General features: G+C 75.2%; 49 protein-coding genes and 1 riboswitch (2 of these 50 only partly in view). Of the genes, 22 read left to right on the top strand and 27 right to left on the bottom strand.

Annotation, left to right across the window (positions count from 1 at the left end; translation table 11 throughout):
* Positions 1-227, top strand: the end of a protein-coding gene (aspS, locus tag ACIP5K_RS12395; RefSeq protein ID WP_401408275.1) for an aspartate--tRNA ligase. 1,540 nt of this gene lie to the left of the window's left edge; the window shows 227 of its 1,767 coding nt (coding positions 1,541-1,767); the start codon falls outside the window, past its left edge; the stop codon is at positions 225-227.
* A 118-nt stretch (positions 228-345) separates the two neighbouring features.
* Here the strand turns inward: aspS and ACIP5K_RS12400 are convergent, their stop codons facing one another.
* Positions 346-1,017, bottom strand: a complete 672-nt coding sequence (locus ACIP5K_RS12400) for a response regulator (protein WP_401408277.1) — start codon at positions 1,015-1,017, stop codon at positions 346-348.
* Positions 1,014-2,156: a sensor histidine kinase gene (locus ACIP5K_RS12405; RefSeq protein ID WP_401408279.1), complete on the bottom strand. Its 1,143-nt coding sequence runs from the start codon at positions 2,154-2,156 to the stop codon at positions 1,014-1,016. The genes ACIP5K_RS12400 and ACIP5K_RS12405 overlap by 4 nt, the downstream gene beginning before the upstream one ends.
* 119 nt (positions 2,157-2,275) lie before the next feature.
* Here ACIP5K_RS12405 and ACIP5K_RS12410 point away from each other — a divergent pair, with 119 nt between their 5' ends.
* The 3 genes from ACIP5K_RS12410 to ACIP5K_RS12420 are packed head-to-tail and all read left to right on the top strand — an operon-like array spanning position 2,276 to position 5,396.
* Positions 2,276-3,211 carry an ABC transporter ATP-binding protein gene (locus ACIP5K_RS12410; RefSeq protein ID WP_401408281.1) on the top strand — a complete coding sequence of 312 codons (936 nt, stop codon included), beginning with the start codon at positions 2,276-2,278 and terminating at the stop codon, positions 3,209-3,211.
* Positions 3,208-4,638, top strand: coding sequence for an ABC transporter permease subunit (locus ACIP5K_RS12415; protein ID WP_401408283.1), 1,431 nt, complete (start codon positions 3,208-3,210; stop codon positions 4,636-4,638). The genes ACIP5K_RS12410 and ACIP5K_RS12415 overlap by 4 nt, the downstream gene beginning before the upstream one ends.
* An 8-nt stretch (positions 4,639-4,646) precedes the next feature.
* Positions 4,647-5,396 (top strand): hypothetical protein, encoded by a 750-nt coding sequence (locus ACIP5K_RS12420; RefSeq protein ID WP_401408285.1) that lies wholly within the window; start codon positions 4,647-4,649, stop codon positions 5,394-5,396.
* A gap of 140 nt (positions 5,397-5,536) precedes the next feature.
* Here the strand turns inward: ACIP5K_RS12420 and metG are convergent, their stop codons facing one another.
* The 5 genes from metG to ACIP5K_RS12445 form a co-directional block, all read right to left on the bottom strand.
* The gene (gene metG / locus ACIP5K_RS12425; RefSeq protein ID WP_401408287.1) at positions 5,537-7,144 is read right to left on the bottom strand and encodes a methionine--tRNA ligase; all 1,608 of its coding nucleotides are present in this window, start codon (positions 7,142-7,144) and stop codon (positions 5,537-5,539) included.
* Positions 7,145-7,226: 82 nt separating this feature from the next.
* Positions 7,227-9,272 (bottom strand): VWA domain-containing protein, encoded by a 2,046-nt coding sequence (locus ACIP5K_RS12430; RefSeq protein WP_401408289.1) that lies wholly within the window; start codon positions 9,270-9,272, stop codon positions 7,227-7,229.
* Between the two features lie 334 nt (positions 9,273-9,606).
* Positions 9,607-11,616 carry an FUSC family protein gene (locus tag ACIP5K_RS12435; protein WP_401408291.1) on the bottom strand — a complete coding sequence of 670 codons (2,010 nt, stop codon included), beginning with the start codon at positions 11,614-11,616 and terminating at the stop codon, positions 9,607-9,609.
* A gap of 38 nt (positions 11,617-11,654) precedes the next feature.
* Positions 11,655-12,167, bottom strand: a complete 513-nt coding sequence (locus tag ACIP5K_RS12440) for a hypothetical protein (RefSeq protein WP_401408293.1) — start codon at positions 12,165-12,167, stop codon at positions 11,655-11,657.
* Positions 12,164-13,087: a hypothetical protein gene (locus tag ACIP5K_RS12445; RefSeq protein WP_401408295.1), complete on the bottom strand. Its 924-nt coding sequence runs from the start codon at positions 13,085-13,087 to the stop codon at positions 12,164-12,166. Before ACIP5K_RS12445 ends, ACIP5K_RS12440 begins: the two co-directional genes overlap by 4 nt.
* 146 nt (positions 13,088-13,233) lie before the next feature.
* Here ACIP5K_RS12445 and ACIP5K_RS12450 point away from each other — a divergent pair, with 146 nt between their 5' ends.
* Positions 13,234-13,674, top strand: coding sequence for an SH3 domain-containing protein (locus tag ACIP5K_RS12450; RefSeq protein ID WP_401408297.1), 441 nt, complete (start codon positions 13,234-13,236; stop codon positions 13,672-13,674).
* Positions 13,675-13,777: 103 nt separating this feature from the next.
* On the opposite strand, the gene ACIP5K_RS12455 is transcribed toward ACIP5K_RS12450, so the two are convergent.
* Positions 13,778-14,188 (bottom strand): hypothetical protein, encoded by a 411-nt coding sequence (locus tag ACIP5K_RS12455; protein WP_401408299.1) that lies wholly within the window; start codon positions 14,186-14,188, stop codon positions 13,778-13,780.
* Between the two features lie 139 nt (positions 14,189-14,327).
* On the opposite strand from ACIP5K_RS12455, the gene ACIP5K_RS12460 reads away from it, so the two are divergent.
* The gene (locus ACIP5K_RS12460) at positions 14,328-14,969 is read left to right on the top strand and encodes an NAD(P)-dependent oxidoreductase (protein WP_401408301.1); all 642 of its coding nucleotides are present in this window, start codon (positions 14,328-14,330) and stop codon (positions 14,967-14,969) included.
* Here the strand turns inward: ACIP5K_RS12460 and ACIP5K_RS12465 are convergent.
* The 5 genes from ACIP5K_RS12465 to ACIP5K_RS12485 form a co-directional block, all read right to left on the bottom strand.
* Positions 14,897-16,192 (bottom strand): PP2C family protein-serine/threonine phosphatase, encoded by a 1,296-nt coding sequence (locus ACIP5K_RS12465; RefSeq protein WP_401408303.1) that lies wholly within the window; start codon positions 16,190-16,192, stop codon positions 14,897-14,899. The genes ACIP5K_RS12460 and ACIP5K_RS12465 overlap by 73 nt on opposite strands.
* Before the next feature lie 102 nt (positions 16,193-16,294).
* Complete coding sequence (locus ACIP5K_RS12470) at positions 16,295-17,749, bottom strand: helix-turn-helix domain-containing protein (RefSeq protein WP_401408305.1); 1,455 nt, start codon at positions 17,747-17,749, stop codon at positions 16,295-16,297.
* Positions 17,750-17,793: 44 nt separating this feature from the next.
* Positions 17,794-18,618: a ParB/RepB/Spo0J family partition protein gene (locus ACIP5K_RS12475; RefSeq protein WP_401408307.1), complete on the bottom strand. Its 825-nt coding sequence runs from the start codon at positions 18,616-18,618 to the stop codon at positions 17,794-17,796.
* The gene (locus tag ACIP5K_RS12480; protein WP_401408309.1) at positions 18,618-19,391 is read right to left on the bottom strand and encodes a ParA family protein; all 774 of its coding nucleotides are present in this window, start codon (positions 19,389-19,391) and stop codon (positions 18,618-18,620) included. The genes ACIP5K_RS12475 and ACIP5K_RS12480 overlap by 1 nt, the downstream gene beginning before the upstream one ends.
* Positions 19,392-19,525: 134 nt before the next feature.
* A complete protein-coding gene (locus ACIP5K_RS12485) occupies positions 19,526-19,918 on the bottom strand; it encodes an ATP-binding protein (RefSeq protein ID WP_401408311.1) in 393 nt (130 codons plus the stop codon).
* A gap of 223 nt (positions 19,919-20,141) precedes the next feature.
* Between ACIP5K_RS12485 and ACIP5K_RS12490 the strand changes: the two genes are divergently transcribed.
* Both ACIP5K_RS12490 and ACIP5K_RS12495 read left to right on the top strand, forming a co-directional pair.
* Positions 20,142-20,990 carry a Scr1 family TA system antitoxin-like transcriptional regulator gene (locus ACIP5K_RS12490; protein ID WP_401408313.1) on the top strand — a complete coding sequence of 283 codons (849 nt, stop codon included), beginning with the start codon at positions 20,142-20,144 and terminating at the stop codon, positions 20,988-20,990.
* The gene (locus ACIP5K_RS12495) at positions 20,977-21,225 is read left to right on the top strand and encodes a DUF397 domain-containing protein (RefSeq protein WP_401408315.1); all 249 of its coding nucleotides are present in this window, start codon (positions 20,977-20,979) and stop codon (positions 21,223-21,225) included. The genes ACIP5K_RS12490 and ACIP5K_RS12495 overlap by 14 nt, the downstream gene beginning before the upstream one ends.
* Positions 21,226-21,232: 7 nt before the next feature.
* Here the strand turns inward: ACIP5K_RS12495 and ACIP5K_RS12500 are convergent, their stop codons facing one another.
* Positions 21,233-22,165: a LysR family transcriptional regulator gene (locus ACIP5K_RS12500; RefSeq protein WP_401408317.1), complete on the bottom strand. Its 933-nt coding sequence runs from the start codon at positions 22,163-22,165 to the stop codon at positions 21,233-21,235.
* Between the two features lie 139 nt (positions 22,166-22,304).
* Between ACIP5K_RS12500 and ACIP5K_RS12505 the strand changes: the two genes are divergently transcribed.
* Both ACIP5K_RS12505 and ACIP5K_RS12510 read left to right on the top strand, forming a co-directional pair.
* Positions 22,305-23,543 (top strand): MFS transporter, encoded by a 1,239-nt coding sequence (locus ACIP5K_RS12505; protein WP_401408319.1) that lies wholly within the window; start codon positions 22,305-22,307, stop codon positions 23,541-23,543.
* Positions 23,544-23,652: 109 nt separating this feature from the next.
* Positions 23,653-24,147 carry a hypothetical protein gene (locus tag ACIP5K_RS12510; protein ID WP_401408321.1) on the top strand — a complete coding sequence of 165 codons (495 nt, stop codon included), beginning with the start codon at positions 23,653-23,655 and terminating at the stop codon, positions 24,145-24,147.
* On the opposite strand, the gene ACIP5K_RS12515 is transcribed toward ACIP5K_RS12510, so the two are convergent.
* A complete protein-coding gene (locus ACIP5K_RS12515) occupies positions 24,138-26,063 on the bottom strand; it encodes a DUF6049 family protein (protein WP_401408323.1) in 1,926 nt (641 codons plus the stop codon). The two genes, ACIP5K_RS12510 and ACIP5K_RS12515, sit on opposite strands and share 10 nt — an antisense overlap.
* 119 nt (positions 26,064-26,182) lie before the next feature.
* Positions 26,183-26,602: a bleomycin resistance protein gene (locus ACIP5K_RS12520; protein ID WP_401408325.1), complete on the bottom strand. Its 420-nt coding sequence runs from the start codon at positions 26,600-26,602 to the stop codon at positions 26,183-26,185.
* A gap of 135 nt (positions 26,603-26,737) precedes the next feature.
* Between ACIP5K_RS12520 and cbiE the strand changes: the two genes are divergently transcribed.
* From cbiE to ACIP5K_RS12535, 3 genes are read left to right on the top strand one after another with little or no spacing between them, the layout of a single operon-like run.
* Complete coding sequence (gene cbiE / locus ACIP5K_RS12525; protein ID WP_401408327.1) at positions 26,738-27,979, top strand: precorrin-6y C5,15-methyltransferase (decarboxylating) subunit CbiE; 1,242 nt, start codon at positions 26,738-26,740, stop codon at positions 27,977-27,979.
* Positions 27,976-28,725: a precorrin-4 C(11)-methyltransferase gene (gene cobM, locus ACIP5K_RS12530; RefSeq protein WP_401408329.1), complete on the top strand. Its 750-nt coding sequence runs from the start codon at positions 27,976-27,978 to the stop codon at positions 28,723-28,725. Before cbiE ends, cobM begins: the two co-directional genes overlap by 4 nt.
* Before the next feature lie 49 nt (positions 28,726-28,774).
* Positions 28,775-28,999 carry a hypothetical protein gene (locus tag ACIP5K_RS12535; RefSeq protein WP_401408331.1) on the top strand — a complete coding sequence of 75 codons (225 nt, stop codon included), beginning with the start codon at positions 28,775-28,777 and terminating at the stop codon, positions 28,997-28,999.
* Between the two features lie 57 nt (positions 29,000-29,056).
* Here ACIP5K_RS12535 and ACIP5K_RS12540 read toward each other — a convergent pair whose 3' ends face one another.
* Positions 29,057-29,827, bottom strand: coding sequence for a calcium-binding protein (locus ACIP5K_RS12540; RefSeq protein ID WP_401408333.1), 771 nt, complete (start codon positions 29,825-29,827; stop codon positions 29,057-29,059).
* A gap of 151 nt (positions 29,828-29,978) precedes the next feature.
* Between ACIP5K_RS12540 and ACIP5K_RS12545 the strand changes: the two genes are divergently transcribed.
* Positions 29,979-30,734 carry a cobalt-precorrin-6A reductase gene (locus tag ACIP5K_RS12545; RefSeq protein ID WP_401408335.1) on the top strand — a complete coding sequence of 252 codons (756 nt, stop codon included), beginning with the start codon at positions 29,979-29,981 and terminating at the stop codon, positions 30,732-30,734.
* Here ACIP5K_RS12545 and ACIP5K_RS12550 read toward each other — a convergent pair.
* Genes ACIP5K_RS12550 through ACIP5K_RS12560 form a run of 3 tightly spaced genes read right to left on the bottom strand, consistent with a single transcriptional unit; the run spans position 30,707 to position 34,076 of the window.
* Complete coding sequence (locus ACIP5K_RS12550) at positions 30,707-32,236, bottom strand: precorrin-2 C(20)-methyltransferase (protein WP_401408337.1); 1,530 nt, start codon at positions 32,234-32,236, stop codon at positions 30,707-30,709. The two genes, ACIP5K_RS12545 and ACIP5K_RS12550, sit on opposite strands and share 28 nt — an antisense overlap.
* Positions 32,233-32,889 carry a precorrin-8X methylmutase gene (locus tag ACIP5K_RS12555; RefSeq protein ID WP_401408339.1) on the bottom strand — a complete coding sequence of 219 codons (657 nt, stop codon included), beginning with the start codon at positions 32,887-32,889 and terminating at the stop codon, positions 32,233-32,235. Before ACIP5K_RS12555 ends, ACIP5K_RS12550 begins: the two co-directional genes overlap by 4 nt.
* 14 nt (positions 32,890-32,903) lie before the next feature.
* Positions 32,904-34,076, bottom strand: coding sequence for a cobalamin biosynthesis protein CobG (locus ACIP5K_RS12560; protein ID WP_401408341.1), 1,173 nt, complete (start codon positions 34,074-34,076; stop codon positions 32,904-32,906).
* A gap of 105 nt (positions 34,077-34,181) precedes the next feature.
* Positions 34,182-34,257, top strand: a riboswitch (cobalamin riboswitch).
* A gap of 55 nt (positions 34,258-34,312) precedes the next feature.
* On the opposite strand from ACIP5K_RS12560, the gene cobN reads away from it, so the two are divergent.
* Positions 34,313-38,023: a cobaltochelatase subunit CobN gene (gene cobN / locus ACIP5K_RS12565; protein WP_401408343.1), complete on the top strand. Its 3,711-nt coding sequence runs from the start codon at positions 34,313-34,315 to the stop codon at positions 38,021-38,023.
* 229 nt (positions 38,024-38,252) lie between these two features.
* A complete protein-coding gene (locus tag ACIP5K_RS12570; RefSeq protein ID WP_401408345.1) occupies positions 38,253-40,247 on the top strand; it encodes a YncE family protein in 1,995 nt (664 codons plus the stop codon).
* An 8-nt stretch (positions 40,248-40,255) separates the two neighbouring features.
* Here ACIP5K_RS12570 and ACIP5K_RS12575 read toward each other — a convergent pair whose 3' ends face one another.
* Positions 40,256-42,742: a polysaccharide lyase family 8 super-sandwich domain-containing protein gene (locus ACIP5K_RS12575; RefSeq protein ID WP_401408347.1), complete on the bottom strand. Its 2,487-nt coding sequence runs from the start codon at positions 42,740-42,742 to the stop codon at positions 40,256-40,258.
* 181 nt (positions 42,743-42,923) lie between these two features.
* Here ACIP5K_RS12575 and ACIP5K_RS12580 point away from each other — a divergent pair, with 181 nt between their 5' ends.
* The 3 genes from ACIP5K_RS12580 to ACIP5K_RS12590 all read left to right on the top strand — a co-directional run bounded on the left by ACIP5K_RS12580 (position 42,924) and on the right by ACIP5K_RS12590 (position 45,814).
* Positions 42,924-43,556 (top strand): Crp/Fnr family transcriptional regulator, encoded by a 633-nt coding sequence (locus ACIP5K_RS12580; RefSeq protein WP_401408349.1) that lies wholly within the window; start codon positions 42,924-42,926, stop codon positions 43,554-43,556.
* An 11-nt stretch (positions 43,557-43,567) separates the two neighbouring features.
* Complete coding sequence (sigJ, locus tag ACIP5K_RS12585; protein ID WP_401408351.1) at positions 43,568-44,515, top strand: RNA polymerase sigma factor SigJ; 948 nt, start codon at positions 43,568-43,570, stop codon at positions 44,513-44,515.
* 117 nt (positions 44,516-44,632) lie between these two features.
* Positions 44,633-45,814: an NAD(P)/FAD-dependent oxidoreductase gene (locus ACIP5K_RS12590; RefSeq protein ID WP_401408353.1), complete on the top strand. Its 1,182-nt coding sequence runs from the start codon at positions 44,633-44,635 to the stop codon at positions 45,812-45,814.
* 48 nt (positions 45,815-45,862) lie between these two features.
* Here the strand turns inward: ACIP5K_RS12590 and ACIP5K_RS12595 are convergent, their stop codons facing one another.
* From ACIP5K_RS12595 to ACIP5K_RS12605, 3 genes are all read right to left on the bottom strand, one after another.
* Positions 45,863-47,509 (bottom strand): acyl-CoA dehydrogenase family protein, encoded by a 1,647-nt coding sequence (locus ACIP5K_RS12595; RefSeq protein WP_401408355.1) that lies wholly within the window; start codon positions 47,507-47,509, stop codon positions 45,863-45,865.
* Entirely contained in the window at positions 47,506-48,207 is a 702-nt protein-coding gene (locus tag ACIP5K_RS12600) for a TetR/AcrR family transcriptional regulator (protein WP_401408357.1), read from the bottom strand. The genes ACIP5K_RS12595 and ACIP5K_RS12600 overlap by 4 nt, the downstream gene beginning before the upstream one ends.
* Before the next feature lie 78 nt (positions 48,208-48,285).
* Entirely contained in the window at positions 48,286-49,311 is a 1,026-nt protein-coding gene (locus tag ACIP5K_RS12605; RefSeq protein ID WP_401408359.1) for a sporulation protein, read from the bottom strand.
* Between the two features lie 158 nt (positions 49,312-49,469).
* Here ACIP5K_RS12605 and ACIP5K_RS12610 point away from each other — a divergent pair, with 158 nt between their 5' ends.
* Entirely contained in the window at positions 49,470-49,925 is a 456-nt protein-coding gene (locus ACIP5K_RS12610) for a tellurite resistance TerB family protein (RefSeq protein ID WP_401408361.1), read from the top strand.
* A gap of 54 nt (positions 49,926-49,979) precedes the next feature.
* Here ACIP5K_RS12610 and ACIP5K_RS12615 read toward each other — a convergent pair whose 3' ends face one another.
* Together ACIP5K_RS12615 and ACIP5K_RS12620 are read right to left on the bottom strand one after the other, a co-directional pair.
* Positions 49,980-50,918 (bottom strand): M56 family metallopeptidase, encoded by a 939-nt coding sequence (locus tag ACIP5K_RS12615; protein ID WP_401408363.1) that lies wholly within the window; start codon positions 50,916-50,918, stop codon positions 49,980-49,982.
* A gap of 4 nt (positions 50,919-50,922) precedes the next feature.
* Positions 50,923-51,312 (bottom strand): BlaI/MecI/CopY family transcriptional regulator, encoded by a 390-nt coding sequence (locus ACIP5K_RS12620; RefSeq protein WP_401408365.1) that lies wholly within the window; start codon positions 51,310-51,312, stop codon positions 50,923-50,925.
* A 196-nt stretch (positions 51,313-51,508) separates the two neighbouring features.
* On the opposite strand from ACIP5K_RS12620, the gene ACIP5K_RS12625 reads away from it, so the two are divergent.
* A complete protein-coding gene (locus ACIP5K_RS12625) occupies positions 51,509-51,880 on the top strand; it encodes an ArsR/SmtB family transcription factor (protein ID WP_401408367.1) in 372 nt (123 codons plus the stop codon).
* Complete coding sequence (gene mgtA, locus ACIP5K_RS12630; RefSeq protein ID WP_401408369.1) at positions 51,864-54,506, top strand: magnesium-translocating P-type ATPase; 2,643 nt, start codon at positions 51,864-51,866, stop codon at positions 54,504-54,506. Before ACIP5K_RS12625 ends, mgtA begins: the two co-directional genes overlap by 17 nt.
* Positions 54,507-54,578: 72 nt before the next feature.
* Here mgtA and ACIP5K_RS12635 read toward each other — a convergent pair whose 3' ends face one another.
* Positions 54,579-55,866: the 3' portion of an LCP family protein gene (locus tag ACIP5K_RS12635; protein ID WP_401408371.1), read on the bottom strand. It continues 221 nt past the right edge of the window; only the last 1,288 of its 1,509 coding nucleotides appear in the window; the start codon falls outside the window, past its right edge — the gene reads right to left on this strand; the stop codon is at positions 54,579-54,581.

The following is a 55,866-nucleotide window of genomic DNA, read 5'->3' on the forward strand; positions in this document are numbered from 1 at the left end:
GCATGCTCCGCGCGTTCCGCTTCGGCGCCCCGCCGCACGGCGGGATCGCCCCGGGCGTCGACCGCATCGTCATGCTCCTCGCCGACGAGCCGAACATCCGGGAGACGATCTCCTTCCCGCTGAACGGCAACGCGCAGGACCTGATGATGGGCGCCCCGACCGAGCTGGACGAGTCGCGTCTGCGCGAGCTCAACATCCAGCTGCGCAAGCCGGTCGAGAAGAAGTAGCACCCGCTCCACCCGCAGGGGCCCGGAACCGTCCGCCGGTTCCGGGCCCCTGGCGTGTACCGGGGGCGGCGGCCGTGTACCGGGGGGTGGCGGCCGTGTACCGGGGGCGGTGGCCGCGTCACCCCGAGCGCGGCACCACCAGCCCCGACTCGTACGCCGCCACCACCGCCTGCGCCCGGTCGCGCACCCCCAGCTTGGCCAGCACCCGGCTGACATGGGTCTTCACCGTCTCCCCGCCGACCACGAGCCGCGCCGCGATCTCCTGGTTCGACAGCCCCTCCGCGATCAGCCGCAGCACCTCGCGCTCGCGCGGGGTCAGCGCGTCGACGGCGCGGGCCCGCTCGGGGACCGCGCGCGGGCGCAGCCGGGTGAACTCGGAGATCAGCCGCCGGGTGACGGTCGGCGCGAGCAGCGCCTCGCCCGCCGCGACCACCCGCACCGCCTCGAACAGCCGCTCGGCCTGCATGTCCTTGAGGAGGAAGCCGCTGGCACCGGCCGCGAGCGCGTCGTACACGTACTCGTCGAGGTCGAAGGTCGTCAGCATCACGACGCGGATGCCGGGCTGTTCCCGGATGATGCGGCGGGTGGCCTCGATGCCGTCCATGCCCGGCATCCGGACGTCCATGAGGACGAGATCGGGGTGCGTCTCCCGGCAGACCCGGACCGCCTGCGCGCCGCCGCTCGCGCTGCCGACGACCGTGAAGTCCGGCCGGCTGTCGAGGAGGGCGCCGAACCCGGCGCGCACGACGTCCTGGTCGTCGGCGACGACGAGGCGGATGGGGGTGCTCACGGGGTCTCCGGGCGGCGGACCGGCAGCGCCGCCTCCACCAGGAAGCCGCCGGCCGGGGCCGGACCCGTGTGCAGGGTGCCGCCCGCCACCGCGGTGCGCTCGCGCATGCCGAGCAGGCCGTGGCCGCCGTCCCGGAGCGGGCCGCCGCCGGGTCCGCAGTCGCGTATCCGGAGTCTCAACTCATCCTCCCCGTAGTGCAGTTCCACATCGGTCGCGGCGCCGGGGGCGTGCCGGCGCGCGTTGGTCAGGGCTTCCTGGACGATGCGGTACGCGGTCAGTTCCAGCCCGGGTCCGAGGGGGCGGACCGGGCCGCGCACGATGAGCCGGACCGCGCCGCCGGACGTCGCGCGGGCCTCGTCGACGAGCGCGAGCAGCTGGTCGAGGCCCGGCTGCGGGGCCCGGGCCCGGGCCGCCTCCTCGGGCACGTCCGCGCGCAGCACGCCCAGCAGCCGGCGCATCTCGGTCAGCGCAAGCCGGGCCGTGCCGCCGATCGCCAGGAACTTCTCCGCGCCCTCGGGCGGCAGCCCCGGCGTCGTGTACCGGGCCGTCTCCGCCTGCACCGAGACCGTCGAGATGTGGTGGGCGACGATGTCGTGCAACTCCCGTGCGATGCGCGCCCGTTCGCCGAGGGTCGCGTGGGCGAGGGCGGTGTCGGCGTGCGCCCAGTCGACCGCGGCGCGGTGGTCGTGCTCGGCGCGGATGCGGCGGGCGTGCCCGGCGGCCAGGGCGGTACCGGCGCCGACGAGGAGCGGCGTGCCGTGGGGGACGCCGGCCAGCGCGCAGCCGGCGAACGGGACGGCGAACGCCACCGTGGTGGTGCCCGCCGACCGCCGGCCCACCGTGTACAGGACCGCCGCCAGCGCCGGGAGCCCGGAGAGCAGGACCCGGTCGTACGTGGGCGGGGTGAGCAGCGCCGCCGCGGTCACGGTCACCGCGGTGAGGAGGGGCTGGGAGCGCAGGAAGGCGAGCGGGACCGTGGCGCCGAGGCCCAGGGCGAGCAGGCCGAGAAGGGTGTCGGGGCGGGCCGGGGTGGCCGGGCCGAGGGTCTCCGCGAGGGCCAGGGCGGTGAGGGCCGCTGCCGCGGTCAGCGGGAGGTCGGGGTGGGCCAGGGCTCTCCGGGCGGTCGCGGTCCCCTTCATGCCGGTCATTATCGGGGGCGCGGCCGGGCCGCGGCGTCCCCCTGCGGGGGGAGCGGGGGCGGGCGGAAAGCACGCCGGGGCGGGACGCCGCGGCGGGGCCGGGTTCCTACCTTCTGGGTATGAGCGGATTCAGGGACGGACCGAGCATCGAGGCTCGGGGACTGTGCAAGCGGTACGGCGGGCGGACGGCCGTCGACGGGCTGAGTTTCACGGTGCCGCCGGGGCGGGTCACCGGGTTCGTGGGGCCCAACGGCGCCGGGAAGTCGACGACGCTGCGGATGCTCCTCGGGCTCGACACCCCCGACAGCGGCACCGCGCTGATCGGCGGACGCCCGTACACGCGACTCGGCGAACCCCTCGCCACGGTCGGCGCGCTGCTCGACAGCGAGGCGCTGCACCCGGGCCGCCGGGCCCGGGACCACCTGCTCTGGCTCGCCCACTACAGCGGCTTCCCGGCCCGCCGCGTCGACCTCGTCCTGGACCGGGTCGGCCTGACCCCGGCGGCCCGCAAACGCGCCGGCGGCTTCTCGCTCGGCATGCGGCAACGCCTCGGCATCGCCGCCGCGCTGCTCGGCGACCCGCCCGTCCTGATCCTCGACGAGCCGGTCAACGGCCTCGACCCCGAGGGCGTCCGGTGGATCCGCCGCCTCCTCAGGTCCCTCGCCGCCGAAGGCCGTACGGTGCTGGTCTCCTCCCACCTGATGAGCGAACTGGAGGACACCGCGGACCACCTCCTCGTGATCGGCCGGGGCCGGCTGCTCGCCGACACCGAGGTGTCCGACCTGCTCGACGCGGTGTCCGGCGACCGCGTCGCCCTGCGCACCGACCGGCGCGCCGAGGCGCTGACGGTGCTCAGCGGCGCCGGGGCCACGGTCGTCATGAACGGCCCCGACTCCCTCACCGTCACCGGACTGCCCGCGCAGCAGGTCGCCCGGCTGCTCGGCGCGGACTCCGTCCCCTTCCGCGAACTCACCCGGCACCGGGCCACGCTGGAGGAGGCGTACATGGAACTGACCTCCGACGACGCCGAGTTCACCGCGCGGGAGGCGTCATGAACGCGTCCGTGCGGGCCCTGCGCGCCGAGTGGACCAAGCTGCGGTCCGTGCGCAGCACCGGCTTCGCGCTCGTCGCCATGGCGGCGCTGCTGCTCCTGCTGACCCTCGTGTCGGCCAGCGGCAGCAGGACCGGCTACGACGGGCCCACCGAGTTCGACAGCCTCACCTTCGCGCACCGCACGGCCACGACCGCCGACGGCACCTACACCGCGCGCGTCTCCGGCCAGCGGGGCGGCGAACCCTGGGCCAAGGCGGGCCTGTTGCTCAAGGACGGCACGACGAGCGGATCGTCGTACGCGGCCCTGATGGTGACGCCCGGGCACGGCCTGCGCATGATGACCGACGGCACGCACGAGCTGACCGGCGGCGGCGACGTGCGGGCGCCCGTCTGGCTGCGGCTGACCCGGGTGGGCGCGCGGGTCACCGGCGCCCACTCGGCCGACGGCCGCTCCTGGCACACCCTCGGCACGCTGCCGGTGGCGCACCTGCCGGCGACGGGCGCGCGGGCGGGCGTCTTCGTCGCCTCCCCGCAGCACACGGTCGAGCGGCGGACCGGCCCCACCATGGTCGCCGCCCACCCCGTGCCGACGACGGGCCGGGCCACCTTCGACCACGTCACGATGCCGGTGCGCGGCGGCTGGACCCGCACGGACGTCGTGCAGCCGCGCCCGAAGGACCAACCGCCGCTGGAGCGGGCCGCCCCCGGCACCCTGCACCGCAGCGCCTCCGGCGCCCTCACCGTCACCGGCAGCGGTGACCTGGGCGGCCTCGGCATGGCCGGGGCGGGCGAGGGGCCCGGCGTCGACCTCGTCGCCCAGGCGCTGGAGAGCGGCACCCGGCTCGCCGCGCTCGCCGTGATCGCGCTCGGCGTCCTGTTCGTCACCTCCGAGTACAGGACGGGCACGGTCCGCACGACGTTCACCGCGAGTCCGCGCCGCGGCCGGGTCCTGGCCGCGAAGGCGGTGGTGCTCGGCGCGGCCGTCTTCGCCGTCGCGCTGCCGGCCACGGTCGCCGCGTTCCTCCTGGCCCGCCCCTACCAGCGCGCGAACGGCTTCCGGCCGCCCCTGTTCACCACCCCCTCGCTCACCGACCCCGCCAGCGTCCGTGCCGTCGTCGGCAGCGCCGCGTTCCTCGCCCTGATCGCCGTCCTCGGCCTGGGCGTGGGCGCGCTGCTGCGCCGCACGGTCCCGGCGATCGTCCTCATGTTCGTGGCCGTGGTGGTACTGCCGATCGTGGCGTCGACCACCTCGATCACCTTCGGCGACGTCGTCGGCAGCGCGACGCCCGCGGCCGGACTGGCGATCCAGCAGACCCGGCGCCTCATCGACGACCCGACCACGCCGTGGGCGGGCTTCGGCGTGCTGTGCCTGTACGTGGTGGCGGTCCTGGCCGCCGCCCGCCTCCGGCTCGTGCGGCGGGACGTGTGAAGGGGCCGGTGGCGCGCGCCCTGCGCGGCGAGTGGACCAAGCTGCGCACCGTGCCGGGGCAGGCGTGGACCCTGGCCGCGCTGCCCCTGACGATGGTCGGCTGCACGGTCCTCGTCGCCGCGGTCGCGCACCCGGAGCAGTCCGGCACCCTCGACGCGACGGCGCTGTCGCTGTCCGGCGTCTACTTCGCGCAGGCCGTCGCCGTGCTCGTCGCCGTGGCGGTGGTGTCGTCGGAGTACCCGCGCACGATCCGGACGACGCTGCTGGCCGACCCGCGCCGCGGCCGGGTCTTCGCCGCGAAGACGCTGCTGGTCGCCGGGGCGGTCGCGGGGCTCGCCGTCCCGGCGGTGGCGGTGGCGCTGGCGGCCGGGCGGGGCGTGCTCGACGGGGCGGGGCAGCTGCCCCTGTCGTCGGGCGCGGTGTGGCGGGCGGCGTCCGGCACGGCGGCCTATCTGCTGCTGACGGCGCTGCTGGCCGCGGGGATCGCCCTGGTCGTGCGGCACGCGGCGGCCGCGGTGGGGGTGGCGCTGACGCTGCTGTACGGCCCGTATCTGGCGATCCTCGTCGTCCCGATGCCGGACCATGTGCTGCACGCGGTGCAGAAGGCGTCCCCGATGACGGCCGGCCTCGCCGTCCAGACGGCGACGGGCACCGGGACGGCCCCCCTGTCACCGGGCGCGGGGCTGGCGGTGCTGGCCGGGTACGCGGGGGTGGCCCTGGTGGCGGGGTGGGCGGTGCTGCGGGCGAGGGACGCCTGAGGCCCGGCGCGGTGTCCGTACGGTGTGCGGGGGCGTATCTGCCCATGGGGGTGAATCCCTCCGCACCGACGGCGAACGGCCCGGACCGCGGCGTGCTGCCGTGGTCCGGGCCGTGGGCGGCTGTGCGGGAAGGGCCGGGCCTACTGGTCCTTCTTCTCCTCCAGGCGCGGGAAGAGCACCGCGCCCTTGGTCACCGTGGCGCCCGCGGACAGCTGCCCCCAGGTGCCGGCGGACTGCACCGGCTGCTGTGCGAGGGCGCCCAGCGACGCCTCGGCGCCGAGCGACTCCCACAGCTTCTGCGAGGTCTCCGGCATCACCGGGTTCAGCAGGACGGCGACGCCGCGCAGCGCCTCGGCGGCCGTGTACAGGATCGTCGCGAGGCGGGCCCTGCCCTCCTCCGACGTGTCCTTGGCGACCTTCCAGGGCTCCTGCTCCGTGATGTAGCCGTTGACCTGCTTCACGAAGTCGAAGATCGCCAGGATGCCGCCCTGGAAGTCCAGGTCGTCGCCGATCTTCCGGTCGGCCTCGGCGACGGCCGTGGTCAGGCCGTCCTGGACGGCCTGCTCGGCCGCGCCCGCGGCGGTGGCCTGCGGCAGCGCGCCGTCGAAGTACTTGCCGACCATCGCGGCCACGCGCGAGGCGAGGTTGCCGTAGTCGTTGGCCAGCTCGGACGTGTAGCGGGCGGTGAAGTCCTCCCACGAGAACGAGCCGTCGCTGCCGAACGCGATCGCGCGCAGGAAGTACCAGCGGTACGCGTCCACGCCGAAGTGCGAGGTGAGGTCCTGCGGCTTGATGCCGGTCAGGTTCGACTTCGACATCTTCTCGCCGCCGACCATCAGCCAGCCGTTCGCCGCGACCCTGCCGGGGACCGGCAGGCCCTGCGCCATCAGCATGGCGGGCCAGATGACGGCGTGGAACCGGAGGATGTCCTTGCCGACCAGGTGCACGTCGGCCGGGAACGTCGCGTCGAACTTCTCCTGGTTCGCGCCGTAGCCCACGGCCGTCGCGTAGTTGAGGAGCGCGTCGATCCACACGTAGATGACGTGCTTGTCGTCCCACGGGACCGGGACGCCCCAGTCGAACGTCGAGCGCGAGATCGACAGGTCCTGAAGGCCCTGCTTGACGAAGTTCACGACCTCGTTGCGCGCGGACTCCGGCTGGATGAAGCCGGGGTTCGCCTCGTAGAGGGCGAGGAGCCTGTCGCCGTACTCGCTCAGCTTGAAGAAGTAGTTCTCCTCCTTGAGGATCTCCACCGGCGTCTTGTGGATCGGGCACAGCTTCGTGCCGTTCCCGTCCTCGATGAGGTCGCCGGGGAGCTTGTACTCCTCACAGCCGACGCAGTACGGGCCCTCGTAGCCGCCCTTGTAGATCTCGCCCTTGTCGTGGAGATCCTGGACGAACTCCTGCACGCGGTCCGTGTGCCGCTTCTCCGTCGTGCGGATGAAGTCGTCGTTCGCGATGTTGAGGTGCTCCCAGAGGGGCTTCCAGGCCTCGGTGACGAGCTTGTCGCACCACTCCTGGGGAGTCACTCCGTTCGCGTCGGCCGTGCGCATGATCTTCTGACCGTGCTCGTCCGTGCCGGTGAGGTACCACACCTTCTCGCCGCGCTGACGGTGCCAGCGCGTGAGCACGTCCCCTGCGACGGTCGTGTAGGCGTGGCCCAGGTGAGGAGCGTCGTTTACGTAATAGATCGGGGTGGAGACGTAGTACGCCTTCGCACCCTGCTTCTCGGTTCCAGTGGCCGCCATGGGCGAAATCCTACTGGCCCGGACGAGGGCGGTTCACCCGCGTTTCAGCGGGTGGACCGCCCTCGTCCGGTTCGGCCGGGGGTCACGGGCGCCAGGTGGCCAGTACGCCCTCGTACAGCTCGGCGTCGGTCAGCTCCAGCGGGGACGGGCCCGCGTGGAAGTAGCCGGCGTTGTCGGCCCGCAGCTTGCGCAGGTAGTCGAAGTTCTTCGACTCCGGGTCGCCGAAGCCCACGAACTGGAAGTGGACCGGGTGGCTCGCCGCCTTCGCGAGGGCCTCGTTCGCCGGGCGCTGCACGTCCGGCGGGCCGTCGGTCTGGAAGACGACCAGCGCCGGGACGGTCGGGTCCGCCGACGCCCCGTGGTGGGCGACGATCTCCTCGATGGCGCGGTGGTAGCTGGTGCGGCCCATCCGGCCCGCCTCCGCGTGCCAGGCGTCGATCCTGCCCTCGTGGCCCTCGGTGTCGAGCGTGAGGTCGCCGGTGGCGTCGATCTCCGTGGAGAAGAACACCGTGTGCACGGTCGGGGTCTCGCGCTCGTCGAGGTGGGCGGCGAGGGCGAGGGTCTGCTCGGCGAGCGCCGCCGCCGAGCCGTCCTTGTAGTAGGGCCGCATCGACCCGGACCGGTCGAGCACGAGGTACACGGTGGCCCGCGCCCCGGTCAGCCCGTTCTTCTCCAGGGCGGCACCCGCGGCCTGGTAGGCGGCGGTGAGGCCCGGGGCGCGGCTCTTGACGCGAGCCGCGGAGTGGGCCGCCCCCGCCGCACCGCCCCCGGCGCCCACCGTCACCTCACCGACCGCGTCGGCCTCGGCCTCGGCCTTGACCGCTGCGGCCTTGGTGCTGGTGGCCTTGCTGGCGGGCTTGGCCTTGGCCGGTGCGGCCTTCACCTCGGGTTCGGCCTTCGCCTGGGTGGCGGGCTTGGCCTTGGCGCGGGTCTTGGCGGCGGGTTCGGCGGCCGGGGTCTCGGCGACCGGCTCGGCGGGGATGGCCTTCGCCTCGGGCTCGGTCACGGCTTCCGGCTCGGCGCCCGCCACGGCCGGGGCCTCGGTGGCCTTGGCCTTCGCGGCGGGCTTGGCCTTGGCCGGTGCGGCCTCGGGCTTGGTCACGGCTTCCGGCTCGGCGTCCGCCACGGCCGGGGCCTCGGTGGCCTTGGCCTTCGCGGCGGGCTTGGCCTTGGCCGATGCGACCTTGGCCTCGGGTTCGGCCTTCGCCTTGGTGGCGGGCTTGGCCTTGGCGCGGGTCTTGGCGGCGGGCTCGGCGACCGGCTTGGTCACGGCTTCCGGCTCGGCGTCCGCCACGGCCGGGGTCCCGGTGGCCTTGGGTTCGGCCTTCGCCTCGGGCTCGGCCTTCGCCCTGGTGGCGGGCTTCGCCTTGGCGCGAGTCTTGGCGGCGGGTTCGGCGGCCGGGGTCTCGGCGACCGGCTCGGCGGGCGCGGCCTCAGCGGCGGGCTCGGTCACGGCTTCCGGCTGGGCGTCTGCCACGGCCGGGGCCTCGGTGGCCTTGGCCTTCACGGCGGGCTTGGCCTTGGCCAGTGCGGCCTTCGCCTCGGGCTCGGCCTTCGCCTCGGTGGCCGGATCCGGCGTGGCGTCCGCGACGGGCTCCGCGACGGGCTCCGCGACGGGCTCCGCGACGGGCTCGGTGGGCGTCTCGGTCACGGCCGCGACGGTGGCCTCGGCCTCGGTCGCCGCCTCGGCACGAGCCTCGGTCGCCGCCTCGGTGGGCTGCTGCGCCGGGGTGTCCGTGGACGCGGCCGTGGACCGGGACCCGGTCCTGGCCTTGGTCTCGGCCTCGGTGACGGCCTGTGAGGCCTCTCTCGCGGCGGCCTTCGCCACGTCCGGGGTCTCGTCCGGGGCGGTCGGCGCGGCGGCGACCCGCTCGCCGCCCACCGGGTCGGCCGGCTTCGGCACCGAGACGTTGTCGAACGCGGCGGCGACGAGGTCGTCGGCGGCGCCGGCCTTCTTCGGGGCGGGGACCCTGGCCGTCGACGCCTCCTTGGCCGGCGCGGGGACGGTCGGCGTCTCCGGCGCGGCGGGCGCGGGGGCCGCCACGGCCTCCGGTTCCGGCGCGGCCGGGGTCTCGTCCTTCTTGCGGGACCGCCCGAACGCGTTCCGCAGCAGATCCAGAATGCCCATGTGCGCAACCTTCCGCATGAATTGGTCGAGTTGGTCCCGGCTCCCCTGGAACCCCTGGCCAGGGCGGACACGTAAGGTTAGCCGCCACCGGGGGCGATCTTGGGCAGGGGCAAGCCGATCGACCTCGACGTATCACCGCCGATCTGCGGTTCTGTGCACATTGGTGGGGGGCGCAAAGCCCCCCGGAACGCCCTCGGGTCGGCTTCCGGTTTCCGTGCGGCGACCGGCCCCGGCCGTCAACTGGACGTGCGGTCCGCCCGGTTCGGGCCCGCTGCCGCGCGCGGGTCACCCGTATGCGGCGCGACAGCCGCCGGGCGGGCGGCGGCCGGGCCGCTCAGCCCGCGGCCGGCCGACCCCCGGCGGGCCCGTCGGCGACGCCGACGGCCCGCGCGGCCGCCACCTCCTGCCGTACGTGTTCCAGGACCCCCTCCCGCGGCCCGGCCGCGCCGAAGTCGGCCCGCACCCCCCGCAGCACCACCGAGCCGCGCAGCCCGTCCGCCAACTCCCGCAGCTGGCCCGCCACCTGGGCCACCTCGGGCGCCGGCGGCGGCGCGGAGCCGTGCCGGACCCGGACCCGCGCCGCGGTCGTCGCGTCCACGATCCGCTCGACGGCGACGACCAGCGGCCACCAGGCGGCCGCCCGCCTGCCCATCGGCGGCGGCTCGGTCAGCGCCCGCTGGAACTCGGCGCGGACGGCGGACAGGTCGCGGTACAGGCGGCGCCGCATCCGCGCCCGCGCGGCCGGGTCGGCGGCGTCCGCCGGGCCGAACGCGCACTCCACATAGGCGGCCGCGTCCGCGACGGCGTCGGCGAGCCGGTCGCCGATCCGGGTGTGCCAGCTCTCCGGCCACAGCAGGTATCCGGCGACGAGCGCGATGGCGCAGCCCATCAGGCTGTCCAGGAGCCGGGGCCCGAGCAGCGCGGTGCCCTGGTGGTTGAGGAGGTCGGAGAGCAGCAGGATCACCGGGGTGATGGCGGCGGTCTGGAAGCCGTAGCCGCGCGGGGTGAGGGCGGGGATCAGCGGCGCGAGCAGCATCATCACCGGCACGTCCCACCAGCCCAGCGGCACCTGGGAGAGCACCGCCGCCGCCAGGACCAGGCCCGCCGCGGTGCCGAGGGCGCGCAGCACGGCCCGTGAGAACACCGATCCGAAGTCGGGCTTCATGACGAAGGTGATGGTCAGCGCCACCCAGTACGAGCGCGGCACGGGCACGATCGACACCAGCGCCTGCGCGAGCCCGATGCACAGGGCGAGGCGCAGGCCGTAGCGCCAGGAGGCGCCGGAGAGCAGGACGTTGCGGGTGGCGCGGCGGGCGCGGACCCGGAGCGCGGCCGGGCGGCCGAGGCGGTCGTCGCCGTCGCCCGCGCCGTCGGGACCGCTCCCGGTGACGTACGTGAAGTCGGGGTCGCCGCGCCGGGAGGCGACCTCGGCGGCGTGCCGCAGCGCGTGGTCGACGGCGCGCAGGGCCGGGCCGTCCGGGGCGGGCAGGTCGAGGGCGCCGACGTCGCCGGGGCGGGCCGCGGCGATGGTGTCGGCGAGGTGCCGTACGGCGGCGGGCACGGACGGCGGCAGCGGGACGCCGCACTGGTGGGCGGCGGGCGCGGCCTCCACGATGGGCGTGATGGCGTTCAACTCGCTGACCAGGCGCACCAGTTCGGGATTGCGGCCGTGGGCGAGGGCGCGCCGGGCGAGCACCAGGTCGTAGGCCTGGTCCAGGGACCGGGTGACGGCGGTGCGGCTCTCGGCGTAGGCGAGGTCGTCGGTGCCGGCGGCCTCCAGGAGGTGGGCGACGCCGCGGTAGGCGGCCGCGACGGCGGCCCGTTCCGGCGCGCCGGCCCGCAGCGGCCAGGCGAGCAGGGCCAGCAGCAGGACCAGCAGGCCGCCGCCGGTCATCAGCAGCGGCGCCAGCCACCACGGGCCGGGCATCGGCAGGCCGGCGCCGACCACGCAGTTCAGGAGCAGCAGCAGGCCGGAGACGGAGGCGACGGCGCCGATCGTGGAGATCATGCCGGAGACCAGGGCGACGGCGGTGACGACGGCCACCGCGAGCGGGCCCCGGCCGAACACGGCGGAGCCGGCCGTGACGCCGACCGCGCCGAACAGCTGCGGGACGGCGATGTTGAGGACCCGCATGCGGTAGGCGTCGGCGGTGTCCCCGATGACGCCGGACAGGCCGCCCATCGCGGCGAGGGCGCCGTAGCCCGCGTGGTCCGTGGCGAGGCCCGCCGCGAGCGGGAGGGCCAGCGCCACGGAGGCCCGGGCCGCGGCGGGCCAGGGGACCGGGGCCCGCTGCGGCCGCAGCGCCGCGACCAGCCAGGGGGGCGGGGCGAGGCGGGGCGGCACGGCGCCCCGGCGCGGGGCGCGGGCCGGTCCCGGCCGGTTCAGCGGTTCTGCGCGGGGGCCGTCGCCAGCGACCAGACGACGAAGACCCCGATGCCGATGGAGACCACCGACCACACCGGCGCGTACGGGAGGAACATGAAGTACTCCACGATGTACAGCGCGGCGAGGCCGATGCCCGCGCCGCGGGCCCAGTCGGCGCCCTTGAGCAGGCCCCACCCGGTGAGCACCACGAGGATGCCGATGATCAGGTGGATCCAGCCCCACGCGGTGAGGTTGAAGGAGTACGTGTAGTCGCCGATGCGGCCGTAGACGTCGTCCTTGGCGATCCCGGCGATGCCGTTGAGGATCCCGAGGACGCCGCTGACCAGCATGAGGACACCGGCGAACATCATGCCGCCGGTCGCCCAGCCGCCGCCGGGCCGCTGTCCGGGAGCCGCCGGTCCCGGGCGCGGTGTGCGGTGGTCCGCCGACCAGGCGGCGTCGCTGACTTCGGGGCCGGTTCGGGGTCCGGGGCCGGGTCCGGAGCCCGGTTCGGGAGTGGTCTGGCTCATGGGGCACCCTCCTTCTGCGTCATGGGCAGGTTCCCTCCGGGGCCGTCCGGCGGCATGCCGGGCGCGGCCGGACGGGTGACGCCGCGCCGCCGCCCCGCGGGCCACCGGCGGCCGGTCAGCCAGGACACCAGGGCCACGGCAAGCCCGACGCCGACGATCACCCAGGACGTGGTGCGCAGCGTCGCGGTGAGCGCGTCGTAGACCGCGCCGGCCGCCGCCTCGTCGGCGCTGTCGGAGAGGTCGCCGAGGGTGAGGGAGCGGGCGATGGCGAGGGCGAGCAGCAGCGCGCCCGCGCCGAGGGCCGCGCCGAGCGCGGTGGCGGTGACCGCGCGGCGGCGGCGCACGGCGAGGGCGAGGCCCGCGACGGCGCACACGACGGCCGCCGACGGCAGCCACGGCCCGGCCACCTGGAGCGCGTGGAGTGCCGTGCGCAGGGAGTCGAGGTCGCCGGCGGGCAGGAGGGTGATCTCGGTGTGGGGGACGGGCAGCTGGGACGCGAACGGCACGTTCTCGTCCTGGAGTTGCCGCTTGACCTGCTCGGTGACGGGCGCGAGGTCGAGGGTGACGGGTCCGGAGCTGTCGTCGTCGATGGCCTGCTGGACGGCGTCGTGGGCGGCCCGGTTCGCGGTGTTCCACGCCTTCTGGAAGGCGGCGGTGCCGGTGAACGAGACGACGGCGTCGTGCAGATAGCTCTCGACGGTGGACTGGAGCGGGCCCACGTCGAGGTTCCGCACGACGCCGTCGGTGACCGCGTCCGCGACGGCGTTCTGCACGTCCGGCTGGGTGGCGAGCGGCGCCATCGCGGCGACGTAGCGGTCGCTGTCCCCGATCTCGTACTTCGCCCAGGTGGACAGCGTGCCCAGCGGCACGAGGAGGCAGGCGAGGACGAGCAGCACGGGCGCCAGCAGGGTTCGGGTCACCGTCCCAGGCAAGGGTGGGCCGGGCCGGGCCGCGACCGGGACGCCTGCATACGGCCTACGGCGGGTCCGCCGGACGGGCGGGCGGCTTCCGGTGGTCCGTTGGGCCGAACGGGTGTTACCTGGAACGGGGAGCTTGGAGGTCGATCATGCGTCGTACGCCCATGGCCCTGACCGCGTCCGCCCTTCTCGCGGGTGGCGTGATCGCCGTGTCGGCGGCGGCCCCCGCCAGTGCGAACAGTGGTGGCGGGGACGTCGTCTGGGGCACGGTGGCCTCGTCCACGGACCTCAATCTCCGGTCCGGTCCGCATACGTGGGACCCGGTCGTCTACCGGATGGCGCCGGGCAGCCAGGACCGCATCGAGTGCGTGACGAACGGTTCGTCCGTGCACGGCACCTCGTCCTGGTACTGGTTCACCGGAGCCCACGGCTGGGCCAGTGCCGCCTACGTGTCCATCAGCGACAACCCGCCGGACTGCTCCGGTACGTCGGTGCCGTGTCCGCCCGACCGGCAGGGGCACGAGAAGAACAGTCCGAGCACCTTCTACTTCCGCTCCGACTACCGCGTGGAGTTCGGGGTCACCGGCTAGGAGGGACCGCGGGAACCGGCTCGCGCGGGAGCGGGGCGGAAGGGACCGGGAGGGTCCCTTCCGCCCCGCTCCCCGTGCGCCGGGGGTCACCGTGCGCCGGGGGTCACACCGGGTCGGCCGCCGTGTAGTAGCGGTAGTACGTCATGACGGTCGTGGCCGCCGCGACGATGAGGCCGAGGATGATCGGCCAGAGCACCAGGCCGGTGCCCAGCGAGCGCAGGAAGCCCACGGCGATGCCCGCGAAGGCGCCCCAGGTCGCCGCGCGCAGCCCGAGATGGCGGCCGGCCTGCTGCCGGGACCACTGGTGGATGGCGAAGCAGAGGGCGGCGACGACGATGCCGGTGACGAAGCCGAGCGCGACGTTGCCGCCGGTGACGCCGTGCCCGAAGCGGGCGATGTTCGCCGCCCAGAAGCCGTAGAGGATGCCGGTGATCACCGGCACGGCCACGGCCGCGCTGCCGAGGGAGTGGCCGGAGGCGGCGCGTCGGGGCGCCGGGGCCGCATGCTGAGCCATGACAGGCTCCTTTCCGCGGAGGCCCGCAGGTGCGGGCGGGTCCGCGCGTAGCCGCGAAGGGTCCCCCGCTCTCCATTGACCTCTGATGGCGTACGTTCCGCAACATGCGCGGCACGGGGCGTCGTGCTTCGCTGTGATCATGTCCCTCAACATCGTGCTGTTCGGAGCCACCGGCATGGTCGGCAGTCGTATCGCCGCGGAGGCCGTGGTGCGCGGCCACCGCGTCACGGCCGTGAGCCGCTCGGGCGCCGCGCCCGTGCCGGGCGTGACGGCGGTCTCGGCGAACCTGACCGACCTCGCGCGGGTGGCGGAGGTGACGGCGGGACACGACGTGGTGGCCTCGGCGGTGGCGCCGCCGCGCGACGGCGGCGACCCGGCGGCGCCGTTCCTGAACATGAACGAGACGCTGGTCGCCGGGGTCCGCAGGGCGGGCCTGGGACGGCTGGTGGTGGTCGGCGGCGCGGGCAGCCTGGAGGTGGCGCCGGGCGAGGCACTGGCGGACCAGCCGGGCTTCCCCGACGCCTTCCTGGGCGAGGCGCTGGCCCACCGGGACGTGCTGGCGTTCCTGCGCACGGTCGACGACCTGGATTGGACGTACATCTCACCGGCGGCGGAGATCGCGCCGGGGGAGCGCACGGGTGACTTCCGGATCGGCGGCGACCGGCTGATGGCGGACGCCGACGGCAACAGCCGGATCAGCGCCGAGGACTACGCGATCGCCTTCGTCGACGAGGTCGAGCGGGACGGGCACGCGCGCTCGCGCATGTCGGTCGCGTACTGATCCCGGGGCGGCTGCGCGCGGGCGGGCTCGTACAGCACGGCGTCCGTGTCCGCCGCGTACGGCGCCACGTTCCCGGCCGTGCGCCGCACGACGGTGATCGCGGTGTCGTCGCTGGTCGACCCGTGCCGGTGCCCGTGCAGGTCGTGGACGAGGCGGCGCAGCAGTTCGCCGGGCGGCGCGTCCGCGGGCAGCTCCCGCACGAGGCCGGGCAGCCGGTCCCGTACGGGGTAGAAGACGCCGTCGTCGTCGCGGCTCTCGGTGACGCCGTCGGTGAACAGCACGAGGGTGTCGCCGACCCCGAACGGCAGCCGCACCGGCTCGGGCAGCGCGGCGCCGAGCGCGCCCATGCCGAGCGGCACGCCGGGCGGGACCTCGGGGGTGTGCACGCGGCCGTCGGCGCCGACGACGAGCGGCGGCTCGTGGCCGAAGTTCACGATGTCGACGGCGTCGGTGCCGGGCGGGAAGTGCAGCAGCAGCGCCGTGGAGAACGCGTCGGGCAGCTCCTCCTCGCCCATGACGCGGGCCCACGCGCTGTAGCGCTGCATGCCGATCTCCAGGCGGCGGGCCACCTCGCGCACGTCGGCCTCGTGGTACCCGGCCTCGCGGAACGCGCCGAGCAGCGACGCCGACGCGGACACCGCGGGCAGCCCCTTGCCGCTGACGTCGCCGAGGACGGCGCGCACGCCGTGCGGGGAGGGCTGGACGTCGTACCAGTCGCCGCCGACCCGGGCCGCGCGGGCGGCGGGCTGGTAGAAGTCGGCGATGTGCAGGTTCCCGACGTGCTCGGGCACGGCGCGCATCACGGCCCGCTGGGTGGCCTCGGCGATGGCGGTGACGGCCTGGAGGCGGGCGTGCTGCTCCTCGCGGCGGCGCGCGATCAGTACGCCGAGCAGCCCGCCGGTGGCGATGAGCAGCGGGCCGACCACGCCCCAGCCGCCGGACGGGACGGGCGACACCAGCTGGAGTCCGATGTAGACGACGAGCATGCCGCCCGTGACCATGGCGGTCGTCATGACCGAGGTCAGGACGGCCACGCCCATCGGGAGGAGGCCCAGCAGCGCGCGGGTGCGGAAGTCGGCCGGGGTGGCCAGGTCCAGAGAGACGACGGTGACGACGCCCACCAGCATGACCAGCAGCACGGCACGCCAGCCGCCCGTGGGGCGCACGGTGGGCCGTGCCTCACGGGTGGGCGAGGTGAAGCTGCTGGAGCCGGAGAAGGGCATAGGAGTCAAGGCTCCGGGGATTTGGTCGGGCCGGGTAGGGCCTAAGGTCCGTACGCGGCTGAGACCCGCGTCTCGTGACGCCCGGCAGCCGGGGCGCTGCCGTCAGTGGTGGGGGACGGTCACGAACCGCGAGGTCACGCGCAGGTCGGCCTCGATCAGGGCGGCCGTCGCCCGCAGCGCGTCCGCCCACGCGGTGCGCTCGCCGCGGCCCCGGTGGGCGGTGACGTCGAGCGCGGAGACGACCTCCCCGTCCCGTCCGCGCAGCGGTACGGCGACCGACCACAGCCCGTCCTCGGGCCCGTCGGCGACGGCCTCGGCGGCCCCGGCGGCCCCGGCGCGCGCGGCCAGCACCTGTCCGGCGGCGGTCGCCGCGGCGGGCAGCCGGGTGCCGACGCCGAGGTCGACGCTCAGCACCCGGCGCGGCGCGACCCGCGCGGTGACGCGCACGTACTCCCCGCCGGGCTCCCCGTCGGGCACGGACAGTCCCACCGATTCGCCGAGCGCGCCGGACAGCGCGGCCAGGTGCGGGGCGGCGATCCGGGGCAGCGTCGTCCGGGACAGCGGCGCGCAGCCCAGGCCGAGGACGCGGGGGGTGAGCCGGTAGGCGTGGCCGTCGTGGCGCACGTAGCCCAGGTGCTCGTAGGTGAGGAGGGCGCGGCGGGCGGTGGCGCGGGGCAGGCCGGTGGCCTCGGCGAGCTGCGCCAGGGTCGGCGCGGGCAGGTGCGCGCCGAACGCGGTGAGCACGCCGAGGCCGCGGGCCAGCGACCGGACGGCTCCGCCGGGCGCGGGGGCCGGCCCCGGTCCCGGCCCGTCGGCCGTCGGCGGGGTGTCGTGCGCCAGCGCCGTCTCCATCGCGCGGACGGCCGCCGACAGCGGCCCGAGCACGGCGGCCGGCAGCCGCTCGGCGCGGTGCCGGCTGGTGTGGCTCACCACGCTGACGGCGCACACGACCGCTCCGGAGGGCCCCCGCACGGGCAGGGCCACGGCGACGAGCCCGGGTTCGACGAGCTGATCGTCGACGGCATGGGCGGCATGGGCGGCGTGGGCGGTGTGGCCGGTGTGGTCGGTGTGGTCGGCGCCCCGCCGGAACACGAGTCCCGGCGCCGAGCCCGCGCCGGGCAGCAGGTCCCCCACCCGGAAGCTGATCGACAGGGCGCGGCGGCGCAGGACCTGGTGGACGAAGCGGATGTCGTCGCCGTCCGGCACGGCGAGGGAGACGGACTCGTCGAGTTCGCCGGCGAGCCGGTCGGCGAGCGGTCCCAGCAGCGCGGGCACCCGCAGCGCGCCGAGGAAGGCGTTGGCGACGCCCATCAGCGGCGGGGCGAGGGTGGCGTCCCGCCCGTCGAGGCGGAGGTATCCGAGGTGGGCGAGGGTGGCGCAGATCCGGTCCACCGTGGAGCGGGCGAGACCGGTGACCCGGGTCAGCTCGGCGAGGGCGAGCGTGCCGTCCGCGTCCGTGAGGTGCCGCAGGACGTCGAGGCCGCGCGCCAGCGGGACGACGGCCTCGGCGGGCGGCGCGGGCGCGGGGGACACGGACGGGGACGGCGGAGCGGGCACGGGGCAACGGTAAGCCCCCGCGCCGCGTGGTCGTGCCCGCCGGCTCAGTGGCGCAGTAGCTCCAGGACGCGGTCCAGGGCGGCCGGGGCGAGGTGGCGGCGCAGGGCCTCCACGATCTCCTCCGGCGTCGCTCGGCTGTCGAGCTCGATTACGCCGTAATCACCCCGGCGCCGCTCGCGCTTCCCGGTCCGGGCCGCCGGGACCGCCGCCCCGGTCACCGGGCCGGGCAGCTCCTGCTCGGCGCGGGGGAGCCGGGCGATGCGGCGGGCGTCCTCGACGGAGACCCGGCCGTCGGCCAGCGCCTCCTGGAGGTCCTCGCGCAGCTTCATCAGGGACAGCCGCTGCGAGACGAACCCCTGGGTCTTGCCGATGCGGGCGGCGACCTGCCGCTGCGAGTAGCCGTAGGCGCCGATCAGGCCCTGGATCGCCTGGGCCTGCTCCAGTTCGGTGAGGTCGTCGCGCTGGACGTTCTCGATGAGCGCGTCCTCATCGGAGCGCGAGGCGTCGTCCCGGACCAGGACGGGCACCTCGTCCAGGCCCGCGATCTTCGCGGCGGCCAGGCGGCGGTGGCCGTGCAGGACCACGTACGGGAACGAGCCGACAGCGTCCTTGTGGTGCGGGTGGGCGGCGAGGAAGACGGCGGCCGGGACGACGCCCAGCGCCTGGAGGACCCCGCGCTCGCGGACCGTCTCGGCGAGTCCGTCCAGGTCGCGCAGTTCGTGGCGCGGGTTGTCGGGGTTCTCGGCGAGGTCGGTGACGCGGGCGGTGAGCGGCCGGGTGTCGGGGCGTCTGCGCACGGCCGTCGCCATGGCCGGCTCGCCGTTCCCGGCGGCGGCCAGCAGGGAGGACAGGTCGGTCCTGCGGCCCATCAGGCGGTCACCTTCTTCTTCGCGCGGGTCGTCTTCCGCGTGCGGCGGGCCGGCTGGGGGATGGCGGCGAGGCCCACTTCCAGGGCGAGCCGGAAGAAGTCCTCGCGGGCTTGGAGGGCGACCTTGTTGGCGCCGTACTGGGTGACGACCAGGCCGTCCGCGCTGGCCCGGGTGTGCAGCTTGTAGTGGCGCACCACGGTGCGGGCGAGCGGCCAGCCCTGGCCCTCGACGAACGCGCGCGTCTGCTCCAGGTCGGCCCTGCCGTCGCGCGGGTCCCAATTGTTGATGACGACGCGGAACGGCAGCCCGCGCGGCTTCACGACCTTCTCGATGGTGCGCTGGGTGGGCTGGAAGCCGAGCGGTTCGGGCTCGACGGGGACGATGACGTCGGTGGCGTTGGACAGCACCGCGCGCAGCGCGTCGGCCGCCGCGCCCTTGCCGAGCGGGTCGGCGCCGTCGTCCTCGGAGAGGTCGAGCCAGCCCGGGGTGTCGACGAAGACGTGCTGGGCGGACGGGATGCGGGACAGGGCGGCCAGGCCCGCGAGGTCGTCGTGGGCCTGCACGAAGTCGAAGGGGAGGCCGTCGCCGACGCGCTCGGACCACCACACGGCCGAGCCCTGCGGGTCGATGGAGACGGCGACGACCGGCGGCCTGCCGCCGTCGCCGGTCAGCGGGCCGCCGAGGACGTCGGCCGTCACGGCCGCGAGGTTCACGGCGAGCGTGGACTTTCCGACGCCGCCCTTCTGATTGAGGATCACGTGTACGTGTGCCACGAAAGCTCCCTATACCGGTACGGGACCGATGAAATCGGGGTGAGGGGGGTATTCGTGGTCACTGTGGCAGTGGGGGCGGTGGGGGTGGGGGTGTACACGCCGTGGGGGGCGCGGGAGATGCGCGGGGCCCGGCCCTAGCCGCCGACGTCCTCCCGCCGCGCGTCGCACTCGAACCACACCGCCTTGCCCGGCGGCCGCACCTGCGACCCCCAGCGGTCCGTCACCGCCGCCACGAGCATCAACCCCCTCCCTCCCTCGTCGAGTTGGCCCGCCTCGCGCAGCACCGGCGGGCGCGGGTCCGGGTCCGTCACCTCGACCCGCAGCCCGCCCTCCAGGCGCAGGATCAGGAGCGAGCACCTGCGCCCCGGCACGTGCCGCACCACGTTCGCCAGCAGTTCGGTGGCGGCCAGTTCGGCCGCGTCCGCCGTCTCCGCCATGCCCCATTGCCGGGCGTAGGCCCGGATGATCCTGCGGATGTGGCGGGCCGAGTGGTCACCGACCGTGAAGAGGTTCAGGGCGTGCTGCATCGTGACTCCCGTAGGGGGTGGGCTGTCGAGCCCGATCAGCGTGCTGGCCTGCGGGGGTCCTCCGGGAGGGGGTGCGCGCCAACAACCCGGTCTGTTTTGCCGATGCCAACAAGTGGGAGCGTTGGGGGTGGAGTTCGGGGTGTTCGAGTGCCCCGCGCGGTCTTCTCTGGCTACCGTCGGTCACGGCGGGGAAATGAACCACGGCTCCTGTTGGGGGACGGCCATGGCACACATTCGGCAACTCGACCCGAGCGCGTCGCCGCTCGACCACTTCGGCTCCGAGCTGCGCTACTGGCGCGAGGCGGCGGGTTTCAGCCAGCCCCAGCTCGGCGCCAAGCTCTTCTGCACCGCGTCACTGATCGGCCAGATCGAGACCGCCCACAAGGTTCCGACCAGGGATTTCGCCGAGCGCGTGGACTCCGTCCTGGGGACCGGGGGAGCGTTCGCCCGCCTGGTGGGGCTGGTACTCCGGTCGCAGCTTCCGGCGTGGTTCCAGGAGTACGCGGGCCTGGAGGCGAAGGCGACGTACATCTCGACCTATCAGGCTCAGGTCGTGCACGGGCTGCTCCAGACGGAGGCGTACGCCCGTGCCGTCATCGAGTCGGCGCTGCCGGACAACCCGGAGGAACTGCTTGGCGCGCGGCTGGACCGGCAGCGCGTCCTGGACCGGAGGGTCCCACCTCAACTCTGGGTGGTTCTGGATGAGGCGGTGCTGGTCCGCAAGACCGGTGGCAGGGAAGTGATGTGGAACCAACTCGCCTACTTGTTGGGGTTCCGCAACAGCCGGACCGTGAAGATCCAGGTGCTGCCGTTCTTGGCAGGGCAACACGCCAGCCTCGCAGGGGCGTTCACCCTGATGCGATTCGAGAGCGATCCAGACATCCTCTACACGGAGGACTTCGCGCAGGGCCACGCGACGGCCAACCAAGAGATCCTCAGGGTCGGTTCGCTCAGTTACGCTCGCTTGCAGGCAACTGCCTTGTCCGTCGAGGACTCGGCAGCACTGATCAGCCGCGTAATGGAGGAGCGTTATGGGGATCGCGCAGAACCTGACGAGCGTGACCTGGCGTAAGTCGAGTTACAGCGGCAACGCAGGCGGCGAATGCGTCGAGTGCGCCCCCCTCGAAGGCGCCACCTGGCACAAGTCCTCGTACAGCAGTGACACCGGCGGGCAGTGCGTCGAGTACACCCCCCTCAACCCCCACATCGCCCTGCGCGACTCCAAGAACCCCGGCGCCGGGCTGATCACGGTCCGGGCCGAGGCGTTCGCGGGGCTGGTGCGGGCCGCTCGGCGCGGGGAGCTCTAGGAGCCGGTCAGCGCGGAATCGTCCAGCCCGGTGTCCAGGTCCCGGCACCCCCGTGCCCGGCCGTCGCGGCGAGGTGGGTGCGCAGGGTGGCCAGCGCCGGGTGGGGATTGTCGCGGTGCCAGAGGAGCGAGTGCGGATAGACGGGCGTCGGGTCGACGACGGGGATGCGGCGCAGGCCGTGGTCCGCGGGCCAGATGAGCCGGCTGTCCGCGCCCATGAAGGTGGCCAGGGCCGGGGTGTCGGAGATGGTGTCGAGGAGCGCGTCGGAGCCGAAGTTGGGGCCGGTCACCTCGATGGTGAGGCCGAACTCGGCGACGAGGTCGTCGTAGTAGGCGCCCCACTCGGTACCGGGGGCGATGCCGGGCATCCAGATCCGGTGCCCGGCGAGCTGGGCGAGGGTCACCGACCGGGCGCCCGCCAGCGCGTGGGCGGGGCCGGTGAGGAGCTGGAGCGACTCGTCGAGCACCCGGACGGAGGCGATGTCCTCGGGCAGGGGCCGACCGGGCGCGGCGACCGCGCGGAAGGACGCGTCGATCGCGCCGGAGCGGATGGCGGTGACGGCCGTCTCGATGTCGAACAGCATCATCACGTCGAGGTCGATCTCCGGGTGCGCGCGGTGGAAGCCGCGCATCAGGCCCGACTGCGCGCTGCGCGAGGCGATCACGTCGACGCGCAGCGGACGGCGGCCGGGACGCACCGACGCGCCCGCACGCTCGGCGACGCGCAGCAGCTCGCGCGCGTGCGGCAGGAACGCCTGACCGTCGATGGTGAGCCCGGCGCCGCGCGGGGCGCGCGTGAACAACCGCACGCCGAGATCCCGCTCCAGCGCGGCGACGCGCTTGGACACCGCCTGCTGGGTGATCGACAGGTCGGTGGCGGCCTTCTGGAACTGGCCCGCTTCCGCGACGGCGACAAAGGTGCGTACGGCTTCGAGGTCCACGCCGACCCACCTTAATGAACAACCGCTGGTTGTGGATCGATGGCGGGTCAGTTGTTTGACCTGCTGTTGTCCCGGCCGCTTACCTCTCACGGGTCAACGTCGGTTTGTTCGGATGAGACCTCACGGGAGTGCGCCGCGCATGGTGGGCAGGAGACGGTTGGGCCGGCCGTTCGGCTGGCTGTGGGCGTCGTACGCGGTGAGCGCCTACGGGTCCGGGCTGGGCTTCGGGGCGTTGCCGCTGATCGCCGTGCTGGTGCTGCGTGCCGGGCCCGCCGAGGTGTCCGCGCTGTCCGCGGTGGGGCCCGCGGTGGGTGCGCTGGTCGCGGTGCCGCTCGCGCCGTGGATGGAGTTCCGGCGCAAACGCCCGGTCATGATCATGATGGACCTGGTCCGGAGCGCGGCCATGGCGACGATCCCGCTGGCCTACGCCTTCGGACGGCTCGGCTTCGTCCAGCTCCTCGTGGTGTCGGCCGTGGTCGCCGCGGCCAAGATCGCCTTCAACGCGGCCAGCGGCGCCTACCTGAAGGCCCTCGTGCGGCCGGACGACCTGCTCGTGGCCAACGCGCGGTTCGAGTCCACCAACTGGAGCTCCATCGCGGTGGGGCCACCGCTGGGCGGCGCGGCGATCGGCCTGTTCGGGCCGGTCGTCACCGTGGTGGCCGACGCGCTCAGCTACCTCCTCTCCGCGCTGGGCATCACCGCGATCCGCGGCCGGGAAGAAGCGCCGCGACCGGTGGACAGGAGCCCGCTCCGGGCGGGTGCGCTGCTCGACGGCTGGCGGCACATCATGGGCCACCCCGGTCTGCGCCCGCTCTACCTCAACCAACTGCTCGTCGCCGGCCTGATCATGGCCACCGAGCCGCTGCTGGCCGTGCTCCTGCTGCGCCGGCTCGGCTTCCCGCCCTGGCAGTACGCCCTCGCCTTCGCCGCCCCCTGCCTCGGCGGACTCATCGGCTCCCGGCTGGCCCGCCGGGTCGTGGCCCGCTTCGGCCCGCACCGGGTCTTCCGGACCGTCGGCACCCTGCGCGCCGTCTGGCTGATCGGCCTGGCCCTCGTCCGCCCCGGCGTCGTCGGTCTCGTCACCGTGATCGCCGTCGAACTGGCGATCATCATCAACATGAGCCTGTACAGCCCGGTACTCGCCACCTACCGGCTCGCACACACCCCCGGGCATCTCGTCGCCCGCACCCTGTCCGCCTGGTCGATCGGTCAGCAGCTCGCCATCGCCGTCCTCACCGCGCTCGCCGGGCTGCTCGCCGACGTCACCGGCCCGCGCACCGCGCTCACGGTCGCGGGACTGCTCATCCTGACCACCCCGCTCCTGCTCCCCCGCCGGGACCCGACCGCCCGACCGCGGGGCGGTGGCGTGCCGCAGTGACATTTGTACGGGCCGAGTGAGGACGGCTCGCTCTGCCGGGCGACCCCCCTTCTCCGCGAAGCTCGGTGACGTCGGGAAGAACCCCGGCACCGACTTCAGGGGGACGGACATGAGCACGGACACGGCGACGGCGACGGCGACGGCTTCGGTTCAGCGGCACGTGGACTTCACGGGATCCGACGCCAAGGGACCCGGCGTCACGGGACCCGGCGTCAAGGGCTCCGACGTCAAGGGACTGCCCGCCTGGTATTTCCCCATCGCCGGCTGCTTCGTGGGCGTCTTCGACGTCGCCCGCGCCCACCCGACCGCGTACGCCGTGCTCCCCGTCCTGATCGTCCTCAACCTGACGCTCTCCCTCACCGTCCTCAAGACCCGGATGCGGCTCATGAAGGCGCTGTGGAAGAACAAGCGGACCCGGCTGCTCGCCCTCGGCCTGGTCGCCGTCCGCTTCGCCGTGCACGCGCTGCTCGGCGCGGCCGGATTCGCGGTCGGCACCGCCGCCGGCGGGGTGACCGTCGGCGTCGTGACGGGCCTGCTCGGCACCGCGATGGCCTACGGCGACCAGTGGCTGATCCTGCGCACCCTGCGCCGCGCTCAGTCCTGAGCGCCGGCGGCGGGCGGCGGGTCCTGCGGCGGCCCGTCAGGCTGCTCCCGGGCCCGCCGCCTGCGCACGTTCCGCATCCGCACGGCGGCGGCCAGCACGATCAGCGCGACCCCGACGGCGACCACCGTGATCGCGCCCGCCGACACCGAGGCGACGTCCACCTCGAACGTCATCGGCCCGCCCCACGGCCTGCCGTCGCTCGTCGTGTACAGCTGCGCGGTGAGCCGCGCCTTGCCGTTGGCCTTCGCGGTGACGGACAGCTGGTTGGTGTGGCTCGCCGAACCGGCCGCCTCCACCGCCAGCGTCGCGTCGTTGATCCGCAGCCGCTCCGCGTCGCTGGACGTCACCCGCAGTTCGAGGCCGGCGACCGGCTGCTGGAGGCCGTTGTCGACCGTCACCGGGATCGTGGCGTCGCCCGAGGTCACCGTGACCGTCGACTTCGGCACCAGCCGCAGCGACGCCTCCGACGTGCTCAGGAACGAACCCGTGCGCCGCTGGAACGTCTCCTGGTCCGTGTCGTCCAGCACCCGCCACGCCGTCGACAGGGCGCGGGCCATCGCCGCGTGCACGGACGCCGTGGTCGCCTTCGGGTCGGCGAGCACCTTCGACAGCGTGGCCAGCCCGTCCAGGTCCGCCGCCACCGCCCCGAGCTGCGCGGCCGTCAGCTCACCCGCCCGCAGCCGCGACGGATACCCCGACGGCGGCCCGGCCCGCCCGGCGACCGGGTCGTCGTCGACCGTCCTGATGCCCTCCGGGGTCAGCCAGCCGTCGTCGGAGCCCGAGTCCATCGCGGCGGCGAGCGCCTTCGCGGCGGTGCCGGACAGCCCGCGGGGCGGGACGACGACCGGGCGGGTGTTCGCCTTCAGGAGCGCGGTGATCCGGTCGACGGTCCTGGCGTCCGGGGTCTCGGCCCGCTCCGACGCGGACGGGGAGGGCGAGGGGGAGCCGCTCGCGCCCGAGCCGCTGGGCGACGCGGCGGGCGTCCCGCCGGACGGCGCCGTCGCACCCGGCGACGCCCCGGGGCTCGCCGACGCGTCCCCCGTCCCGTCCTGCCCCGGCTCCCGCCCCTTCTCCTGCTCCTTCTCCTGCTGCTTCTCCGGGTCCTTCTTCGCGTCCTTGATGCGGGCCAGCGCCGTCGTCACGTCCGTGTCGTACGGCAGCGCCGTGAGCGCGTCGTCGCCGGTGCCGAGGGTCACCGGGCCGCTGCCGGACGGGCCGAGGCCCTCGCCCGAGGCGAGCGTCCAGGTCAGGCCCAGCTCGACCGCGAGCCCGGTGATCCGGGTGTCGAGGGCGCCGTCGGCGGGCCAGCCCAGGCCGGTGCGGGTGCCGGTGCCGAGGATCGTGTCGACGCTCTTCCTGGTGTCCTCGCCGAGGTTCGCCACCACCTCGGCCAGGTCGTCGGTGTCGGCGGACGGATGATGGGCGAGCGAGGCCAGATCGGCGTCCGCGTACGGCAGCAGCCACACGTCGCGCCCGCGCACCGCGCCCTTCAGGTCGGCCAGCCAGTCGCGGGCGGCGCTCTGCCCGGTGCCCTGCGTGCTGTCCTGCGGATTGGAGGATGCGGCGCTGTCCGCGACGCGGTAGCCGCGCGCCATCGCCTGCGCGGCGAGCACCAGATCCGGGTCGACCACCCACGTCACCTCGCGGCCCTTTCCCGCCGCGACGACCTCGCGCAGCCGCCCGCCGTCCGCGAACAGCCCGGCCAGCTCGTCCGAGTCGAAGACCGCCCGCGCGTCGGCGCCCGAACCCAGCGCCGCCGCCGTCATGTGCGGGGTCGCCGTCACCGGCCACACCACGGCGGCGTGCCCGGCGTCCGCGCCGTCCCCGTCGGCGGCGTGCGCCGGCAGCCCGGCCGCCGACGCCCCCAGCACCACGGCGGACACGACCCAGGCCCGCGCCGCCCCGTACCTGGCCATGTGCGCCTCGTTCCTCCCGCTCGGTGTCCCGGAGGTTCGAGGTAACACCGTGGAGCGGGCGGTTGCGCGGACCGCGTCGCCCGGCGGCGCGTCGGTCCGCCGCCCCGCCCCCCGCCGCGTCAGCCCTCGGTGGCCTCCAGCACGGACCCCACCCGCAGCAGGTTCCCGTCCGGGTCGACGAGCGCGAACTCCCGCATCCCGTACACCGTGTCGTCGGGCTCCACCAGCCGCGGCGTCGCGTACGGGTCGGTGGTCAGGCCGGTCAGGCGCCACTGCGCGTACAGCGCGTCGGCGAGGTGCGCGCCGCCGTCGAGCCGCAGGTACGCCCCGTGCGCCGTGGTCAGCGGGTCGGTGCGGGGCGCGTGGAAGAAGTGCAGCTCGGCGTCGTCGCTCTCGAGGATCAGATAGCCGTCGTCGGGCAGGTGCGTGGTGGCCCCGAACCCCAGCGCGGCGTAGAAGTCGACGGTCCGCGACAGGACACGGCTCGGCATGATCGGTGCGACACGGCCGGTGAGGGGGGTGCGGGCGGTGCGGGACAAGGGGCCTCCCTGGGGCGCTCGGCGGGGGAGCGGGTGTCGCCCGATAGAGTGCGGCTCCCACGATGACGTCCTTGACGTCCTTGACGTCTTTTCCGTTTTCCCGAGCATGACGCACCCGGCACGAGGTACCAGGCAGTGACTCCCGCGCATCCGACACCCGTGACGGTCGTCGGGATCGGCGCCGACGGCTGGCCGGGCCTGCCGCCCGCCTCCCGGGCCGCGCTCGCCGCCGCCGAGGTCGTCATCGGCGGCCCGCGCCAGCTCGACCTGCTCCCGGCCGACGCCTGCCCCGGGGAGCGCGTCGCGTGGCCGTCACCGCTGCGGCCCGCCGTGCCCGGCCTCCTGGAGCGCCACCGGGGTGCCCGGATCGCGGTCCTGGCCAGCGGCGACCCCATGTTCTACGGCATCGGCCGCACCCTCACCGAGACGGCCGGCGCCGACGCGCTGCGGGTCCTGCCGCACCCGTCGTCCCTGTCCTACGCGTGCGCCCGTGTCGGCTGGCCGCTGGAGGGCACCGAGACGGTGTCGCTGGTGGGGCGCCCCCCGGACCGGCTCGCCGCCGCCCTGCACGACGGACGCCGGGTGCTGGTCCTGTCGGCGGGCGCGGACACCCCGGCGACCGTCGCCGCGCTGCTGACCGACCGGGGCTTCGGCCCGAGCCGGATGACCGTCCTGGAACAGCTCGGCGCGGAGACCGAGGCGGCGCACACCGGCGTGGCCGAGGACTGGACGCACCCGCCCGGCGACGCCCTGAACGTCATCGCCGTCGCGTGCGTCCGCGCCCCCGGCGCGCTGCGGCTCGGCGCGGTGCCGGGGCTGCCCGACGCCGCGTACGAGCACGACGGGCAGCTCACCAAGCGCCACGTGCGGGCCGCGACGCTGGCCGCGCTGGCGCCCGCCCCCGGCGAACTGCTCTGGGACATCGGCGGCGGCTCCGGCTCGATCGCCGTGGAGTGGCTGCGCACCCACCCGTCGTGCCGCGCGCACACCGTGGAACGCTCGGCGGAACGCGCCGCGCGCATCACCCGCAACGCGGCGCGCCTCGGCGTGCCCGGCCTGCACGTCGTCACCGGCGCCGCCCCGGCGGCCCTGGCCGAACTCCCGCCGCCCGACGCGGTGTTCATCGGCGGCGGGCTGACCGCGCCGGGCCTGCTCGACGCCTGCTGGCAGGCGCTGGGCGCGGGCGGACGGCTGGTCGCCAACACGGTGACGCTGGAGTCCGAGGGGCTGCTCACCGAGTGGTACCGGCGCCACGGCGGCGACCTGACGAGACTCTCCGTCGCCCACGCCGTGCCGGTCGGCGGCTTCACGGGCTGGCGGCAGGCGATGCCCGTCACCCAATGGTCAGCAACGAAAGCAGGGGCTGAGGAACGATGACCGTCCACTTCGTCGGAGCGGGCCCCGGCGCCGCCGACCTGATCACGCTGCGCGGCGCGCGCACCCTGGCCGCCTGCCAGGTGTGCCTGTACGCGGGCTCGCTGGTGCCGGCCGAACTGCTCGCCGAGTGCCCGCCGGGCGCCCGGCTGGTCGACACCGCCGACCTCGATCTCGACGCCATCGAAAGGGAGTTCGTCGCCGCGCACGCGGCCGGGCTCGACGTGGCCCGGCTGCACTCCGGCGACCCGTCGGTCTTCTCGGCGGTCGCGGAACAGATGCGCCGCCTGGACGCGCACGGCATCCCGTACGAGGTCGTGCCCGGGGTGCCCGCGTTCGCGGCGGCGGCGGCGGCCCTCAAGCGGGAACTGACGGTGCCGACGGTCGGCCAGACCGTCATCCTGACGCGCGTCGCCCAGCAGGCCACCCCCATGCCGCCCGGCGAGGACCTGGCGACGCTGGGCGCGTCCGGCGCCCTGCTGGTCCTGCACCTCGGCGCCCGCTACGTGGACCGCATCGTCGCGGAGCTGCTGCCGCACTACGGCGCCGACTGCCCCGCCGCGATCGTCGCCTACGCCAGCCGCCCCGACGAACTCGTGCTGCGCGGCACCCTCGGCGACATCGCGGACCGGCTCAAGGCGTCCGGCGTGCAGCGCACCGCCGTCATCCTGGTCGGCCGCACCCTCGCCGCCGCCCAGTTCCGCGACAGCCACCTGTACTCCGCGGACCGCGACCGGCACGCCTGCTGACGCGGAAAACGGCTACCGGCCCGGCCCGCCCGGCGCCTACCATCCGGGCATGCCCCGCCCCTCCGGCTTCACCTGCGAACAGCGGCCCGACGGCAGCGTCCTGATCACCCATCAGGGCCGCGCCGCCGGCACGCTGCGCGGCGCGCGCGCCGAGAAGTTCCTCGCCGAGGTCGCGGCGGGCGACGCCCAGTTGGTGATGGCGCGCTGGACCGGCGCCTACAAGCACGGCAACGAACGCACGGCGCGCGACCACCCCCGCAACCGCAGGCCCTAGCCCCCGGCTCGCCGCCGGCCCGACGGCGGCGCGGGACCGGCCGCCGGGCCCGCGCGGCTAGCGGGCGGTGACGCTGTCCCCGCCGGCCGTCGCCGTGGCGGTGGTGCCGGTCCCGGCGAACTTCCAGCGCCAGGTGCCGGACGCCTTCGCCGTGACCTTCGTCCTCAGCCCGCCCCTGCTGTCCGTGGTCACCGTCTTGACGGTGGCGTACGAGGAGCTGCCGGACTTCTTGAACTGGAGCGCGACGTGCTGCGCGGCGAACCCGGCGTACGTGTTCTTGTTCCAGTCCGCCCGGGTCAGGGCGCCGGTGACGGTGAGGGTGCGGCCCTTGGCGACGGGCTCCGGGCCCGCCTTGGTGACGGACAGCTTCGCGTACCGCTTGACCTTGACCGACTTGCTGCTGTCCAGCGTGTAGAAGTCCTGGTCCTTGGCGGCGGCCTCGGCGTCCAGCACCCAGGTGCCGGCCTCGGCGTTCCTCAGGTCGGCGTAGTCGTCGGAGTCGTTCGCGTCCAGCACGTACTTCCAGACGCACTTCATCGTCGTCGACGTCGGACGGGAGCACGAGCCGTCGTCGGGGAAGGCGATGTGCCGGTCGGGGCTGACCAGCTTGCCGCCGTAGATGCCGCTGATCCCCGAGTCGTCCTTGGCGGTCGCCGTGACGGTGAGGGTCTGTGCCGCGCTGACCCCGACGTTCACGGTCGACCTGCTGAAGGTCACCGACGTGAAGCGGGTGTCGCCCTTGTGGCTGTCCGCGTGCGCGGCGGGCGCGACGACGGCGAGCAGGGTCAGGGTGCCGCACGCGGCGGTGGCGGCCGTTCTGAATCGCATGGTTCTCCCAGCGGGAATGAGCCGGATCTCGGTCCGGGCGAGAAGGAGACACCCGGCGGGGCCGCTTGGTTGTACGGGGTGCGGCGGGAGGGCCGTGCGGCGGTGTGTTTGAGTGGCCGTGCCCTGTCGTCGCCGCCCCCTGGAGCCCCCCTTGCCGCACGTCCTCGTCCTCGGCGGGACCACCGAGGCCCGTCGGCTGGCCGGCGTGCTGGCCGGTGTGCCGGACGGGCGGCTGCGGGTCACCAGCTCGCTCGCGGGGCGGGTCGCCGCGCCCCGGCTGCCCGTCGGCGAGGTGCGGGTCGGGGGATTCGGCGGGGTGGACGGGCTCGTCCGGTGGGTGCGGACGCACGGGGTGGACGCCGTGGTCGACGCCACCCATCCGTTCGCGGAGCGGATCAGCCTCAACGCCGCGCGGGCCGCCGCCGTCACCGGGGTCCCGCTGCTCGCGCTGCGCCGGCCCGGCTGGAGCGCGCGGGACGGCGACGACTGGCGGGAGGCCGGATCGCTGGCGGAGGCGGCGCGGGCCGTCGCCGGGTACGAGCGGGTGTTCCTCACCACCGGGCGGCAGGGGCTCGCCGCGTTCGCGGACGTCACCGGCGCCCACTTCCTCGTACGGGCCGTGGACCCGCCCGAGCCGCCGTTCCCGCCGCGCATGGACGTGCTGCTGGACCGCGGGCCGTTCACGCTGGACGGCGAGCGGGCGATCCTGGCCCGGCACCGCATCGACGTCCTCGTCACCAAGGACAGCGGCGGCGCCGCCACCGCGCCCAAGCTGACCGCCGCCCGCGAGGCCGGCGTCCCGGTCGTCGTCGTGCGGCGGCCCCCCGCGCCGGAGGGCGTGCCGGCGGCGGCCACCGTGGCGGAGGCCGCCGCCTGGGTTCAGACGGTCGCGGGCGTCTCCGGATAGCGGCGCGGGGTCCACGCGACGGCGCCGCCGGCGCCCCGGGCCACCGCCCGGGTCTGCGACGAACCGACGATCAGCAGCGTCCGCATGTCGACCGACCCCGGGTCCAGATCGGCCAGCGCCACCACGCGCACCGCCTCCTCGGGGCCGCCGACGTCCCGGGCGACCACCACGGGCGTGTCCGGCGCCCGGTGTTCGAGGAACAGCTCGCGGGCCTTCGCCACCTGCCAGGTGCGGCTGCGCGAACCGGGGTTGTACAGCGCCACGACCAGGTCGGCGGCGGCCGCCGCGTGCAGCCGCTCCGCGATCACCTCCCACGGCTTCAGCCGGTCGGACAGCGAGATCGTCGCGTAGTCGTGGCCGAGCGGGGCGCCCGCCCGCGCCGCCGCCGCGTTGGCCGCCGTGACCCCCGGCAGGACGCGCACCGGAAGATCCGCGTACCGCTCCTCGCAGGCCACCTCGAGGACTGCCGTCGCCATCGCGAAGACGCCCGGGTCGCCGCCCGACACGACCGCGACCCGGCGTCCGCGCCGGGCCAGCTCCAGGGCGAACTCGGCGCGCTCCGACTCCACCTTGTTGTCCGAACCGTGCCGCCGCTGCCACGGCCGGACCGGCACCCGGTCCAGGTACGTCGTGTAGCCGACCAGGTCGTCGCAGTTGGCCAGCGCGCCGCGCGACTCCGGCGTCAGCCAGGGCGCCCCCGCGGGGCCGGTGCCGACCACCACGACCTCGCCGCGCCCCGGCGCCTGGGCCGGACCGGTCTCCACCCGCGACGGCAGCACCGCGACCGAGAAGTACGGGACGGTGTCCGGGTCGACGTCGGCGAGCGGGCCGGTCCGCTCGCCCGCCATGAACGCCCGCTCCACGTACCGGGCGTCGTCGAGCCGGCCCGAACTCTCCAGCGCGGCCCGGACCTTGGTGAAGGTGCGGCCCAGCTTCATCACGACCGCCGAGTCCGCCGCCGCGAGCCGCGCCGCCAGCTCGTCCTCGTCCAGCGTCCCCGGGATGACGGTCAGCGTCTCCTTGTCCTCGCACAGGGGCTGCCCGAGCCGGGCCGCCGCGGCGCTGACCGAGGTGACACCGGGGATGACCACCGTGTCGTAGCGGTCCGCGAGCCGCTTGTGCATGTGCTGGTACGAGCCGTAGAAGAACGGGTCGCCCTCCGCGAGCACCGCGACCGTGCGGCCCGCGTCCAGATGCGCGGCGAGGGTGCCCGCCGCCTGCGCGTAGAAGTCGTCGAGCGCGCCCCGGTAGCCGCCCGGGTGGTCCGTCGTCTCCACGGTGAGCGGATACATCAGCCGCTCCTCGATCTGGTCGTCGCGCAGGTACGGCGCGGCGATCGAGCGGGCGATGGACCGGCCGTGCCGGGCGCAGTGGTACGCGATGACGTCGGCCTCGCCGATCGCCTTCACGGCCGCCACGGTCAGCAGTTCCGGGTCGCCGGGCCCGAGCCCCACCCCGTACAGCCGGCCCGTGCCCGCGCGGGTCGCAGCGGTCTCGCTCATGCCCGGTCCTCCAGGATCTCCGCCTCGGTCGCTATCGCGTTCAGTGCCGCGGCCGTCATCGCGCTGCCGCCGCGCCGGCCCCGCACGACCAGGTATTCCAGGCCGAGACCGGACGCGGCGAGCGCGTCCTTCGACTCGGCGGCGCCGACGAAGCCGACCGGGATGCCGAGGACCGCCGCCGGACGCGGGGCGCCTGCGGCGATCATCTCCAGGAGGTGGAACAGGGCGGTGGGGGCGTTGCCGATCGCCACGACGGAGCCGTCGAGGCGGTCGCGCCACAGCTCCAGCGCGGCGGCGCTGCGCGTGGTGCCCAACTCGGCGGCCAGCGCCGGTACTCCGGGCGCGTCGAGGGTGCAGAGCACCTCGTTGTCCGCGGGCAGCCGCCTGCGGGTGACGCCGCTCGCGACCATCCGGGCGTCGCACAGGATCGGCGCCCCGGCCCGCAGGGCCGCGCGGGCCTTCGCCACCACGCTGGGGGAGTGCGCGATGTCCGGTACGAGATCCACCTGGCCGCAGGCGTGGATCATGCGGACCGCGACCTGGGCGACATCGGCGGGCAGCGCGGCCAGGCCGGCCGCGGCCTCGGCGCGGATGGTGGCGAAGGACTCGCGGTAGATCGCCGCGCCGTCCTTCTCGTAGTCGTACAGGGACATGGGGTTCGGCTCTCTCAACGGGGGTCTGGGGCAAGGGTGGTGGTGTCGTAGCCGCCGTCCGGGCGGGCCGTGACGTCCACGTAGGTCCCGGCCGGGCGGCCGCAGCGGCGGGCGCAGCCGGACCAGTAGGTGGGCAGGACCGGGTGGGCCCCGGCCAGCGCGGCCGTGGCGTCGGCGCGGACGTCGGTGTGGGACCGGGCGCAGCCGGGCCGGCCGATGCAGGCGCCGACGCGGGTCCAGGGGGTGTCGGGGGGCGGTTCGTGTTCGGTGGCGCCGGGGATGACGACCCGGCGCCAGGGGGTGAGCCTGAGCTCCCGCGCGGGCAGCCCGGCCGCCCGGTCGACCAGCGCCGCCCAGCGGTCGGGGCCGGCGGTGCCGAAGGGGAGCGGGATCCCGGGCACCGCCGCGCCCCCGGTCCGCTCCCCGCGCTCGCGCTCCCCGTGCTCCGGCGCGCCGGCTCCGGACCAGCCGGCCCCGCCGACGGCCGGGGAGCCGGGTCCGGGCCGGTTCAGAAGAGCCGTCAACGCGGCTGTGGACAGGCCCAGTTCGCGGACCCGCCACACCCGGCGGCCGGAGACCTCCCGCGCCGCCGCCACGAACACCTCGGCGGCGCGCACGGCGGCCCGCGCCGCGTCCTCGTACGGCAGGCGGAGCGACGCGCCCCCGACGGACAGCAGCCCGTCGCCCCCGGGCAGCCCCCGCACCAGGACGTCGGGGCCGAGCCCGGCGACGTCCCCGCGCCCGTCGTCCAGGGCGAAGAGGAAGCGGCCCGACAGCTCCGGCGTGACGGGGCTCGCGCACAGCGCCGCGTCCAGCTCCCGCAGCCAGCCCCGCACGTCCACGTGCCCGCCGCCGTCGAGCCCCGACATCGGCGAGGCGACCACGTTGCGCACCCGCTCGTGCGCCGGTGACGGCAGCAGCCCGGCCGCGCCGAGCGCGTCCGCGAGCTCCCCGCCGCACCCGTCGCGCAGCCCGCGCAGTTGCACGTTCCCGCGCGACGTGAGGTGCAGCGACCCGTCCCCGAGCCGCCCCGCGAGCCCGCCCAGCGCCCGCGCCTGCGCCACCGTGAGGACCCCGCCGGGAATCCGCACCCGCGCCAGGGAACCGTCGTCCGCCGCGTGCAGCCGCAGCGCGCCCGGGCAGGCGTCGCCCCGGCCGGGATCAGCGGATATGTGAGTGGGGGACATGCCGGGGAGCATACCCATGGGCCTGTGACGAGCACCCCGTACCGGGGCGGGGCCCCGCCCCGTACGATGGCGCACAGACCAACATCGCCAGCGACGGCGACAGGGGAGGAAGCCGGTGCGAGTCCGGCGCGGTCCCGCCACTGTGAGTCCCGTGCCCCGGCACGGGACGAGCCAGGAACTCCTGCCGTCGAACGACCACCCGGGGCGCGGACACCCCGAGGAAGGCCAGCCGACGCATGCCCCAGCAGCTGCTGCTCCTGTCGACCTCCGACACCGACCTGCTCAGCGCCCGAGCGGCGGACACCGCCGACGCCGGGACCCCGGCCCCGGTCGAGTACCGCTTCGCGAACCCCTCCCGGATCACCGTCGAGCACGACCTCGACGCGCTCCTCGACGGCGCCGACCTCGTCGTCGTCCGGCTGCTCGGCGGTGTCCGCGCCTGGCAGGACGGCATCGACCGGCTGACCGCCGCCGGGGTGCCGCTGGTCGTCCTCACCGGCGAACAGGCCCCGGACGCCCAGCTGATGGCGGCCTCCACGGTGCCCGTCGGCATCGCGGCCGAGGCCCACAAGTACCTGGCGCACGGCGGCCCGGAGAACCTGGCGCAGCTCGCCCGCTTCCTCTCCGACACCGTGCTGCTCACCGGCCACGGCTTCGACCCGCCGCGGCCCGCGCCCTCCTGGGGCCCGCTGGAGCGCCCGGTCGGCGCCGCCGACGGCCCCACGGTCGCCGTGCTCTACTACCGCGCCCACCACATGAGCGGCAACACCGCCTTCGTGCACACCCTGTGCGACGCGATCGAGGCCGCCGGCGCCCGCCCGCTGCCGCTGTACGTGGCGTCGCTGCGCACCCCCGAACCCGCGCTGATCGAGGCGCTGAGCGGCGCCGGAGCCATCGTCACCACCGTCCTCGCGGCGGGCGGCACCCGCCCCGCCGAGGCGAGCGCGGGCGGCGACGACGAGGCGTGGGACGCGGGCGCGCTCACCGGTCTCGACGTGCCGATCCTCCAGGCGCTGTGCCTGACCTCGTCCCGCGCGGACTGGGCGGAGAACGACGAGGGCGTCTCCCCGCTCGACGCGGCCACCCAGATCGCCGTGCCGGAGTTCGACGGCCGCCTGATCACCGTCCCGTTCTCCTTCAAGGAGATCGACGAGGACGGGCTGCCCGCCTACATCGGCGACCCCGAGCGCGCCGCCCGCGTCGCCGGGATCGCGGTGCGCCACGCCCGCCTCCGGCACATACCCGCCCGGGACAAGAAGCTCGCGCTGGTCCTGTCCGCGTACCCGACCAAGCACTCCCGGATCGGCAACGCGGTGGGCCTCGACACCCCCGCCTCCGCGATCGTGCTGCTCAAGCGGCTCATCGCCGAGGGCTACGACTTCGGGGACGGCGCCGACCTCCCCGGCCTCGCCTCCGGCGACGGCGACGAACTGATCCGCGCGCTCATCGACGCCGGCGGCCACGACCAGGAGTGGCTGACCGAGGAGCAGCTGGCCCGCAACCCGGTCCGCATCCCGGCCGCCGACTACAAGCGCTGGTACGCGACGCTGCCGCGGGAGCTGCGGGACGCCGTCGAGCGGCACTGGGGCCCGCCGCCCGGCGAGATGTTCCTCGACCGCAGCCGGGTCGGGCACGGCGGCGACCCGGAGGGCGACATCGTCCTCGCCGGACTGCGCCGCGGGAACCTGCTCGTCCTCATCCAGCCGCCGCGCGGCTTCGGCGAGAACCCCATCGCGATCTACCACGACCCCGATCTGCCGCCGTCCCACCACTACTTGGCGGCCTACCGCTGGATCGCGGCGCCCGCCGCCGACGGCGGCTTCGGCGCCGACGCGATGATCCACCTCGGCAAGCACGGCAACCTGGAGTGGCTGCCCGGCAAGAACGCCGGCCTGTCCGCCGCCTGCGCGCCCGACGCGGCCCTCGGCGACCTGCCGCTGGTGTACCCGTTCCTCGTGAACGACCCGGGCGAGGGCACCCAGGCCAAGCGCCGGGTGCACGCCACCCTCATCGACCACCTGGTGCCGCCGATGGCGCGCGCCGACTCCTACGGCGACATCGCGCGCCTGGAGCAACTCCTCGACGAATACGCGCAGATCAGCGCGATGGACCCGGCGAAGCTGCCCGCGATCCGCGCCCAGATCTGGACGCTGATCCAGGCCGCGAGGCTCGACCACGACCTCGGGCTCGAGGCGCGGCCCGACGACGACGGCTTCGACGACTTCCTGCTGCACGTCGACGGCTGGCTGTGCGAGGTCAAGGACGCGCAGATCCGCGACGGGCTGCACGTGCTCGGGCAGGCGCCGACCGGCGCCGACCGGGTCAATCTGGTGCTCGCCATCCTGCGGGCGCGGCAGATCTGGGGCGGGAGCTCGGCGCTTCCCGGGCTGCGCGAGGCGCTCGGGCTCGACGAGTCGAAGGCGACCCGCACCGACGCCGATGCCGCCGAGGCGGCGGCCCGCGCTCTCGTCGAGGCCATGGAGGCCGGGGGCTGGGACCCCGAGGGCGTTCCCGCCGCGATCGAGCTGGCGTCCCGGGGCCCCGCCCCGGTCCCCGCTCCCCGGTCGCCGGAGGGGCCCGGTGCGGGGGCGGACGACGCCGTCGCCGCCATCCTCACCTTCGCCGCCCGCGAGGTCGTGCCCCGGCTCGACGCCACCACCGCCGAACTCGACCACTCCGTGCGGGCGCTGGAAGGCCGCTTCGTGCCCGCCGGGCCGTCCGGGTCGCCGCTGCGCGGGCTGGTCAACGTGCTGCCGACCGGGCGGAACTTCTACTCCGTCGACCCCAAGGCCGTCCCCTCCCGGCTCGCCTGGGAGACCGGGCAGGCGCTCGCCGAGTCGCTGGTGGACCGCTACCGGCAGGACAACGACGGGCGGTACCCGACGTCCGTCGGCCTCTCCCTGTGGGGCACCAGCGCGATGCGCACGGCGGGCGACGACATCGCGGAGGCGTTCGCGCTGCTCGGCGTCCGCCCGGTGTGGGACGACGCCTCGCGCCGGGTCACGGGCCTGGAGCCGATCCCGTACGAGGAGCTGGGCCGCCCGCGCATCGACGTCACCCTGCGCATCTCCGGGTTCTTCCGCGACGCGTTCCCGCACACCATCGGGCTGCTCGACGACGCGGTGCGGCTCGCGGCCTCCCTCGACGAGCCCGCCGAGCACAACCACGTCCGCGCCCACACCCAGGCCGACCTCGCCGAGCACGGCGACGAGCGCCGCGCGACGACCCGCATCTTCGGCTCCCGGCCCGGCACCTACGGCGCGGGCCTGCTCCAGCTCATCGACTCCAAGGACTGGCGCACCGACGCCGACCTCGCCGAGGTCTACACGGTGTGGGGCGGCTACGCGTACGGGCGCGGGCTCGACGGGAAGGCGGCCCGCGGCGAGATGGAGACCGCCTACCGGCGGATCGCCGTCGCCGCGAAGAACACCGACACCCGCGAGCACGACATCGCCGACTCGGACGACTACTTCCAGTACCACGGCGGCATGGTCGCCACCGTGCGCGCGCTGCGCGGCACCGCGCCCGAGGCGTACATCGGCGACTCGACGCGCCCCGAGACGGTCCGCACCCGCACCCTGGTCGAGGAGACCAGCCGCGTCTTCCGGGCCCGGGTCGTGAACCCCAGGTGGATCGAGGCGATGCGCCGCCACGGCTACAAGGGCGCCTTCGAACTCGCCGCCACGGTGGACTACTTGTTCGGCTACGACGCCACGACCGGCGTCATCGCCGACTGGATGTACGACAAGCTCACGGAGACGTACGTCCTCGACGAGACGAACCGCCGGTTCCTGTCCGAGGCCAACCCCTGGGCCCTGCACGGCATCGCCGAGCGGCTCCTGGAGGCCGAGTCGCGCGGCATGTGGGAGAAGCCGGACCCGCAGGTCCTCGAAGCGCTGCGGCAGGTGTACCTGGAGACCGAGGGCGACCTGGAGTCCGACGAGTAGCCCGGCCGCCGAAAGGTTGTACGGGGTCCGCGCGAAAGATGTCACAGCCGTCGCGCCGCCGATATTCCTCCCCGCGGGCCCCCGGGGTGACTTACGATGCTGCCGTCTTAGAGCCCGCGTTGACCCGTGGCGTCCCCGGTGGGGGTGATCCGGGGCCCGGACGTCCGTGAGCTCTCGCAGCCCGTACCGGCGGCCCCGCCGCCGGTTCACCCCTGGGGGTTCCACACTCGTGCGCAGACGCGCTCTCTCCTCCGCGACCGCTCTCGCGGTCCTCGCCGGTTCGGCCGCGCTCACCGTGGCCGTGTCCGGCGGCACCGCCGTCGCCGACTCGGCGAAGGCACTCGGCGTCAAGTCCGTCGGCGACATCGCCGTCGACGGCGTCCACCGGCGGGTCTATCTCTCGGACCCGCAGAGCGGCGCCATCGTCGTCACCGACTACGCCGGCACCCAGGTGCGGCGCATCTCCGGCCTGGACGGCGTGCACGGCCTCGCCCTGTCCCCGGACTCCTCCCGCCTGTACGCGGCCGTCACCGGCACCGACACCGTCGCGGCCATCGACACCGCCGCGGGCACCGAGGTCGCCTCCTACCGGCTGGGCGGCGCGGACGCCCCGCTGGACCTCGCGGTGGCCGGCTCCGTCCTGTGGTTCAGCTACGGCCCGTCCGGCGACGGAGCCCTCGGCTCCCTCGACACCGCGCAGGAGACCCCCGAGCCCGTCCTCGACCCGCCCGGTTCGTACTCCTTCTACGGGGCGCCGGTCATCGCGGTGTCCCCGGACGGCACCGAGCTGGCCGCGGGGGACCCCAACACCTCCAGCGGCGTCGCCGCCGTGTACGACCTGTCCGGCACCACCGCCACCGAGCGCGTCGTCAAGGACCTGCACGGGCCCTCGTTCTACCGGCAGCTCGCCTTCTCCCCGGACGGCAGCGAGCTGTTCGTGGCGAGCGCCCACGCGGGCGCGGCGTCCGCCTACGCGGCCCGCGACCTCACCCCGGTGCGCGACTACCCGGAGGCCGGCTTCGGCTCGGCCGTGGCGGTCTCCCGCACCGGCGCCGTGGCCGAGGGCAGTTCGCCGCTGTACGACTCCGCGGTGAACGTCTACCGGCCGGGCGGCACCGTCCCGGTCCGCACCTACGCGCTGGGCCGCACCTCCACCATCTCCAGCGGGGACGACACCCTGGTCGGCGGGACGGTGGCCTGGACCCCCGACGGCTCCACGCTGTTCGCGGTCTCCGACAACTACGAGGGCGCCTTCCGCTTCCACGCCTACACCGACCCCAACCGCACGCTGCCCGCCCTGACGGTGAAGGCCCCGTCGACGGCGACCCGGGCCAAGCCGCTGACGGTCAGCGGCAGGATCACCTCGGTCATCCCGTTCGGCGCCCCGGTCAGGCTGACGGTCACCAAGACGGACCTGGACCACCCGGACGGCAGGGCCGTCGCGACGGTCACCGCGAAGGCGGACGGCTCGTACACGTTCGGCGACACCCCGGCCGTCGGCGGCAAGGTCACCTACAAGGTCGCCTACGCGGGCGACACCGACCACGCGGCGGTCACCCGGACCGACGCGGTCGAGGTGTCCCGCAGCAGCACCTCGCTGACCCTGAACAAGAACAAGAACGTCTACGAGTACGGCTCCGACGTCACGTTCACCGCGCACCTCGGCAGCACGTACAAGAACCGCACGGTCGCGGTCTACGCCGACCCCTACGGCAGCGACAAGCCGAAGAAGCTGGTGAGGTCCGGCAAGGTCAACTCCAGCGGCAACCTCTCCGTCACCCTGGACCTGACCCGCGACGTCACCCTCTCCGCGGTCTTCACGGGCGACGCCCGCTCCAAGCCGAAGACGGTCACCAACACGGTCTACACGCGGGCCCGTTCCTCGGTCGCCCTCTCCAACCACTACAAGAGCGGCACCATCGGCTCGCACACGTACTACTACTTCCACAAGAACTCGACCGTGTACGAGACGACGTCGATGAACTACTACAAGGGCCGCAAGTTCCGCCTGGACCTCCAGGTGTACGCGAACGGCTCCTGGCACGCCACCGACAGCCAGTACATCAAGCTCGGCACCTCCGGGAAGACGAAGGTGAACATGGGCGCGGTCGGCAGCGCGGGCTACAAGTTCCGGATGCGCGCCGCGTACATCAACAACACGTCGGGCGACAACGTGAACACGGCGAAGTACAGCACCTGGAAGTACCTGTACTCGACGAACTGACCCCGCCCCTAGCGCAGCGTCACGGTGAAGGTCCGGCCGTACGCGTGCCGGGTGCGCACCGTGAGCCGGGTCCCGCCGGGGGCCCGGCTCACGTGTGTCCCCGGGTCGCCGCCGGTCCGGCGCAGGGGGCGTCCGGGGAGCAGGAGGGTGAGCGTGTCGCGGGCCGTCGTGGGGTCGCAGACGGCGACGGTGAGGGTTCCGGCCCGGCGGCGCAGCAGCACCGACGCCGGGCCGTCGACCATGAGCCCGGGCAGCCGGTGGGTGCCGGACGTGAAGGTGTTGGCGGCGGTCAGGGCGAGGGCGGGGTGGTGGACGGCCTGGCGGCGCGGGGTGTTGGCGAGGAGGCGGACCGGGGCGGGCGGGCGCGCCGCGGGCGCGTTCGGCAGCAGCGCGTACGCGAAGGCGGCGGGGCGGGCGCCCGGCGGCTGGTCCACGGTCAGCGCGAAGACCTGCTTGGTCACCGCCGTGTCCGGGTTCGCGGTGCGCACGGCGCGCAGGCTGCGGGTCACCGTGGTGAGCCGGGGGCGCGGCGCCGGGCCCGCGAGGCGCAGGTAGCCGACGCGGGCGTGCTGGGTGGCGTTCTCCCAGTGGGTCCAGTGGCCGTCGCCGGTGACCCGGACCAGGTCGTCCGGGTCGGCGGTCCGCGCGTCGACCGTCGTGGTCACGGCCCGGCCGCCGCCCGGCGCGTCCCCGACGCCCGCCGAGAGGACCACGATCTCGTCGTCGAGGAGGAACCACGACCGGGTCGCCCGCGCCTTGCGGTAGGCCACGAAGTCGTCGGGGAGGATCCCGGCCGCCTTGTCGCGCCACGGCACGTCGTCGGACAGCACCCACCCGGCCGCCCCGTACCGCCCGTCGAGGACCGCGCCGCCCGAGTACGCCTGGGTGGCCGTCGGGAAGTAGACGTACGTGTTCTGCGACGCGGAGGAGGCCGTGAAGTTCAGCGGGTGCGAGGGGTTGTCGTAGAAGAGGTCGCCGCCGTACGACTCCGGGACGGTGCGGCGCCGTTCGACGGGCGCGGTCACGCCGGCCAGGCCGTGGGGCGGGACGGTCGTGAGGTGGTCGACGCCGAACGCCCGCGTCTGGTCCTGGCCGGACAGGTAGAGGTGGTGGGCGCCGTCGCCCTGGAACCAGGGCATCAGGTTCTCGCCGCTCATGTACTCGTAGGTGCTGATCCGGCGCGAGCTGCGGGACAGCGCGAACGCGTAGCCGGGCCGCCGGTGCACCGTGCGGTCCATGGCGTTGAAGGCGACGGAGCGGGCCGGCGGGTTGAGGTCGGCGGCCGGGACGGAGGCGTCGGCGAGGATCGCGGTGTAGCGGACGACGCTCAGCGGCGACCCGAACGACGCGGGGTCGAGCGGCGCCCGCGACGTGGCCCGCAGGTGCTTGACGTACCCGGCGAGCGCCGCCGCCCGCTCGCCCGTCGCCAGCGAGGCCAGGTCGACCACCGCCTCGACGACCGCCGCCACGTCCGCGTACCCGGTCCCGGGGCGGGAGACCGCGCGCCCCTTCACCGCCTCCATCATCCAGCCCTCGAAGATCAGCGGGGCGAACCCGTCGCGGACCCAGCCGTCGACGACGGGCACCAGCGCGGCGACGTCCGCGAAGCCCGTCCCCTCCACGGTCCGCAGGGTCTGCACGACCCGGCTGAGCAGGCCCTTGCCGTACGAGCCGGTGTACGCGACCGACGCGTGCTGGAGGAACGACCCGTCCGCGTAGTAGCCGTCCGTCACCCCGTGCCGCGGCGCGTACGGGTCGATGGTCGCGAAGACGGTCAGCTGGTCGGCGAGCGCCTTGCGGACGCGGCCCCCGTCGGCGGTGAGGGCGCCCTGGAGGATGCGGTTCGTGGTGATGTCGGCGAGGTTGGCGCCGGTGTGGAACCGCGAGTCCAGGTCGACGTCGCCGTCCCGGCCGTTGCGCAGGTAGGCGTCCATGGAGGCGAGGTAGGCGCCGGTGAGGGCGGCGGTGGCGCCCGGGGTGCCGGCGAGCAGGACGAGGGTGCGGGTCACGTACTGGGAGATGCCGATCTCCCAGGTGAACCAGTTGCCGTAGTAGCCGCGCGCCTGGTCGCCGTAGAAGTGCGTGTGCAGCCACGACAGGCCGTCCGCGATCCGCCGCTGGACGGCCGCGCTCGCGTACAGGCCGGGGGAGACGCCCGGGGTGCGGGTCGCCAGCGCCGTCTCGTACAGCCGCTGGTAGGTGGTGGAGAGGTGCGCGTCGGAGGTGCCGAGCGGTATCCCGGCGAACAGCTCGCCGTCGCCGCCGGCCGCGTCCCACGACGCCAGGTTCGCGCGGGCCGTCCGCTCGACCGCCGCGACCTTGGCGGCCGTCTCCGGACGGGAGTTGGACGCCTCGGTCCCCGCCAGCATCGCCACCGTGTTGGCGAGCAGCCGCTCCATGTCCTCCCCGGCGGCGGCCCCGCGCCCGGCGGGGACGGCGGCCAGCACCCCGCCCGCCGCCAGGGCGCCGAGCAGTCGTCTGCGGGCGATCTCCATCGGGTTCCTCCGCGGTGACGAGAGGGGCCGGGCGGCCGGAGTCAAGCAGAGGAGCCGGGGGGCGACAAGAGGGCGTGCGGTTCGCGCAGGTCCGTACGACCGCGTCGCACGGCCCGGCGATCAGCGGCAGGATGGTCCACCGGGCGCGCGCAGGAGCCCGGGACGGGGGAGGTCCACGCGTATGTCGAACGGCACGCAGGAGTGGCCCGCACGCAGCCTGCTGGGGGTGCTCTCCCCGCCGGCGCGCAAGGAGATGCTGGAGCTGGGCACCGCGGCCGTCTTCGAACAGGGCGAGGTGCTGCTGCACGAGGGGCGGCGCGACCGGCACGTCGTGCTCCTGCTGTCGGGCTTCGCCAAGGTCACGGCCGGGGTGGAGAACGGGGAGGTGTCGCTGCTCGCCGTGCGCGTCGGCGGCGACACCGTGGGCGAGATGGCCGCCATGGACGGCTCGCCGCGCTCGGCGACGGTCACCGCCTGCGGCCGGGTCACCAGCCGGATCCTCCAACAGGCCGACCTGCACGCCCTGTTGATGCGGCGCCCGGAGATCGCCATGGCCCTGGCGGGCATCGTCAGCGACCGGCTGCGCTGGGCCAACCGGCGCCGCCTCGACTTCCGCGGCTACTCCGCCAAGGCCCGCCTCGCCCGCCTCCTCGTGGAGCTGGCCACCGCCTACGGGCGGCCCGGTGACGGCGGCGTGGTCATCGGCTGCCGCCTCACCCACGCGCGTCGAGCGGATCCTGCGGGGCGCGCGCCACTGACGGCCCGCGGCGGGCGCCCGCCGCGGGCCCGGGGGGCGGCCATGGCACCGGGTTAGGATCCGGTGCCATGGCCGTGACCGTGCGCGACGTGGACCGCTTCGAGGCCGCCAGGCCCCGCCTGGAGGCCCTCGCCTACCGGCTGCTCGGCTCGGCGAGCGAGGCCGAGGACGCCGCGCAGGAGACGTACCTGCGCTGGCAGGCCGCCGACACCGGGCGGATCGAGGTGCCCGAGGCCTGGCTGACCAAGGTGCTCACCAACCACTGCCTCAACCAGCTGGCGTCGGCCCGCGCCCGCCGCGAGACGTACGTCGGGGCGTGGCTGCCGGAGCCGCTGCTCGCCGGTGACCCGATGCTCGGCCCGGCCGGCACCGCCGAGCAGCGCGAGTCGGTCTCGTACGCGGTCCTCGTGCTGCTGGAGCGGCTGAGCCCGAACGAGCGGGCGGTGTACGTCCTGAAGGAGGCGTTCGCGTACTCCCACCGGGAGATCGCCGAGATCCTCGATCTCAGCGAGTCCGCCAGCCAGCAGCTCTTCCACCGCGCCCGGCGGCACGTCGCGGAGGGCCGCACCCGCGCCGAGGTCGACGAGGCCGCCGCGCGGCGCGTCGTCACCGAGTTCCTGCTGGCCGCCGCCAGTGGCCGCACCGAGCCGCTGGTCGCGCTGCTCACCGAGGACGCCACCGCGCTCGGCGACGGCGGCGGGAAGGTCCCGGCGCGGGCCGCCGCGTTCGTCGGCGCGAAGGCGGTCGCCACCTTCATGCGCGGCCTGTTCACGCCCGGCCGGGCCAAGCGGGACCTCGTCGGCGGCTCGCCCGCGGTGTACGTCACGGCGGCCAACGGCGCGGTGGCGGCCGTCGCGGTCCTGGACGGCCGGGTCGTCGGGATCATGTGCCCGGAGGTCGGGGCCGACGGCATCGCCGCGTTCCGCAACCAGGTCAACCCCGACAAGCTGGCGCGCGCCACCCGCCGCTGGGCCGCCGCCGACCACGGGGAGCCGGTGCTGACGGTGGCCTTCTGACCGGGCCGCGGCCGTGTGGCGCACGTCACGCGCAGGGGTGTCAGGAAACGGCGGGCCGTCCGGTTCAAGAGGTGAGCCCGCCCGCCGACGGGGCGGCCAGAACCACGGGAGCCCGCCATGCAGCAGCATCGCATCGTCGTCCTCGGCGCCGGTTACGCCGGAGCCGGCGCGGCCGGCCGCCTCGCCCGGCGACTGCACCGCGACGACGTCCGCATCACCCTCGTCAACGCGGAACCCGACTTCGTCGAGCGCGTCCGCCTGCACCAGCTCGCCACCGGACACGACCTCGCCCGCCGCCCGCTGCGCGACCTGTTCGCCGGGACGGGCGTCGAGGTGCGGATCGCGCGGGTCACCGCCGTCGACGCCGACCGCAAGGAGGTGACCCTCACGACCGGCGACGGCGACGGCGCCGGTGACGGCGCGGGGGTCCTGCCGTACGACACCCTCGTGTACGCCCTCGGCAGCGGCTGGGACGACCGGGGCGTCCCCGGCGCCGCCGCGCACGCCGACCAGATCGCGAGCCGCCCCGGCGCCCTGCGGCTGCGCGGGCGGCTGGCCGCACTCGCCGCGGGACGGCCGGTGGTCGTGGTCGGCGGCGGCCTCACCGGCCTGGAGGCCGCCACCGAGATCGCCGAGACCCGCCCCGACCTGGCCGTCACGCTCGTCGTCCGCGGCGGGCTCGGCGCGGAGTTCTCCCCCAGGGGGCGCGCCCACCTGCGCCGGGTCACGGCCCGGCTCGGCATCACGGTGCGCGAGCACACCGAGGTGACGGCCGTCGGGGAGGACCGGGTCACCACCGCCGACGGCACGGCGCTGCCCGCCGCGGTGACCCTGTGGACCACCGGGTTCGCCGTCCACCCGATCGCGAAGGCGACCACCCTGGAGGTCTCCGACACCGGCCGGATCATCGTCGACGGCACGCTGCGCGCCGCCTCCCACCCCGACGTCTACGCCGTCGGCGACGCGGCGCTCGTGGAGGGCGCGGGCGGCAGGCCGCTGCGGATGTCGTGCGCCTCGGGCCTGCCCATGTCCTGGCAGGCCGCCGACGCGATCGCGGCCCGCCTGACCGGCGGCAGGATGCCGCACGTGTCGTTCCGCTACGTCAACCGGTGCGTCTCGCTGGGCCGCCGGGAGGCCCTGATCCAGTACGTCACCGCCGACGACCGCGCGGTCCGCGCGGCCCTGACCGGCCGCACGGCCGCCCGCTACAAGGAACTCGTCTGCAAGGGCGCCGCCTGGAGCGTCGCCCACCCCACCTTCGGCCTGCCCGGCGGCCACCGCAGGACGACGGCGGCCTGACGGCTGCCTGCCCGGTAACTGCCCGGTGCCCGCCCGGCGCCCGGAGGGTCAGGCGGGCAGCCGGTCGAGGAGGGCCGCGAAGTCCGTCGACGGCGGCAGCGTGCCGAACGCCAGGCCCTGGTCGCCGCCGAGCCGCGACGCGCAGAACGCGTCGGCGACCGGGCCCGGCGCGTGCCGCACGAGCAGCGCGCCCTGGAGCACCAGGGCCGCCCGCTCGATGACGCGGCGGGCCCGCACCGGGGCGTCCTCGGTGAGCACCAGCTGCTCCTTCAGCTCCCGCCAGGCGGTGTCGAGGCGCCGGTCCGCGCCGGACGCGGCCTCGACCTCCGTGCGGAACGCCTCCAGGGACGCGGGCTCGCGGGCCAGGGCGCGCAGCATGTCGAGCGCGTTGACGTTGCCCGAGCCCTCCCAGATCCCGTTCAGCGGCGCCTCGCGGTACAGCCTCGGCATGCCCGACGCCTCGTCGTAGCCGTTGCCGCCGAGGCACTCCAGGGCCTCCGCGACGAACCCGGGCTGCCGCTTGCACACCCAGTACTTGGCGACGGCGGTCGCGAGCCGCAGGAACGCGCGCTCGCCGGAGTCGCCGCGCTGGGCCCGGTCGGCCGCCCCCGCCAGGCGGAGCCCGAGCGTGGTGGCGGCCTCCGACTCCAGGCCCAGGTCGGCCAGGACGTTGCGCATCAGCGGCTGGTCGATCAGCTTGGCGCCGAACACCGCGCGGTGGCGGGTGTGGTGGGCGGCCTGGGCCAGCGCCTCGCGGAGGTGTCCGGCCGAGCCGAGGACGCAGTCGAGGCGGGTCATCGTCACCATGTCGATGATGGTGCGCACGCCCTTGCCCTCCTCGCCGACCAGCCAGGCGACGGTGTCGTCGAACTCGGGCTCGCTGGAGGCGTTGGAGCGGTTGCCGAGCTTGTCCTTCAGGCGCTGGATGCGGAAGGTGTTGCGGCTGCCGTCGGGGAGCACGCGCGGCAGCAGGAAGCAGGACAGCCCGCCGGGCGCCTGCGCGAGGACGAGGAACAGGTCGTTCATGGGGGCGCTGGTGAACCACTTGTGGCCGCGCAACCGCCAGCTGCCGTCGGCCTGTTCGACCGCCGCCGTGGTGTTGGCGCGCACGTCGGTGCCGCCCTGCTTCTCCGTCATGCCCATCCCGGCGAGCAGCCCGCGCTTGTCCGTGGGGGTGCGCAGTCCCGGGTCGTAGACGGTGGAGGTGAGCAGCGGTTCATAGGTCTTGGCGAGGTCGGGCGCGCGGCGCAGGGCGGGGATCACCGCGTAGGTCATGGAGACCGGGCACATGTGGCCCTGCTCCATCATGGTGGCCACCATGAACGTCGCGGCGCGGGCGACGTGCGCGCCCGGCCGCTCGTCGGCCCAGGCCGCGCCGGCGGCGCCCGCGCCGACGGTGGCGTGCATCAGGGAGTGGTAGGCGGGGTGGAAGTCGACCTCGTCGATCCGGTGGCCGTAGCGGTCGTGGGTGCGCAGTTCGGGCTCGTGGCGGTTGGCCTGCTCGGCCCAGGCGCGGGCCTCCTCGCTGCCGGCGAGCCTGCCGAAGCGGTGCAGGTCGTCGAGGTGCCAGCCGGCGCCCTCGCGCCGCACGCCGGCCAGCAGCACCGGGTCGTCGGCGGCGTCGTGGCCGGTGAGGGGCGGGGCCTGGTTGGTGACCTCGTGGGTGGCGGATGCCGGGCGGCTCGGCGCGGTCATGAGGGCTCCTGCGGGTCGGGGCGGGCGGGTCCGGTCGGCCGGTCGCGGGCGGGGTCGGCGCCCGCGCAGCGCAGCACGGCGGCGGTGAGTTCGGCGAGCAGAGCATCGGTGGATCCGGTGGATCCGGTGGATCCGGTGGTGCCGGTGGCGTCGTCGGCGGTGCCGTCCGGGGCGCCCAGCGGGTACGCGAGGACCTCGCCGACGGCGCCGGTGAGCGCGGCGGCGGTGATCCCGGGGTGCTGCGCGGGCAGCAGGCCGGCCGCGACGCCCTCGCGGACCACGTCGGCGAAGAGCGCGCGGTAGCGGCGGCGGAAGTCGAGGCGCTCGGCGCCGACCGCCGGTTCGGCGGGGGCGGCGAGCAGCGCGTAGGCCAGGCCGCGGTTCTCCAGCGCGCGGCGGGCGAACACGCCGACGCCGTGGGCCAGTCGCGCGACGGCGTCGCCGGGGCCGTGCAGCACCTCGTCCAGGACCGCCACCTCGTGTCCGGCGGCCCGCCGGAAGACCTCGACGGCGAGCGCGGACTTCGACGGGAAGTGCTGGTAGACGGAGCCCGCCGCGATGCCCGCCGAGTCCGCGACGGCCGTCACCGACGCCTGGGCCCAGCCGACCTCGGCGACGACGGCGGTGGCGCGGGCGATCAGGTGCTCGCGGGCGGCGTCGAGGCGGCGCAGTTCGGCGGGCGTCTTGCGGTAGGCCATGCAAGCAGTGAACCACCATTCAGACCATCGCGCCATGGCCCCCGGCGCCGCGTCCGCACGGGCCCGGGCGCCGGAGGGTCAGTCCTCGCCCTCCTCGCCCTCCTCGCCCTCCTCGTCGTCCTCGTCATCCTCGTCGTCCTCGAAGAAGTCCCCCACCTCGTCGACGACTTCGGCGGCGACGAGCCCGCCGGCCACGCCCACGGCGAGCCCGGCCGCGCCCGCCGCGACGGCCGTCCCGACGCCGGGCCCCGAGCGGTCTCCGCCCTCGTACCCGTGGTCGTGTCCGCCGTCGTACCCGTGGTCGTACGCGGGGTCGTACGCGGGGTGCGCGCCGTACGCCGCGCGGTGCTCCACGAGCTGCCGGACCCAGCCGTCGACCAGCGCGTTCCAGTCGTGGTGGTGGAGGCCCTCGTGCGCGACGGTGAAGCGGGTGAGCGCGTCGTGGCCGTGGCGCCGGCCGGCCTCCAGGATCACCTCCATGCCGTCGGGGGCGGCGAGGAAGGTCACCTCGATCTCGTCGACCGCGTGCGCGTACCGCGGCGCCGGGGTCAGCTCGATCTCCTGGTAGAAGGGGAGCCGCTGGCCGGTGCCGCCGATACGCCCGTACTCCAGATCGGCCGACCTGAAGCCGAACCCGAGCCGGCCGAACGCCTCCAGGACCGCCTCCTGCGCCGGGAGCGGGGCGACGGCGAGCGGGTCGAGGTCGCCCTTGTCCCGGGCGCCGGCCACCGACAGCTCGGTGCGCACCCCCAGGGCGACGCCGAGCCCCTGCCCGTACAGCTCGGTGACCGGGGTCTCCCAGGGCAGCGGCACCGAGAACGGCACGGTGTGCTCGGCGCCCGCCGTCAGCCGGAAGCCGCCGCCGACCACGAACCGGTCGAAGACGACACCGCCGTGGCCGTCCCCGCCGGTGCCGGAGTCCTCGGTCTCGACCCGGGCGACCAGCTCCAGGGCGAGGTGCTCGACGTCGAAGTCGCCGCTGCCGCCGGTGAGCCGGATCTGGCCCGCCAGGGTGGAGCCGGGCGCGGCGGCCCCGGGAGCGAGGACGGTGTCGACGGTCGGGCCGCCCACGCCGAGTGAGCCGAGCAGTCGTTTGAACACCATCGGGGCGTTCACTCCCTTGTGTGCGGGCCCGCGCGCGCGGACCATGTTCTACAGACGCGTAGAACAATAGACGGGGCGGCGGGGCGGAACCTTTTCGCGGGGCGGAGAGTTTCTACAGTGTTGTAGAAGAAAGCCCGCCCTCGACCGAAGGAACACGCGTGGCCCTGTGGGACCGCATCAAGGAATCCGCGTCGACGATGCAGACGCAGCTGGTGGCGAAGAAGAACGATCTGAAGTCGGGCGCCTTCCGGGACGCCTCGATGGCGATGTGCGCGCTGGTCGCCGCCGCGGACGGCACCATCGACGCCTCGGAGCGCCGCCGCGTCGCCCAACTCATCACGGGCAACGAGGTGTTGCAGAACTTCCCGGCGGACGACCTTCAGCGCCGCTTCGAGGCCAACCTGGACAGGCTGGCCGCCGACTTCGACCTCGGCAGGGTCGGCGTCCTCCAGGAGGTCGCCAAGGCCAGGAAGAAGGAGGCCGAGGCGCGCGCCGTCATCCAGATCGGCATCGTCATCGGCGGCGCCGACGGCGACTTCGACGCCACCGAGCGGGCCGCCGTGCGCGAGGCGTGTCAGATGCTGGGCCTGCCCCCGCACGAGTTCGACCTCTAGGGCCGGTCGCCGAACTCCCGCCCGCCGCACGGCGCCCGGCCCGCCCGCCCGGGATCACCACGGGGTCGCGGCGTGCAGGGTGAAGGCCAGGGTCACCGCCGAGTTCGCCGACGCCGTCGCCGAGGCCGCCGCCCCCGCCCCCGCCGTCCACACGGCGAGACCCACGGGGGTGAACGCGGCGGGCCGGACCGGCGCGGGCGGGGCCGGTGCCAGCAGGGCCGCGATCCGGCGCGGCACCGGCCCCGGCGCGGCCAGCCCCGCGAAGAGCGGCTCGCGGGCCGGGCCGCCGGACAGGGCCGCCTTGCCGATGGCCCGCGCGACCGCCCTGCGGTCACCCACCCGGGCGGCGGCCTCCTCGTCCGCCCAGCGCTCCGCCGCGTACGACACGGCCGAACTCAGCGGCCGCAGAAAGGGATTGAGCCGCGCCGCCAGCCGGACGGTGAGCAGATGCCGGTGGTGCCGGGCCGCCAGATGCGCCCGCTCATGGGCGAACACGGCCCGCCGCTCGGCCGGCCGCAGCCGCGCGAGCAGCGCGGTGCTGACGACGACCCGCCCGCGCCCGCCGCGCCGCCCGGGCAGCGCGTACGCGTACGCCTGCGCGTCGGGCAGCACCGCGACCTCGGTGGCGGGCAGCCCGGCCAGCGCCGTGTGGGCCCGCCGCCGCAGCGCCGCGTGCCGCCACAGCGTGCGCGCCCCGGCCGCGACGACCGCGAGCAGCGCCGGGATGGCCGCCTTGCCCGCGATCTCGTCCTGCGGCACCGCGGCCCGCACCTCCGGGTCCGACCAGCCGTCCGGGAGCGGATTGCCCGGCAGCTGCGCCGTGCCGACCACCATCAGCAGCGCCAGGCACAGCGTGCTGCACCCGGCCATCACCCCGGCCACGGCCGTGAGCAGCCGGGTCGCCGTGCGCGGATGGAGCCGGTGCGCGGCGAGCCTGGCCACCGGCCAGGCCGTCAGCGGCAGCACCAGCGGCAGGAAGACGAAGACGCCCACGGCCTCAGGATCCGGCTTCCTCGTCGGCGCGCTCCAGCAGGGCCCGCAGCACCTGCTCGTCGCCCTCCGGCAGCGAGGTGACGAAGCTGGCCAGGACGGCCTCCCGGTCCGGTTCCCCGTCCAGCACCTTGCGCATCTTCAGCGCGGCCAGCCCCGCCTCGTCGGACGTCGGGGTCCACACGAACGACCGCCCCGCGCGCTCGCGCGTGACGACGTCCTTGGCGTGCAGCCGGGCCAGGATCGTGATGACCGTGGTGTACGCGAGGTCGCCGCCGAGCCGGTCGCGCACCCAGCCGGCGTTGGCCGGCCCGTCCGCCGAGCGCAGCGCGGCCAGGACCGCGAGCTCCAGTTCGCCCTGCGCGCGGCGACGGTGCTGTCGACGTGGATCCGGCACGCTGCTCCTCCAGGTGTCACGGGGGCCGCCCCCTGCGGCGTCGGGCCCCTCCATCATCCCCGCTCGCCCGCTCCGGAGCGGCCCCGGGCCCGCCGCCCCTAGACTTGCGGCCGGAACCGCGGGTGCGGAGCGCCCGATTCCGGACGGCCGGCATTCCGGGCGGCCGGCGGGCGGGACACGGGACAGGAGTGGATCGGTGAGGTCAGGGTCTGGCGGTTCGGGGCGGTCCGACGATCCGTCCGCCGACGTGCTCGGCCAGGCGGCCGAGGCGTTCGGCCTCCTCGCCTCCCCGGTCCGGCTGCACATGGTGTGGGCGCTCGCCCAGGGCGAGAGCGACGTCACCGGCCTCGCCGAGCGGGTGGGCGGCGCGCTGCCCGCCGTCAGCCAGCACCTGACGAAACTGAAGCTCGCCGGACTCGTCCGCTCCCGCCGGGAGGGCCGCCGGCAGGTGTACTACGTCGACGACCCCGACGTCGTCACCGTCGTGCGGCTGATGGTCGGACAGCTGACCGAGCGTGCCGAGCTGGCCGGGGCCCCCGTGCGCCGGCTGCGTGGCGCGGGAGCCTGAAGGCACCGCCGTGGCCCTGTCCGACCCCGGCCCGGGACCCCGGCCGGCGCCCCCCGCGGGCCCGGCCGCCGGTGACCGGACCGTCCTGCTGACCCTGCGCGCCCTGGACACCGGACCGCGCGGCCTGACCGAGGCCGAGGCCGGCCGGCGGCTGGCCCGGCACGGCCCGAACACCCTGCCCACCGCCCGGCACATCTCCCTGCCCGCACGGTTCTGGCACAGCCTGCGCGACCCGTTCACCGCCGTCCTGTTCTGCCTCGGGCTGGTCTCCGCCGTCGTCTCCGCGTGGGGCACCGCCTGCGTCATCCTCGCCCTGGTGGTCGTCAGCTGTGCGCTGCGCGCGCACGGCGAGCACCGCGCCGACCGGGCGGGCGCCGGGCTGCGCGAGCTGGTCGCGGGGACCGCCACCGTGCGGCGCAGGGACCGCGCCGACGCCGAACCCCGGACCCGCGAGATCCCCGTCGACGACCTGGTGCCGGGGGACGTGGTGCGGCTCGCGCCGGGCGACCTCGTCCCCGCCGACCTGCGCCTGCTCAAGGCCCACGGGCTCACCGTCCAGCAGGCGGCGCTCACCGGCGAGTCGGCACCGGCCGCCAAACGCCCCGCGGACGCCCCGGCCGCCGGGGACACCGCGCACCTGTGCTTCCAGGGCAGCAGCGTCGCCTCGGGCGGCGGCACCGGCGTCGTCGTGGCGAGCGGCGCGGACACCCGGTTCGCCGCCGTCCGCGGCACCGGGCGCGGCCGGGACGCCGAGCGCGCCCCGGGCGGCGCGGACCCGGCCCCGCTCAGCGCCTTCGACCGCAGCGTGCACGGCATCTCCTGGACCCTGATCCGCTTCATGCTGATCACCCCGCCGCTGGTGCTGATGGCGAACGCCGCGCTGCGCGGCCGCGGCCTGGAGACCCTGCCGTTCGCCGTCGCCGTCGCGGTCGGACTGACCCCGGAGATGCTGCCGGTCATCGTCACCACCTGCCTCGCGCGCGGCGCGGCCCTGCTCGCCCGCGGCCACGGCGTCATCGTGCGGCGCCTGCCCGCCCTGCACGACCTCGGCGCCGTCGACGTGCTCTGCGTCGACAAGACCGGCACCCTCACCCGGGACCGGCCGGTCGTCGACACCGGGCGCACCGACCCCGAGGCCCTGCACTGGGCCGCCGTCAGCGCCTGGTGGACGCTCCAGGCGGCCGAACTGCCGCACCCCGACCCGCTGGACGGGGCCCTGCTCGACGGCGCCGACCTCGACCGCGTCGAGGCCTACGACCCCGTCGACGCGCTCCCCTTCGACCCCGTCCGCCGCCTCGCCACCGCCGTCGTGCGCGAACCCGGCGCGCTCGGCACCCACCTCCTCGTCGTCAAGGGCGCGGTGGAGGAGGTCGTCGAGCGGTGCGCGTTCGACGACCCGGCCGACCGCGCCGGGCTGCTGGCCCGCGCCACCGAGGCCGCCGGCGAGGGCGTGCGGCTGCTGGCCGTGGGCACCGCGCGACGCCCCGCCCGGGCCCGCGGCCACACCCCGGCCGACGAGCGCGGGCTGACCTTCCGCGGTCTCGTCGCCTTCCACGACGCGCTCGCCGACACCGCCCACGACGCCGTACGGGCCCTCGCCGGCCGGGGCGTCACCGTCAAGGTCCTCACCGGCGACCACCCGGCCACCGCCGCCCGCGCCTGCCGCGACCTGGGCATCGACCCCGGCGAGGTGGCCACGGGCGCGCGCACCGCGGACCTCGGCGACCGGGAACTCGCCGAACTCGCCGCCCGCACCACGGTCTTCGCCCGCTGCGCCCCCGCCGACAAGGCCCGCGTCGTCGCCGCCCTGCGCCGGGCCGGGCACACCGTCGGCTTCCTCGGCGACGGCGTCAACGACCTGCCCGCGCTGCGCGCCGCCGACGTCGGGGTCTGCCCCCGCGACGGCGTCGACGTGGCCCGCGAGGACGCCGACGTGGTGCTCGCCGAGAAGGACCTCACCGCCATCGGCCACGCCGTCGACGCGGGCCGGCACTCCAGCGCGAACATCGCCTCCTACCTGCGCATCACGCTCTCCTCCAACCTCGGCAACGTCATCGCGATGCTCGCCGCCGGCCTGCTGCTGCCGTTCCTGCCGATGCTCCCGGCACAGGTCCTGGTGCAGAACCTGTGCTCCGACGGCGCCCAGCTCGCCCTCGCCCACGACCGCCCCGACCCCGCCGCGCTGCGCCGCCCCACGGTCCTGCGCCCGCGCGCCTTCCTGCGCTCGCTCACCGGCTTCGGCGTGCTGGGCGCGCTCGCCGACCTCACCACCTTCGGCGTCCTCGCCTGGTGCCTGCCGGGCGCCCTGGACCTCGGCGACCAGGAGGGCTTCCACGCCGGGTGGTTCACCGAGAACCTGCTGACGCAGGCCCTCGTCATGCTGCTGCTGCGCACCGGCCGCCGGGCCGCCGAGGGCCGCACGCCCCGCCCGGTGCGCGGCGCGGCGACCGCCCTCGCGGCCGTCGGCGTGCTGCTGCCGCTCACCCCGCTCGGCCCGCCGCTGGGCATGACGGGCCTGCCGCTCGTCTACTACCCGCTGCTCGCCGCGGTCCTCGCGCTGTACGCGGCGGCGCTGGTGGCCCTGCGCCGCCGGATGCCGCAACTCCCCGACCCGGCCCGGCCGTAGACCCCGGCCCGCCGCCCGTGGGGCCCGTCGGCCGTCAGCCGTAGGACAGGCCGTCAGCCGTAGGACAGGCCGTCAGCCGTAGGACAGGTGGGAGCAGATGTCGTCGTCGGCGGAGCGGGCCCCGGCGGCGACGCCGGACGGCACGGCGGTCGGCGCCGGGGCCGGGGCCGCGGTGGCCGGTGCCGTGGCCCCGGGGGCGTAGCCGGAGCCGAGCACGACGCTCAGTCCGGTCCCGCCGGTGAGGACGGCGCCGGGGAAGAGCCGGGCGAGGTCCTGCGCGGCGGCCCGCTGCCCGGCGCCGTAGGTGACGGTGGTCGTGGCGTGGTCCTGGGCGGCGGCGTTGGCGGTGGCGCTGACGGCGAAGCCGTGCGCGGTGAGCAGCCGGGCGGCGTCCCCGGCGAGACCGGCGGTCGTGGTGCCGTTGTAGACGGCGACGGACGCACCCGCGCCGTCCACGTCCCCGGTGGCGGCGGCCGACGGCGCCGCGACGGCCCGGGCCGCCCTCCCGCCGCTGGCGTCCTTCCCGTCGAGGGTGCGGTCGTCCTTGAGGGAGGCCCACAGGGCGTCGGCGTCGGGCTGCACGACGGCGACCCGGCTGCCCTGGTACTTCCAGGGGACGGTGAGGAACTTGGTGTTGTGCAGGTCCACGTCCTTGATCGACATGGCGAACGACAGGAGCTTGTCGGCCGAGCCCAGCCCGCTGTCGACGGTCATCGACTTCGTCGCGGCGTCGGCGAGCGGCAGCAGCCGGGTGGGTGTGAACCCGTCGTCCTTGATCTTCTTGATGAGGCTGGACACGAACGCCTGCTGGCGTCTGATGCGGCCGATGTCGGAGCCGTCGCCGATGCCGTGCCGGATGCGCACGTAGTCCAGGGCCCGCTGCCCGGACACGCTCTGCACGCCCTTCGTGAAGATCCGCGCGCCCCGGCTCGCGCGGTGCGGGTCGAGGTCCTGCTGGTAGAGGTCGTCGGGCAGGCAGACCCGCACCCCGCCGACGACCTCGGTGAGCTTGGAGAAGCCCAGGAAGTCGACGACGACGGTGTGGTCGACGCGCAGCCCGGTCAGCTTCTCCACCGTGTTCTGGGTGCAGGCGGGGTTGCCCTCGGCGGTCTCGCCGGTCGAGTACGCGGCGTTGAACATCACGTCGGTCCGCGTCGGGCTCCACGATCCGTCGGGCAGCTTGCACGGCGGGACGGTGACCAGGGTGTCGCGGGGTATGGAGACGCCGACGGCGTGCCGGTGATCGGCGTAGACGTGCAGCAGGAACGCGGTGTCGGAGCGGCCGACGTCGCTCTTGTCGCCGCCGCCGAGGTCGCTGTTGCCGCCGGTCCGCGCGTCGGTGCCGATGACCAGGACGTTC

Source organism: Streptomyces sp. NPDC088785 (assembly GCF_044750685.1).
Taxonomy (GTDB): domain Bacteria; phylum Actinomycetota; class Actinomycetes; order Streptomycetales; family Streptomycetaceae; genus Streptomyces.

Bases quoted from the DNA above. Each gene is read 5' to 3' on its own strand.
- ACIP5K_RS12405 (WP_401408279.1), bottom strand. From the start codon at position 2,156: ATGAAGGGGACCGCGACCGCCCGGAGAGCCCTGGCCCACCCCGACCTC.
- ACIP5K_RS12410 (WP_401408281.1), top strand. From the start codon at position 2,276: ATGAGCGGATTCAGGGACGGACCGAGCATCGAGGCTCGGGGACTGTGC.
- ACIP5K_RS12415 (WP_401408283.1), top strand. From the start codon at position 3,208: ATGAACGCGTCCGTGCGGGCCCTGCGCGCCGAGTGGACCAAGCTGCGG.
- metG (WP_401408287.1), bottom strand. From the start codon at position 7,144: ATGGCGGCCACTGGAACCGAGAAGCAGGGTGCGAAGGCGTACTACGTC.
- ACIP5K_RS12430 (WP_401408289.1), bottom strand. From the start codon at position 9,272: ATGGGCATTCTGGATCTGCTGCGGAACGCGTTCGGGCGGTCCCGCAAG.
- ACIP5K_RS12440 (WP_401408293.1), bottom strand. From the start codon at position 12,167: ATGAGCCAGACCACTCCCGAACCGGGCTCCGGACCCGGCCCCGGACCC.
- ACIP5K_RS12450 (WP_401408297.1), top strand. From the start codon at position 13,234: ATGCGTCGTACGCCCATGGCCCTGACCGCGTCCGCCCTTCTCGCGGGT.
- ACIP5K_RS12455 (WP_401408299.1), bottom strand. From the start codon at position 14,188: ATGGCTCAGCATGCGGCCCCGGCGCCCCGACGCGCCGCCTCCGGCCAC.
- ACIP5K_RS12460 (WP_401408301.1), top strand. From the start codon at position 14,328: ATGTCCCTCAACATCGTGCTGTTCGGAGCCACCGGCATGGTCGGCAGT.
- ACIP5K_RS12465 (WP_401408303.1), bottom strand. From the start codon at position 16,192: ATGCCCTTCTCCGGCTCCAGCAGCTTCACCTCGCCCACCCGTGAGGCA.
- ACIP5K_RS12475 (WP_401408307.1), bottom strand. From the start codon at position 18,618: ATGGGCCGCAGGACCGACCTGTCCTCCCTGCTGGCCGCCGCCGGGAAC.
- ACIP5K_RS12485 (WP_401408311.1), bottom strand. From the start codon at position 19,918: ATGCAGCACGCCCTGAACCTCTTCACGGTCGGTGACCACTCGGCCCGC.
- ACIP5K_RS12490 (WP_401408313.1), top strand. From the start codon at position 20,142: ATGGCACACATTCGGCAACTCGACCCGAGCGCGTCGCCGCTCGACCAC.
- ACIP5K_RS12505 (WP_401408319.1), top strand. From the start codon at position 22,305: ATGGTGGGCAGGAGACGGTTGGGCCGGCCGTTCGGCTGGCTGTGGGCG.
- ACIP5K_RS12510 (WP_401408321.1), top strand. From the start codon at position 23,653: ATGAGCACGGACACGGCGACGGCGACGGCGACGGCTTCGGTTCAGCGG.
- ACIP5K_RS12515 (WP_401408323.1), bottom strand. From the start codon at position 26,063: ATGGCCAGGTACGGGGCGGCGCGGGCCTGGGTCGTGTCCGCCGTGGTG.
- cobM (WP_401408329.1), top strand. From the start codon at position 27,976: ATGACCGTCCACTTCGTCGGAGCGGGCCCCGGCGCCGCCGACCTGATC.
- ACIP5K_RS12535 (WP_401408331.1), top strand. From the start codon at position 28,775: ATGCCCCGCCCCTCCGGCTTCACCTGCGAACAGCGGCCCGACGGCAGC.
- ACIP5K_RS12540 (WP_401408333.1), bottom strand. From the start codon at position 29,827: ATGCGATTCAGAACGGCCGCCACCGCCGCGTGCGGCACCCTGACCCTG.
- ACIP5K_RS12550 (WP_401408337.1), bottom strand. From the start codon at position 32,236: ATGAGCGAGACCGCTGCGACCCGCGCGGGCACGGGCCGGCTGTACGGG.
- ACIP5K_RS12555 (WP_401408339.1), bottom strand. From the start codon at position 32,889: ATGTCCCTGTACGACTACGAGAAGGACGGCGCGGCGATCTACCGCGAG.
- ACIP5K_RS12560 (WP_401408341.1), bottom strand. From the start codon at position 34,076: ATGTCCCCCACTCACATATCCGCTGATCCCGGCCGGGGCGACGCCTGC.
- cobN (WP_401408343.1), top strand. From the start codon at position 34,313: ATGCCCCAGCAGCTGCTGCTCCTGTCGACCTCCGACACCGACCTGCTC.
- ACIP5K_RS12575 (WP_401408347.1), bottom strand. From the start codon at position 42,742: ATGGAGATCGCCCGCAGACGACTGCTCGGCGCCCTGGCGGCGGGCGGG.
- ACIP5K_RS12580 (WP_401408349.1), top strand. From the start codon at position 42,924: ATGTCGAACGGCACGCAGGAGTGGCCCGCACGCAGCCTGCTGGGGGTG.
- sigJ (WP_401408351.1), top strand. From the start codon at position 43,568: ATGGCCGTGACCGTGCGCGACGTGGACCGCTTCGAGGCCGCCAGGCCC.
- ACIP5K_RS12590 (WP_401408353.1), top strand. From the start codon at position 44,633: ATGCAGCAGCATCGCATCGTCGTCCTCGGCGCCGGTTACGCCGGAGCC.
- ACIP5K_RS12595 (WP_401408355.1), bottom strand. From the start codon at position 47,509: ATGACCGCGCCGAGCCGCCCGGCATCCGCCACCCACGAGGTCACCAAC.
- ACIP5K_RS12600 (WP_401408357.1), bottom strand. From the start codon at position 48,207: ATGGCCTACCGCAAGACGCCCGCCGAACTGCGCCGCCTCGACGCCGCC.
- ACIP5K_RS12605 (WP_401408359.1), bottom strand. From the start codon at position 49,311: ATGGTGTTCAAACGACTGCTCGGCTCACTCGGCGTGGGCGGCCCGACC.